At 72.7% G+C, this 57,671-nt stretch carries 48 protein-coding genes and 1 riboswitch (2 of these 49 only partly in view); of the genes, 20 read left to right on the top strand and 28 right to left on the bottom strand.

From position 1 onward, the window contains the following. The 7 genes from ACZ53K_RS25875 to bioB all read right to left on the bottom strand — a co-directional run. A protein-coding gene (locus ACZ53K_RS25875) for an ABC transporter permease (protein ID WP_468840903.1) crosses the window boundary here: on the bottom strand, positions 1–640 show its 5' end (the start). It extends 1,937 nt beyond the left edge of the window; 640 of the gene's 2,577 nt are visible here — the first part of the coding sequence; it begins with the start codon at positions 638–640; its stop codon lies beyond the left edge, outside the window. A 6-nt stretch (positions 641–646) separates the two neighbouring features. Next, positions 647–1,501 carry an ABC transporter ATP-binding protein gene (locus ACZ53K_RS25870; RefSeq protein WP_468840902.1) on the bottom strand — a complete coding sequence of 285 codons (855 nt, stop codon included), beginning with the start codon at positions 1,499–1,501 and terminating at the stop codon, positions 647–649. Positions 1,502–1,652: 151 nt separating this feature from the next. Then, a complete protein-coding gene (locus tag ACZ53K_RS25865) occupies positions 1,653–2,948 on the bottom strand; it encodes an alpha/beta hydrolase family protein (protein ID WP_468840900.1) in 1,296 nt (431 codons plus the stop codon). Positions 2,949–3,019: 71 nt separating this feature from the next. Further along, complete coding sequence (locus tag ACZ53K_RS25860; protein ID WP_468840898.1) at positions 3,020–3,703, bottom strand: class I SAM-dependent methyltransferase; 684 nt, start codon at positions 3,701–3,703, stop codon at positions 3,020–3,022. 92 nt (positions 3,704–3,795) lie between these two features. Further along, positions 3,796–4,482 carry a dethiobiotin synthase gene (bioD, locus tag ACZ53K_RS25855; protein ID WP_468840896.1) on the bottom strand — a complete coding sequence of 229 codons (687 nt, stop codon included), beginning with the start codon at positions 4,480–4,482 and terminating at the stop codon, positions 3,796–3,798. 90 nt (positions 4,483–4,572) lie between these two features. Beyond that, positions 4,573–5,883, bottom strand: a complete 1,311-nt coding sequence (locus tag ACZ53K_RS25850; RefSeq protein ID WP_468840894.1) for an adenosylmethionine--8-amino-7-oxononanoate transaminase — start codon at positions 5,881–5,883, stop codon at positions 4,573–4,575. Then, a complete protein-coding gene (gene bioB, locus ACZ53K_RS25845) occupies positions 5,876–7,105 on the bottom strand; it encodes a biotin synthase BioB (protein WP_468840892.1) in 1,230 nt (409 codons plus the stop codon). Before bioB ends, ACZ53K_RS25850 begins: the two co-directional genes overlap by 8 nt. Positions 7,106–7,323: 218 nt before the next feature. On the opposite strand from bioB, the gene ACZ53K_RS25840 reads away from it, so the two are divergent. After that, positions 7,324–8,508 carry an 8-amino-7-oxononanoate synthase gene (locus ACZ53K_RS25840; protein WP_468840976.1) on the top strand — a complete coding sequence of 395 codons (1,185 nt, stop codon included), beginning with the start codon at positions 7,324–7,326 and terminating at the stop codon, positions 8,506–8,508. A 72-nt stretch (positions 8,509–8,580) separates the two neighbouring features. On the opposite strand, the gene ACZ53K_RS25835 is transcribed toward ACZ53K_RS25840, so the two are convergent. Together ACZ53K_RS25835 and ACZ53K_RS25830 are read right to left on the bottom strand one after the other, a co-directional pair. After that, positions 8,581–8,817, bottom strand: a complete 237-nt coding sequence (locus tag ACZ53K_RS25835; RefSeq protein WP_468840890.1) for a DUF397 domain-containing protein — start codon at positions 8,815–8,817, stop codon at positions 8,581–8,583. Positions 8,818–8,828: 11 nt separating this feature from the next. After that, complete coding sequence (locus ACZ53K_RS25830; protein WP_468840888.1) at positions 8,829–9,716, bottom strand: helix-turn-helix domain-containing protein; 888 nt, start codon at positions 9,714–9,716, stop codon at positions 8,829–8,831. 310 nt (positions 9,717–10,026) lie between these two features. On the opposite strand from ACZ53K_RS25830, the gene ACZ53K_RS25825 reads away from it, so the two are divergent. Further along, the gene (locus tag ACZ53K_RS25825; RefSeq protein ID WP_468840886.1) at positions 10,027–10,455 is read left to right on the top strand and encodes an ATP-binding protein; all 429 of its coding nucleotides are present in this window, start codon (positions 10,027–10,029) and stop codon (positions 10,453–10,455) included. Positions 10,456–10,485: 30 nt separating this feature from the next. On the opposite strand, the gene ACZ53K_RS25820 is transcribed toward ACZ53K_RS25825, so the two are convergent. The 5 genes from ACZ53K_RS25820 to ACZ53K_RS25800 form a co-directional block, all read right to left on the bottom strand. Next, the gene (locus ACZ53K_RS25820; protein ID WP_468840884.1) at positions 10,486–11,097 is read right to left on the bottom strand and encodes a hypothetical protein; all 612 of its coding nucleotides are present in this window, start codon (positions 11,095–11,097) and stop codon (positions 10,486–10,488) included. 388 nt (positions 11,098–11,485) lie between these two features. Next, on the bottom strand, positions 11,486–12,115 hold the full coding sequence (locus ACZ53K_RS25815) for a DUF6328 family protein (RefSeq protein WP_468840882.1): 630 nt from the start codon (positions 12,113–12,115) through the stop codon (positions 11,486–11,488). A gap of 127 nt (positions 12,116–12,242) precedes the next feature. Next, positions 12,243–12,716 carry a C40 family peptidase gene (locus ACZ53K_RS25810; protein ID WP_468840880.1) on the bottom strand — a complete coding sequence of 158 codons (474 nt, stop codon included), beginning with the start codon at positions 12,714–12,716 and terminating at the stop codon, positions 12,243–12,245. A gap of 3 nt (positions 12,717–12,719) precedes the next feature. Continuing rightward, a riboswitch (cyclic di-AMP (ydaO/yuaA leader) is annotated at positions 12,720–12,884 on the bottom strand. Between the two features lie 549 nt (positions 12,885–13,433). Then, a complete protein-coding gene (locus ACZ53K_RS25805) occupies positions 13,434–13,739 on the bottom strand; it encodes a hypothetical protein (protein WP_468840878.1) in 306 nt (101 codons plus the stop codon). Positions 13,740–13,746: 7 nt separating this feature from the next. Next, a complete protein-coding gene (locus ACZ53K_RS25800) occupies positions 13,747–14,382 on the bottom strand; it encodes an ATP-dependent Clp protease proteolytic subunit (RefSeq protein WP_468840876.1) in 636 nt (211 codons plus the stop codon). Positions 14,383–14,642: 260 nt separating this feature from the next. Here ACZ53K_RS25800 and ACZ53K_RS25795 point away from each other — a divergent pair, with 260 nt between their 5' ends. The 3 genes from ACZ53K_RS25795 (at position 14,643) to ACZ53K_RS25785 (ending at position 16,456) form a co-directional block, all read left to right on the top strand. Beyond that, positions 14,643–15,335 (top strand): GntR family transcriptional regulator, encoded by a 693-nt coding sequence (locus tag ACZ53K_RS25795; protein ID WP_468840874.1) that lies wholly within the window; start codon positions 14,643–14,645, stop codon positions 15,333–15,335. A 305-nt stretch (positions 15,336–15,640) separates the two neighbouring features. Beyond that, the gene (locus ACZ53K_RS25790; protein WP_468840872.1) at positions 15,641–15,943 is read left to right on the top strand and encodes a hypothetical protein; all 303 of its coding nucleotides are present in this window, start codon (positions 15,641–15,643) and stop codon (positions 15,941–15,943) included. A gap of 165 nt (positions 15,944–16,108) precedes the next feature. Then, positions 16,109–16,456 carry a type II toxin-antitoxin system Phd/YefM family antitoxin gene (locus tag ACZ53K_RS25785; RefSeq protein WP_468840870.1) on the top strand — a complete coding sequence of 116 codons (348 nt, stop codon included), beginning with the start codon at positions 16,109–16,111 and terminating at the stop codon, positions 16,454–16,456. A gap of 69 nt (positions 16,457–16,525) precedes the next feature. Here the strand turns inward: ACZ53K_RS25785 and ACZ53K_RS25780 are convergent, their stop codons facing one another. Then, positions 16,526–17,506: a M28 family metallopeptidase gene (locus ACZ53K_RS25780; protein ID WP_468840868.1), complete on the bottom strand. Its 981-nt coding sequence runs from the start codon at positions 17,504–17,506 to the stop codon at positions 16,526–16,528. A gap of 381 nt (positions 17,507–17,887) precedes the next feature. Between ACZ53K_RS25780 and ACZ53K_RS25775 the strand changes: the two genes are divergently transcribed. The 7 genes from ACZ53K_RS25775 (at position 17,888) to ACZ53K_RS25745 (ending at position 23,746) form a co-directional block, all read left to right on the top strand. Further along, complete coding sequence (locus ACZ53K_RS25775; protein WP_030017664.1) at positions 17,888–18,190, top strand: urease subunit gamma; 303 nt, start codon at positions 17,888–17,890, stop codon at positions 18,188–18,190. Between the two features lie 17 nt (positions 18,191–18,207). Continuing rightward, entirely contained in the window at positions 18,208–18,519 is a 312-nt protein-coding gene (locus ACZ53K_RS25770; RefSeq protein ID WP_073762566.1) for an urease subunit beta, read from the top strand. Then, positions 18,512–20,233 (top strand): urease subunit alpha, encoded by a 1,722-nt coding sequence (locus ACZ53K_RS25765; protein WP_468840865.1) that lies wholly within the window; start codon positions 18,512–18,514, stop codon positions 20,231–20,233. Before ACZ53K_RS25770 ends, ACZ53K_RS25765 begins: the two co-directional genes overlap by 8 nt. Before the next feature lie 43 nt (positions 20,234–20,276). After that, positions 20,277–20,951, top strand: coding sequence for an urease accessory protein UreF (locus ACZ53K_RS25760; RefSeq protein WP_468840863.1), 675 nt, complete (start codon positions 20,277–20,279; stop codon positions 20,949–20,951). Between the two features lie 48 nt (positions 20,952–20,999). Beyond that, complete coding sequence (ureG, locus tag ACZ53K_RS25755; protein WP_468840861.1) at positions 21,000–21,701, top strand: urease accessory protein UreG; 702 nt, start codon at positions 21,000–21,002, stop codon at positions 21,699–21,701. Then, a complete protein-coding gene (locus ACZ53K_RS25750) occupies positions 21,698–22,525 on the top strand; it encodes an urease accessory protein UreD (RefSeq protein ID WP_468840859.1) in 828 nt (275 codons plus the stop codon). Before ureG ends, ACZ53K_RS25750 begins: the two co-directional genes overlap by 4 nt. Before the next feature lie 81 nt (positions 22,526–22,606). Beyond that, the gene (locus tag ACZ53K_RS25745; RefSeq protein ID WP_468840857.1) at positions 22,607–23,746 is read left to right on the top strand and encodes a hypothetical protein; all 1,140 of its coding nucleotides are present in this window, start codon (positions 22,607–22,609) and stop codon (positions 23,744–23,746) included. A 118-nt stretch (positions 23,747–23,864) separates the two neighbouring features. Here ACZ53K_RS25745 and ACZ53K_RS25740 read toward each other — a convergent pair whose 3' ends face one another. The 8 genes from ACZ53K_RS25740 to ACZ53K_RS25705 form a co-directional block, all read right to left on the bottom strand. Next, on the bottom strand, positions 23,865–26,837 hold the full coding sequence (locus ACZ53K_RS25740; protein WP_468840855.1) for a condensation domain-containing protein: 2,973 nt from the start codon (positions 26,835–26,837) through the stop codon (positions 23,865–23,867). Continuing rightward, positions 26,834–28,780: a non-ribosomal peptide synthetase gene (locus tag ACZ53K_RS25735; RefSeq protein WP_468840853.1), complete on the bottom strand. Its 1,947-nt coding sequence runs from the start codon at positions 28,778–28,780 to the stop codon at positions 26,834–26,836. Before ACZ53K_RS25735 ends, ACZ53K_RS25740 begins: the two co-directional genes overlap by 4 nt. A 31-nt stretch (positions 28,781–28,811) precedes the next feature. Continuing rightward, the gene (locus tag ACZ53K_RS25730) at positions 28,812–30,716 is read right to left on the bottom strand and encodes a non-ribosomal peptide synthetase (RefSeq protein ID WP_468840851.1); all 1,905 of its coding nucleotides are present in this window, start codon (positions 30,714–30,716) and stop codon (positions 28,812–28,814) included. Positions 30,717–30,805: 89 nt separating this feature from the next. Then, on the bottom strand, positions 30,806–31,966 hold the full coding sequence (locus ACZ53K_RS25725; protein WP_468840849.1) for an acyl-CoA dehydrogenase family protein: 1,161 nt from the start codon (positions 31,964–31,966) through the stop codon (positions 30,806–30,808). After that, positions 31,963–35,151 carry a non-ribosomal peptide synthetase gene (locus tag ACZ53K_RS25720; protein ID WP_468840847.1) on the bottom strand — a complete coding sequence of 1,063 codons (3,189 nt, stop codon included), beginning with the start codon at positions 35,149–35,151 and terminating at the stop codon, positions 31,963–31,965. Before ACZ53K_RS25720 ends, ACZ53K_RS25725 begins: the two co-directional genes overlap by 4 nt. Before the next feature lie 131 nt (positions 35,152–35,282). Next, positions 35,283–36,818, bottom strand: a complete 1,536-nt coding sequence (locus ACZ53K_RS25715; RefSeq protein WP_468840845.1) for a non-ribosomal peptide synthetase — start codon at positions 36,816–36,818, stop codon at positions 35,283–35,285. A 196-nt stretch (positions 36,819–37,014) separates the two neighbouring features. Further along, a complete protein-coding gene (locus ACZ53K_RS25710) occupies positions 37,015–38,352 on the bottom strand; it encodes an MFS transporter (RefSeq protein ID WP_468840843.1) in 1,338 nt (445 codons plus the stop codon). Between the two features lie 266 nt (positions 38,353–38,618). Continuing rightward, on the bottom strand, positions 38,619–39,287 hold the full coding sequence (locus ACZ53K_RS25705; protein WP_468840841.1) for a histone deacetylase: 669 nt from the start codon (positions 39,285–39,287) through the stop codon (positions 38,619–38,621). Between the two features lie 288 nt (positions 39,288–39,575). On the opposite strand from ACZ53K_RS25705, the gene ACZ53K_RS25700 reads away from it, so the two are divergent. Next, entirely contained in the window at positions 39,576–41,165 is a 1,590-nt protein-coding gene (locus ACZ53K_RS25700) for an alpha/beta hydrolase (protein ID WP_468840839.1), read from the top strand. An 81-nt stretch (positions 41,166–41,246) separates the two neighbouring features. On the opposite strand, the gene ACZ53K_RS25695 is transcribed toward ACZ53K_RS25700, so the two are convergent. Continuing rightward, positions 41,247–41,954: a lysophospholipid acyltransferase family protein gene (locus ACZ53K_RS25695; protein ID WP_468840837.1), complete on the bottom strand. Its 708-nt coding sequence runs from the start codon at positions 41,952–41,954 to the stop codon at positions 41,247–41,249. A gap of 523 nt (positions 41,955–42,477) precedes the next feature. Here ACZ53K_RS25695 and ACZ53K_RS25690 point away from each other — a divergent pair. The 6 genes from ACZ53K_RS25690 to ACZ53K_RS25665 all read left to right on the top strand — a co-directional run bounded on the left by ACZ53K_RS25690 (position 42,478) and on the right by ACZ53K_RS25665 (position 52,417). Continuing rightward, complete coding sequence (locus tag ACZ53K_RS25690; RefSeq protein ID WP_468840835.1) at positions 42,478–45,333, top strand: bifunctional glycosyltransferase/CDP-glycerol:glycerophosphate glycerophosphotransferase; 2,856 nt, start codon at positions 42,478–42,480, stop codon at positions 45,331–45,333. After that, complete coding sequence (locus ACZ53K_RS25685; RefSeq protein ID WP_468840833.1) at positions 45,330–46,526, top strand: glycosyltransferase; 1,197 nt, start codon at positions 45,330–45,332, stop codon at positions 46,524–46,526. Before ACZ53K_RS25690 ends, ACZ53K_RS25685 begins: the two co-directional genes overlap by 4 nt. Before the next feature lie 230 nt (positions 46,527–46,756). Then, complete coding sequence (locus ACZ53K_RS25680) at positions 46,757–47,185, top strand: nuclear transport factor 2 family protein (protein WP_468840831.1); 429 nt, start codon at positions 46,757–46,759, stop codon at positions 47,183–47,185. Between the two features lie 199 nt (positions 47,186–47,384). Then, positions 47,385–48,758, top strand: coding sequence for a S1 family peptidase (locus tag ACZ53K_RS25675; protein ID WP_468840829.1), 1,374 nt, complete (start codon positions 47,385–47,387; stop codon positions 48,756–48,758). Positions 48,759–48,798: 40 nt separating this feature from the next. Next, complete coding sequence (locus ACZ53K_RS25670; protein WP_468840828.1) at positions 48,799–51,711, top strand: NACHT domain-containing protein; 2,913 nt, start codon at positions 48,799–48,801, stop codon at positions 51,709–51,711. A gap of 130 nt (positions 51,712–51,841) precedes the next feature. Then, positions 51,842–52,417: a hypothetical protein gene (locus ACZ53K_RS25665; protein WP_468840827.1), complete on the top strand. Its 576-nt coding sequence runs from the start codon at positions 51,842–51,844 to the stop codon at positions 52,415–52,417. Positions 52,418–53,040: 623 nt separating this feature from the next. Here the strand turns inward: ACZ53K_RS25665 and ACZ53K_RS25660 are convergent. Next, the gene (locus tag ACZ53K_RS25660; RefSeq protein WP_468840826.1) at positions 53,041–53,898 is read right to left on the bottom strand and encodes an NAD(P)H-binding protein; all 858 of its coding nucleotides are present in this window, start codon (positions 53,896–53,898) and stop codon (positions 53,041–53,043) included. Between the two features lie 17 nt (positions 53,899–53,915). Further along, positions 53,916–54,383, bottom strand: a complete 468-nt coding sequence (locus ACZ53K_RS25655) for a nuclear transport factor 2 family protein (protein WP_468840824.1) — start codon at positions 54,381–54,383, stop codon at positions 53,916–53,918. A gap of 120 nt (positions 54,384–54,503) precedes the next feature. On the opposite strand from ACZ53K_RS25655, the gene ACZ53K_RS25650 reads away from it, so the two are divergent. Further along, positions 54,504–55,082: a TetR/AcrR family transcriptional regulator gene (locus tag ACZ53K_RS25650; RefSeq protein ID WP_468840823.1), complete on the top strand. Its 579-nt coding sequence runs from the start codon at positions 54,504–54,506 to the stop codon at positions 55,080–55,082. A 41-nt stretch (positions 55,083–55,123) separates the two neighbouring features. Here the strand turns inward: ACZ53K_RS25650 and ACZ53K_RS25645 are convergent, their stop codons facing one another. Further along, complete coding sequence (locus tag ACZ53K_RS25645) at positions 55,124–56,332, bottom strand: M20 metallopeptidase family protein (protein ID WP_468840821.1); 1,209 nt, start codon at positions 56,330–56,332, stop codon at positions 55,124–55,126. 122 nt (positions 56,333–56,454) lie between these two features. Then, positions 56,455–57,671 carry the 3' portion of a benzoate/H(+) symporter BenE family transporter gene (locus ACZ53K_RS25640; RefSeq protein WP_468840819.1) on the bottom strand. The gene runs 85 nt beyond the window's last position, so the window shows 1,217 of its 1,302 coding nt (coding positions 86–1,302); its start codon lies off the right edge, out of view; it ends in the stop codon at positions 56,455–56,457.

Raw genomic sequence — 57,671 nt, 5'->3', positions numbered from 1 at the left:
TCGCCCTGGCCGCGCTGCCCAGCAGGCCGCGCTGCGCGGCCCTGGTCTCCAGGAAGACCAGGGAGGAGCCCGGGTTGGTGGTGGTGAACGCGGCGATGCCGACGACGCGTACGGGGAAGGTGCCGGGCGCGGCGATGACGTGCAGCGTGTCACCGATCCGTACGCCCGCCCGGCCGGCGGTGTCCTGGTCGATCATCGCCTCGCCCGGTCCGCGCGGCGGCCGGCCGTCGGCCACCCGTACCGGACTGCGCTCGCTCGGATACCAGTTGGTCGCGGTGGACGGCGCGCTCCGCGTCGGTCCCACCGGGCGGTTGCGGGCATCGGTGACGGTGATCCGCTCCACCCGCACGTCGAGGTGCGCGTCCGCCACCCCCGGCACGTTGGCGACCCGGCTCCGCAGGGCGGCCGGGACGGTCGGCGTCTCGGCCGAACCGAGGCCGCCCGGCGCGTCGAAATCCTGCCGCGGCGCGACCTGCACGTCCGAGGCGGTCGAGGCGAACAGCCGGTCGAAGGTGGCGCCCGTGGTGTCCGAGAAGATCAGACTGCCCACCACGAACGCCACCGAGAGCACCACGGCGAGGGCGGAGAGCAGCAGCCGGCCCTTGTGCGCGAAGAAGCCCCGCAGGGTGGCCCGTAACACGGGAGGTCAGCCGTTCCGTGGGGAGCCCGGGCCGGGGCCGGAGCCCGAATCGGCGCCGGGGCCCGGTGCGGCCGGCGGGTCCGGCCTGGGGCCCGCCGCGAAGACCTGCATCCGCTCCAGGACGGATTCCGCGGTGGGCCGCGCCATCTCGTCCACGATCCGGCCGTCCGCCAGATAGAGCGCCAGGTCGGCGTGGGCCGCCGCGTTCGGGTCGTGGGTCACCATCGCGACCGTCTGCCCCAGTTCGTCCACCGCCTCCCGCAGGAACTGGAGCACCTCCAGGCCCGAGCGGGAGTCCAGGTTGCCGGTCGGCTCGTCGGCGAAGATCAGGGCCGGGCGGGCGGCCAGGGCCCGGGCGCACGCCACCCGCTGCTGCTGCCCGCCGGAGAGCTGGGCGGGCCGGTGCCGCAGGCGGTCGCCGAGCCGGAGCGTGCTGATCACCTCGTGCAGCCACTCCCGGTCCGGTGTGCGGCCCGCGATGTCCAGGGGCAGCGTGATGTTCTCCTCGGCCGTCAGCGTGGGCAGCAGGTTGAACGACTGGAACACGAACCCGACGTGGTCCCTGCGCAGCCGGGTCAGCTGCCGGTCGTCCAGGCCGGTGATCTCCCGGCCGCCCAGCCACACCCGGCCGGCGGACACCGTGTCCAGGCCCGCCAGGCAGGGCATCAGCGTGGATTTCCCCGAACCGGAGGGCCCCATCACCGCCGTGAACCGCCCGCGGCCGATCGACACGTCGACGCCGTCCAGCGCCACGACCCGGGTCTCGCCCATGCCGTACGTCTTGACGAGCGACACCGCCCGCGCGGCCGCCTCGCCGCCTGCCGTGGCGCCTTCCGCCCTGCCCGGGACCGGTGTGGACACGTCAGCCTCCCGACGTCGGCCTGCCCCGTTCCGCACGGGGTGGCAACTCCCGCATGGCCCACGACAGTAGGGCAGCTTCCGGCGTCCTGGTATCCCCCCTCGGGCCCGCTCCCGGCCCCCCGGCCCCGGTGCCCGGGGCCGGGACCGGTGCTCAGCGGACGGCCGACGGGGCGGGCACCGGGTGGTGGAACGTCACCTCCGGGTTGTCCTTCGTGGGGCCCTGCAGCAGGGGCTGGGGCAGGTGGCGCAGATGCCGGTCGAAGAACGCGGCCACGTAAGCACGGGTGACGGCGACCGCCCGCTGTCCGGAGAGTGGGGGCTGCGGGTGTGCGGGGCCTGTGGGGGCTGTGGTGTGCGCTGCGTTCGTGGTGTTCGTGGTGGGCAGGCCGAACTGGCCGACGAGGGCCGGGGCGTCGCTGAAGGAGAAGTGGTCGGAGCCGGCGACGGTCAGCCAGCGCTTCCACCCGTCCAGACGGCTCCAGGCCAGGTCCCAGGTCCGGTCCCGGCCGCCGGGCCGGTGCACCTCGTTGTCCGTACCGAGCATCAGGAAGGGGCGGGAGCCGAGGCCGTCGGCGGGCACGGGGTCCTGGAACGTTCCGTCCATGTTGACGCCGGCCCGGATGCGGCTGTCGCGCGCCATGGCGGAGACGGCGCTCGCGCCGCCGAGCGAATGGCCGGCCATGCCGATGTGCTTCTTGTCGATCAAGTGCGCGTGGCGCCAGGAGGCTTGCCGCCCGGTGAGCCGGTCCAGGACGAACGAGACGTCCCGGCCCCGGCCGACGGCCGCGAGCCGGATGCCGTCCTCGGTGCCGTTCACCTTCTCGCAGGCGACGCAGGTCAGTATCCGGCCGCCGGGGAAGGCCGTGCCGACGCTCTCGTAGGCGTGGTCGACCGTCGCGACGACGTAGCCACGGGAGGACAGGTCTTCCGCGAGGCTGGTGATGCTGTAGCGGGGAGCGCCGAACCCGGGCGAGAGGACCAGCAGCGGGTAGGTGCCGGCCGCGGGGCGGGCGTCCGCGCGGCTGTGTACGGCCGTGCTGCTCAAGGTCTCCGGCGCGACCACGTTTTCCCACCCCTGCGCCTTGATCAGGTGCCGGCTCTCCTCGGTGGTGGCGTACCGCGCGGGCGTGCCCGTTCCGCGGCGCGCCGGGTAGTACACGTCGACCATCAGCTCGCGGGCCTGCGCCGTGGGCACCCAGGGGTCGCGGCGGCTGTGGTCGGTCATCGGCAGCGTGGACCGGCCGACCGCGTACGGTCCGGTGGGAGCGGGCAGGCGCAGCCGCGCGGCGGCCTTCGTGTCCGTACGGTCGGACGGGGCGGTGGCGGCCGAGACGGGCTGGGGTGCGGGCGCGGCCCAGGATGTGCCCGCGGTGGCGGCGAGCGGTATGGGGAGGCTGAGCGCCAGGGCCAGGGCGACGGAACCGACCGTCCGGGGAAGTCTGTTCATGTGGATGACGGTAGGTTCACACGCGGGCCGGCGCGTCAGCCCCAGGTCTGATCATCGATCATCCTCGGTCGCTACCGCGCTTCCAGCCCTGCGCCCTCCGGGTCTTCCCCTGCCCGTCGTGCCACGCCCACCACCGTCCACGGCAGGGCGGGGCCGGGGCCCAGGACGCGACCGCGGCGGTAGGTGTCGAGGGTGAAGCCCGCGGTCCGCAGTTCGTGCAGCGGGTCGCGTGACAGGTGGCAGTTGCCCATCAGCAGGGGCCACACCGTGCGGTCCAGGGCCCGTTGCACCGTGGCGGGGCCGTGGCGCAGGGAGCGGCCGTGTTCGAAGAAGCACAGTTGGCCGCCCGGTCGCAGTACCCGCCGGAGTTCCGACAGCGAACGCCGCACGTCACGTACCGAACAGAGCACCAGCGACACCACCGCCGCGTCGAACGCCTCGCTCTTGACCGGCAGCGCTTCCGCCGTGGCCGGTACGACGTCCACCGGGATGCCGGCGCGCGCCGCCTCGGTCAGGGCCCGTTGCCGCAGGGTGCGTTCGGGCTCGATGGCCACCACCTCCGCGACGGTCCGGGGGTAGTGGGCGAAGTTCGCTCCCGTACCGGCGCCGATCTCGATCACCCGGCCCGAGAGCCCGGCCAGCATGTCGCGCCGCAGGTCCGCGAGTCCCGGACGGTGGTCCGCGAAACACGCGTACCACCGGGCGAAGACCGGATGGTGCACGACTCCCCGCTCGACCCTCGTGCGCTGTGGCATGGCTGGTCCCTTCGCCGTACGTCGCTGGCCGGTTCGAGTGTCCGCCGTGCCGCGCCGGGACACCACCGCCGGAGCGTGGTGGCGGCGGTGGATTACGCGGTGCCACCGAGGGCGGGGGCCAGCCAGCCCGGCGCCTGCGCGCGGAACTCCTCCGGCGGCAGGCTTCCCGCGCCCTCCGGTACGCGCCCCAGCAGCGGGGCGCCGGCCGCCTGGGGGAGGTCGTCGAGGTTGCAGCGGGCGGCGAGGTCAGGGGCCGTGGGCCAGCTGCCCACCACCACGCCGGGGCAGTCGATCCCGTACGAGCGCAGGGCCAGCGCGGTGAGCGCCACGGCGTTGAGCGTTCCCAGGCCCGCCTGGGCCACGACCAGTACGGGCGCTCCGGCCAGGCGGGCGGCGTCGGCGAGGGTCGCGCCCTGGTCGTCGAACCGGACGAGCAGGCCGCCCGCGCCCTCGACCAGCACGAGGTCGTGCGAGGCGGCCAGCTTGGCGGCCGCTTCGGCGATGTCCCCGGGGCGTACGGGCGGCAGACCGGCGCGGCGCGCGGCGGTCTCGGGTGCCAGCGGCTCGGGGAAACGCGCCAGTTCGGCGGTGGTGACCCGGGGGCCCGCCAGTCGCGCGACTTCCGCCGCGTCACCCGGTTCATGGGCGGTGACCCCGGTCTGGGCGGGTTTGAGTACCGCGACGGAACGGCCTTGGGCGAGCGCCGTCGCGGCGAGGGCCGCCGTGGTCACGGTCTTGCCGATCTCCGTGCACGTTCCGGTCACGAACAGCACCGACACGTTGGGTTCTCCTGTCGTCGAGCATGGTTGCCGCCCTGGGGCCCGGTGTTCGAAGCCCCAGGGCGTGACCCGGGGGTGTCCCCCGGCCCCTTATCCCTTGCGCGCCACTGCGCACATCGCCGCGCAGATCCGCGCCACGTCCTCGTCCCCGGTGATGTACGGCGGCATCGCGTATACGAGGTCACGGAACGGGCGCAGCCACACGCCCTCCCGCACGGCCGCCCGGGTGGCGGCCGTCATGTCGACCTGGCGGTCGAGCTGGAGCACGCCGATCGCGCCCAGAACCCGGACGTCCCGTACGCCTTCGACGGCGGCCGCGTCGGCGAGGCCGTCCCGCAGTCCGGTCTCGATCCGCTTGACCTCCCGTGCCCAGTCCTGGGACAGCAGCAGGTCCATCGAGGCGTTGGCGGCCGCGGCGGCCAGCGGATTGCCCATGAAGGTCGGCCCGTGCGCGAGCACCGGCACGTCGCCCCGGGAGATCCCGTCCGCGACGGCCGGCGTGCACAACGTCGCCGCCATGGTGAGATACCCGCCGGTCAGGGCCTTGCCGACGCACATCACATCCGGTGTGACGCCTGCGTGACCGGCGGCGAACAGTGATCCCGTACGGCCGAAGCCGGTGGCGATCTCGTCGAAGACCAGCAGGACGCCGTGCTCGTCGCATGCCTCGCGCAGTACCCGCAGGTAGCCGGGGGAGTGGAAGACCATGCCGCCCGCTCCCTGGACCACCGGTTCCACGACGACCGCCGCCAGTTCGTCGGCGTGCCGGGCGACCAGCTCGCGCAGCTGCGCCTCGTACGCCGGGTCGGGCGGGGCGTCGAAGCCCGGGGGCGGCGCGTCCGCGAACAGCTGCCGGGGCAGGGCGCCCTGCCACAGCTCGTGCATGCCCCCCTTCGGGTCGCACACGGACATCGGCTGCCAGGTGTCGCCGTGGTAGCCGCCGCGCCAGGTCATCAGCCGCTGTTTGTGCGGCCGGCCGACCGAGCGCCAGTACTGGAGGCACATCTTCACGGCGACCTCGACCGCCACCGATCCGGAGTCGGCGAGGAAGACGTGTTCCAGCCCGTCCGGGGTGATCTCGGCGAGCCGGGTGGCGAGCCGTACGGCGGGTTCGTGCGTGAGCCCGCCGAACATCACATGGCTCATCCGGTCCAGCTGGCCGCGGACGGCGTCGTTGAGCACCGGGTGGTTGTATCCGTGCACCGCCGACCACCAGGAGGACATTCCGTCCACCAATGCGTCCTGACCCTCGACAGGTTCGGCCAGGTGTAGTCGTACGCCGGATGCCGAGGCGACGACCAGCGGGTCGGTCCGGCCGGGCATCGGGCCGTACGGGTGCCAGACGTGCTGCCGGTCGAGCGCCAGCAGTTCGGGGACGGGGAGCTGTGCGGGCTCAGGCATTCGGCGGCAGCTCCGTGCCCGCGCCCCGGCGGCGTACGGCGACCAGGTCCGTACGCGCGTCACCGGCCGGTTCGGCCAGGCCCGTACGCGCCGCACCGGCCGACTGCACGACGTCCGTACGAACGTCACCGGCCGGTTCCGCCGCGGCGTCGCCGTCCCCGCACGGCCCGCAGCCGCCACCCCCGTGGCCACCGCAGCCGCCGCCCGCGAGCGCGTCCGCGCGGTGCTCCGGCAGCGTGGTGGTGTCCGTGCCCTCCACCTCGAAGCCCGCGTCCGCGATCATCGCCAGATCGTCCTTGCCCGCCTGGCCCTCGCTGGTCAGGTAGTCGCCGAGGAAGATGGAGTTGGCCAGGTGCAGGGCCAGCGGCTGCATCGAGCGCAGATGCACCTCGCGCCCGCCGGCCAGCCGTACTTCCACGTCCGGGCAGACGAAACGCACCATCGCCAGGATGCGCAGCGCCCGCTGGGGCGTGAGGTTCCACTCCTTGGCCAGCGGGGTGCCCTCGAAGGGGATCAGGAAATTCACCGGCACCGAGTCGGGGTCCAGCGCGCGCAGGGCGAAGACCACGTCCACCAGGTCCGCGTCGCTCTCACCCATGCCCGCGATCAGACCGGAGCAGGCGGACAGACCCGCGGCCTGCGCCTGTTGGACCGTTTCGACCCGGTCCGCGTAGGTGTGGGTGGTGGTGATGTCCCCGTACGTGGCCTCGGACGTGTTGAGGTTGTGGTTGTAGGCATCCGCGCCCGCGGCGCGCAGCCGGTCCGCCTGGCCGTCCGAGAGCAGACCGAGGCACGCGCACACCTCGACGCCCTCGTTCTGCTCCTTGATGGCGGCGATGGTCTGCGACACCCGGTCCACGTCCCGGTCCGTCGGGCCGCGGCCGCTGGCCACGATGCAGACCCGCTTGGCGCCGCCGGCCACCCCGGCCGCAGCCGCCTTGGAGGCGTCCTCCGGCTTGAGCCAGGTGTACTTGAGGATTTCGGCCTTGGAGCCGAGCCGCTGGGAACAGTACGAGCAGTCCTCGGGACACAGCCCGGACTTCAGGTTGACCAGATAGTTCAGCTTCACCCGCCGCCCGAACCACCGGCGGCGTACCTTTCCGGCCGCGGCCACCACGTCGAGCAGGTCGTCGTCGGACGTCGCCAGTACGGCGAGCGCCTCTTCGCGGGTCGGCAGTTCGCGCCGCAGTCCCTTGTCCACCAGCGTTGTCAGCAGATCCATGGCGACGATCCTGGCGTACGCCCACGGCCCGCGACCATGGAGGAACCCAACAAGGGCGCTGATGCGGGGTGTGTGCATGGCCACACCGTAGGACGGTGTAACGACCGCTAACGTCTATCGACAGCCCACAAACGCGAAGGATGCCGATGCCTCAGGACGACCCTGCTCCGCCCCTGCTCGGCGACGCGCCGGCGCCGCCGCACGCCATGCCGTCCGGGATGCTCGCGCCCGGCCGCGGAACCGGGCGGGACACCGGCAACCGGGCCGCCGCCTTCGGCTGGATCGACGCGGCCGGGGAGCAGCGCCGCCGGGCGGGTCTCGTCCGTACGCTGCGGCCGCGGCCGGTCGAGTCGCCGCTGCTGGACCTGGCGAGCAACGACTACCTCGGCCTGGCCCGGCACCCGGAGGTCACCCGCGGTGCCGCGCAGGCCGCGCACCGCTGGGGCGCGGGCGCCACCGGGTCCCGGCTGGTCTCCGGCAGCACCGAGCTGCACGCCCGCCTGGAGGCCGAACTCGCCGAATTCTGCGGTTTCGAGGCCGCCCTCGTGCTGTCCTCCGGTTACGCGGCCAACCTCGCCGCCGTCACCGCGCTCGGCGTACCCGGCGGCCTGATCGTCTCGGACGCGGGCAACCACGCCTCGCTCATCGACGGCTGCCGGCTCGCCAGGGCCAGGACCGTCGTGACGCCGCACGCCGACCCCGACGCGGTGCGCGCGGCACTGGACGGCCACGGCGGACCGGCGCTCGCCGTCACCGACGCGGTCTTCTCCGTCGACGGCGACGCCGCGCCCCTGCGCTCCCTCGCCGACGCCTGCCGCGCGCACGGAGCGGCGCTGCTCGTCGACGACGCGCACGGGCTGGGCGTACTCGGCGACGGAGGGCGCGGCACGTTGCACGCGGCCGGGCTGGCCGGGGACGCGGACGTGGTCGCCACCGTCACCCTGTCGAAGTCGCTCGGCAGCCAGGGAGGCGCGGTCCTCGGCCCCGCCCGGGTCATCGAGCACCTGGTCAACACCGCGCGGACGTTCATCTTCGACACCGGTCTCGCGCCCGCGGCGGTCGGCGGCGCCCGTACGGCGCTGCGCCTGCTGCGCCGCGAACCGGAACGCGCCGGCCGGGTCCGCGCGGTGGCGGCGGAACTGCACCAGCGGCTCAGCGCCGCCGGGCTGTCCGTCGTCCGCCCGGACGCCGCGGTGGTGTCGGTACGGGCGCCCTCGCCGGAACAGGCGGTCCAGTGGGCCGCGGACTGCCGGGACGCGGGCCTCGTGGTCGGCTGTTTCCGGCCGCCGTCCGTGCCCGACGGCATCTCCCGGCTGCGTCTCACCGCGCGCGCCGACCTGTCTGCCCGGCAGGCGCGGGAAGCGGTCCGGACGGTCGTGCGGACCGCGCCGGCCGCCTGGTAGGGGCGGCCGCCGGCGGTGTCCCGTATGCCTGGCCGCTACGGTGCGTGCTCCGCAGCCGTACGGCGGTCCGGCTCAGCCCACCTTCGCGAAGCGGCTGTCGGCGAGCCCGTCGACGAAGGACTTCCAGGCCGTCGTGGTGAACAGCAGCGCCGGGCCCGCGGTGTTCTTCGAGTCGCGCACCGCGAGCAGGCCGAGGCCGATGCGGGCCGTCTCGACGCAGTTGTTCATCGCGGTGCTGTGGCTGCTGCGCCACCAGCGCATGCCGTGACGCGTGGTGTGGAGCGGGTCGTTCTCAGCCGGAAGTGACATGGGATGCCTCCTCAGACGCCGGTGCCGGCCCATGAGGTATCGGCGATCCGGGCGATGAATTGCGCTGACTTCTCGCATGAGAGGGCGCGCCCCCGCAGCGTGTCGAACGCATCGCTGTACGCCCTGAGATCTGCTTTCTGCTCCAAGTAGAGGCTACTCGTCAAATGGTCGAGAACAACCACATCCAAGTCAGAAGTGAGCGGAAAGGAGAAGATAACGAAAGGGCCGGTGATGCCGATGTGCACACCGGACGCGAAGGGCAGTACCTGTAGTCGCACATGCGACAATTGCCCCACGTCCAGAATGTGCCGCAGCTGCGCCGCCATCACCCCCGGCGGGCCGACCTCCCGGCGCAGCACCGCCTCGTCCAGCACCGCCCGCAACTCCAGCGGCCGCTCACCCCGCAGCACTTCCTGGCGGGCGATACGCACCTCCACCAGCTCCTCGACCTGCTTCGGCGGCAGATCCGACAGCGTGGCGCGGGTCACCGCCCGCGCGTAGTCCGGCGTCTGCAACAGCCCCGGCACCACCGTCGTCTCCAGCGTGCGCGCCCGGGACGCCCCGTACTCCAGGCTGATGAAGTCCCGGTACTCCGGCGGCAGCAGGTCGCGGTACGTGTGCCACCAGCCGTGCCGCCCGCCGCCGCCGTCCCGCGTACCGCCCCCGCACAGCGCCACCAGGAGGGCACGCAACTCCGTGTCCCGGACGCCGTACGCGTCCAGCAGCAGTTCGACGTCGGCCGGCCGGGCACCACTGCGCCCGGTCTCGATGCGGCTGACCTTGGACTGGTGCCACCCGACCAGACGGGCCGCCTCACCACTGGTGAGCCCCGCCAGCGTCCGCTGGCGCCGTAACTCCGCACCCAGCTTGCGACGGCGCACCGCGGGCCCGTGCCGCATGCCGCGCCCTCCGTTTCCTTTCGCGGGGGCGCGCCATGGGTGCGCCGTCCCCTGATGGCCGGTTCCGATCCGACAGTCTGCCGCGCAAATACGGTCTCGCGTAGCAGAGTTCACCGCTTCGGGCGACAGATATATGCACTTCTTGGTGGATGACCCGTCACAGCCGCAGCATGAGTGGCAGTCTGGCGCACAGCAGCAGTCCGAAGCCGGAGCCGAAGGGACCGGAAGAGGTCCGGAGGCCGAAAGCGATGGCGGCTTCCTCCGGCGGCGGGCCTGAGTCGAGCCTCGGTGGGAAAGGGACGGCGTCGCGATGGCGGACCATCAGGAATCCTCACTCACTCTGCCCAGCGCACCGGCATCGGTCGCCGAGGCCCGTAGGTACGTCACAGGGGTGCTGGCCGAATGGGGCCTTCCGGACGGGACGGATACGGCCGACGCCGTGCGTCTGATCGTCTCGGAACTGGCCACCAACGCCGTACAGCACACTTTCGGCCGGTCACCGGCGTTCACCGTCGACGTCCGGCTGGACCGCGACGAACGGCTGCGGATCGGCGTCACCGACGACCACCCGCGCTGGCCCAAGCGGTTGCCGGCCGCCGTGCAGCAGGACAACGGGCGGGGCATGGTGATCGTCCGCTTCCTCGCCGCCGAGGCCGGCGGACAGTTGGCGGTCGAGCCCACCGCCACCGGCGGCAAGACGGTCTGGATCACCCTGCCGTGGCGGCTGTTCCTGCCGTAGCGGCACGTTTCGCCAGCGGCGGGCCCGACCTCACGGTCTGGTGAGGAAGCGGGGTTTGCGGCGGCGGCCCGTGGCACACGCGCAGCCCACACCGTCGTCCCGCACCTGCCGGTACGTGGGGCTGGTCTCCCGGCCGCAGAGGGAACAGCGGCACGGCCACGGCTCGTAGGCGCCGGGACAGGGGACCAGAGGGGACAGCCCGGCGGCGTACATGACGCGTTCGGCGACGGTGGCCGGTCCGGGGGCGCCCGCGGGGCCGTGACCGGGGCCGGAACCGTTGCCGTTGCCGATGCCGTTTCCGGGCGGCTGGTGGGGGAGGGCGAGCGGAACCGCGCCCGGCGGAGGCTGGAGCGGGGGTGGCGGCATCAGCGGGGGCTCGGGAGGCATGGCGGGAGCTGGGACGGGGGAGGCGGCAGGGGCTGGAGAGGCCGGGGAGGCCGGAGAGGTCGTGGGTGGTCCGGGGGCGGCTTGCGTGCCGGGGCCGAGGTCGCCCGGGTGCCACTGATGCAGGCAGGAGGCACACCACCACAGCAGTTCACCGGCGCCGTAGACCCCCTCGTCCTCCCACAGCACGTCCGTGCTGCCGCAGGCCGGGCAGGGGGTGGCGGGGGAGCGGCGGCGCAGAAGTCCGCGCAGGTTCACGAGTCGGTCCTGAGGTGCGAGTGCTGGGGCAGGTGCATGTGCATGGGTCTCCTCACGTGCTAAGGAGACTCCATCGGTTCACCGTCGCCAAAGCAAGGACGACCAGGTCACAAAAGATTTCGACGGCGCGGTGCGATCGGTACGGCCGGTGCGGCCAGCCGACCGGTGCGACCAGCCGATCGGTGCGGCCGGGGAGGCTAGGGCGCTTCTGACGGATCTCCGCGGCATCGCGACTCCCCCAGCTACCGCTGGGAGGTGCCCCCAGGCACGCACCCTCGCCGCACGGCGCAAAGGGACAGGTGGCTCCGCCACATGACCCTTCACACCGCACGCCGAGCGCACGCACCGAACGCCGCTCCGTCCCCCACGGAGATCCATCAGAAACGCCCTAGTCGCCGGCCGTCGGCTTGATGTGCCCGTTCAGATGTCCCAGTACGCGGGGCAGCAGCGCCCACAGCCCACCGCACGTCACCAGCGTCACCGAACCCGCGACCACCCCCGCCCCGCGTCCCAGTACGACGTCGACGACCAGCAGCACCGCACCGGCCAGCGCCAGCGCGAGCACCGCCATCCCGGCGGCCGTCAGACGCGCAGAGACCTCCACGATCAGCCCCTTCGCGCGCCGCCGGAACAGGACCCGGTGCACCGCGGCAGGCGCGGTGAGCAGCAGCGTCGCCAGTACGGCCAGGAGCAAGGTGCCCACGTAGAACGCGCGTTGCGTGGTGTCCAGGGACACGAAGCGCGGGGTGAAGGCCAGCGTCAGCAGGAACGCGAAGAGGATCTGCACACCGGTCTGCAGGACGCGCAGTTCCTGGAGCAGTTCGCCGAAGTTGCGGTCGTAGCGTTCCAGCGGCGTCTCGTTGCGGTCCGCGCACACGGTGTGCGGGGCGGGACCGGACGGCTGGTGCGGTTCGGCGTGCGGCTCGGCCGGTCCGGGTGCTCTCGGCAGTTCGGCATGCTCGGTGTGTCCGCTGTGCTCGGTCAGTTCGTTCCGGTCGTCGTCGGTGAGGGGGGCCATTGCGTGCGGGTATCCGCCGACGCGTTGATCACTCCTCGAACGCGCACGGGTGTGCGGGAGCGCGCACCCGCGTACGGGCGGGAGGACCGGCGCGACCGGCGGATCACCACACCGGCGGACCGGGCGGTCAGCGCACCCGCCCGTACGAGACGCTGCGCGACCAGATGCGTTCCAGCCGCACCACGGCACCGGGCTTGGGCGCGTGCCAGATCTTGCCGCTCCCCGCGTAGATGCCCACGTGGTAGACGCCGCGGCGGGAGTGGAAGAAGACCAGGTCGCCGAGGCGGCGCGCGGAGGCGGACAGCTGCCGGGTGCGGTTGTACTGGGCCGCCGCGGTGCGCGGCAGCCGCTTCCCGGCCCGCTTGAACGAGTACAGCGTCAGTCCTGAGCAGTCGAAACGGTGTGGCCCGCTGGCTCCGTACTTGTAGGGCGCTCCCTTCTTGGAAGCGGCGACCCGCAGTGCCGCGGCCGAGCTCGACGCGGCTTCCGCGTTCTCGGTGGCTCCTGGGACGACCAGTGTTCCGCCGACCGTGGCGAGGGCGATGGCGGAGATCACTCCGGCTCGCGCCAGCAGAGGGGAAGCGGTGGTACGCGCAGTCATGCGCAACCCTTCGTCAGCCGCCTGCGAAGAAGTGCCTGTCGGGTTCGGGCAGGCGAAGATGCCCGGTCGCGGTGGCGACTTCACCCCAAGGGACCGTCCGGCCGTGGTGGCCGGCGGCCCCGTCGTGCTCGGGTCCTCCGCTCCTGCCGATCCAGGCGCATCGACCAGACATCCGGTACGGCGGCAGGATTGGGCGTCCGCCCGGACCGCCCCACCGCTGTGGCGGGGGCTTGTCGTCGAAGCGATCGTTGCGCACCTCGCGCCCGGATTCCGAGCAGAAACAGCTGTATGTGAGGTTGGTCACGTCTGCGCTGTTCGGGTGGACGGCGGGCGTTTCGTGGGAGGCCCGCGACGGGTGAGGACCCGTGCACCAGCCCCGGAAGCAGCGGTTCCGGGAGACACGTGCGTGGGTCGCGCAACATGTGTGGCACAGCGCGCGGCTCCGCGGATACGCCGTTCGAGCGAGCCCGATCGGGCTTCGTGTCGGCATACAGGTGGGCCCTTGTGGTGCCGTGGGACCTCCTGGCCGCCTCTGTCACCCTCCGCCTGGCGTGTGCCGCGTGAGGTGGCCGTGCTTCTCGTGTGCCAAAGGTGTGAGGGAGGGCGTCCGACCCCCGTCCGGACGCCCTCCCGGCCGGTGCGGCGGTGCCGTGGCGGCCGCACTCCTGAGGCGCGGCCGCCGCTCGGCGGCGGGAGCCGTGGCACTGCCCTGCCGCGTCAACCGCGCGGCGGTGGGACGGAGATCAGCCGTGCGCGGCGCTCGCCGTCCAGTACGCGCAGGGCCTGCGCCAGTGTGTCCGCGTGCAGTTCGCTCTCGCCCCGGTCGTGCATCAGCGTCAACGCGTCCCGTAGCGCGGCGGACTTGCCGACCAGGGCCTGTGCGGCGCGCAGCCCGCCGTACGTGTCCGTGCCGCGGGCCGGGTTGATACGGCCCAGCAGGTCCAGGACCGCCAGATAGCTGTCGATGACCGCGCCCTCGGCGCGCGTCAGCGCGGGCAGCGGCGGCAGTTCGGGCGGCAGCATCCCGGGCTCACTTCGCGCCGAGTGCCGCGGCGCCCGGCTTGCGGCTGCGGGTGAGCCCGTCGATGAGCCCGTACTCCACGGCCGACCCGGCGTCGAAGATCTTGTCGCGTTCGAGGTCTTCGGCGATCCGCTCGGCGGGCTGCCCGGTGTGCCGTACGAGCAGTTCCTCCAGCAGGGCGCGGGTGCGCAGCAGTTCGTCCGCCTGGATCCGGAGGTCGTCGGCCTGCCCCTGCACGGGTTCGCCGAACGAGGGCTGGTGGATGAGGATGCGGGCGCCCGGCAGGGCGAGGCGCTTGCCGGGCGCGCCGGCCGCCAGCAGTACCGCGGCGGCGGAGGCGGCCTGGCCCAGGCAGACCGTCTCGATGTCGCAGCCGACGAACTGCATCGTGTCGTAGATCGCGGACATCGCGGTGAAGGAGCCGCCGGGGGAGTTGATGTAGAGCGAGATGTCCCGGTCGGGGGCGTCGTAGTCCAGGTGCATGAGCTGGGCGATCACGTCGTTGGCCGCGGTGTCGTCGACCGGGGTGCCGAGGAAGATGATCCGCTCGCTGAGCAGCTTGGAGTAGGGGTCCATGGTCCGGGCCCCGTGGGTGGTGCGTTCGGTGAACTCCGGAAGGACGTAACGGGCCTGGGGGCCGTTCATGGAAAGCTCCTCTTCCCTAACCGTCTGTAAAAAATGTACAGGACGTACGTAGGGCTAGATAGGAGCACGTTCCGTTGGGCGAAAGCAATGCCTTCGTGGGGTGAAGTGCCGAAGCTCGCTGAGAGCGAAAACCTCACGGGTAGTCAGGGAAGCCGCCCCGGAGTTGGGCTGACTGCCTGTGACCTGGCCTTCGAGTGGCGCGCCGGCCCGCCGTGCACAATGGCCGCTGTACGTCTGTGACCGCCCGCAGAGGACGCCCGATGCCCGACTTGTCCCACCTTGCGCCCCTGCCTCCGGGGACCGCCACCGACGACCGTCACGCGTTGCGGGAACGCCTGCACAGCGCGCTCACCGAAGCACTCGTCAACGGAACCCTGGCGCCCGGCCAGGAGTACGGAGAGCCGCACATCGCCCAGCAGCTCGGTGCTCCCGTCGCCCCGCTCCGGGAAGCGCTGCTCCTCCTGGCCTCCCAGCGACTCGTCGAGTACACCGGGCCTGAAACGGTACGGGTGACCACGGTCGACGCCGCCGCCTGCCGGGACACCGCCACCGCGCTGCACGGCCTGTACCGCACCGCCCTGATCGGCGTGCCGTGGCCGCTCCCCGAGGGTGACCTCGCTGCCCTGCGCAACTGCGCTGCCACGCACGCGCGTGCCGTCGCGCGCAAGGACGCGGTGGAAGCGGCCGGCAGCGAGCGTGCGCTGTGGAGCGTCTTCGTCCACGCCTGCCGCAACAGGCCCCTGTACGACGCCGTCACACAGCTCGCCCCTGCATGGCAGCGGGCACAACACCTCGAACTCCCTTTGCCCGACTTGACCAATGGGGCCGGCAGCGCTTGGGATGCCTTGCTGGACGCTTGCGCGACGGGCGACCGGCAGCGCGCGCTGCAGTTCGCGGACGAGTACTGGCAGCGCGCGAGTGGCATGCCCGGCTCCCGGTCCGGCACCTGCTGACCCCTGCTCCCGGCGTACGGGCACCGCGCGGCGGCACGGCGCCCGGTGCACCGTTCCGGCCGAAGTGCCCCGCGCGGTCCGGCGCCGGTTCGGCGCACGGCGTGCCGGACTTCCTCCGCCGTCCCACGCGTCATCGCCCGCGGTCCCGCCGGGCGGCACGAGGCGACAACTGACGCAGAGGCCCCTGGCCAAAGGAACTCTTGCGGAACCCGCCCGTACGGAAACCGCCGTTCCGCCCCGGACCGCCCGGGTACCCGCCGGACGGACCCGGGACCCCCGGGCCCAGCCGAGCCCAGGAGGACGCGATGGCTACCGCTTCATCCGCCGGATACCCGGAATCCGGCCGGTCCCAGGCCGCCCGAACCGAGCGGCACACGAGCGCGGAGACCAAGCCCGCGTTCAAGAGCACCGAGTTCTTCGTCTATCTCGCCGCCGTCGTGGCGGTACTGGTCGCCTCCGCCGTCGTCGGCAGTGACGCCGCCGACGTGGACCGCTTCCCCGCCGACCAGGCATGGCTCTATGTCACCCTGCTGACCGTCGGGTACATGATCAGTCGCGGGCTGGCCAAGTGCGGCAGCCGCGAGCCCACGGACCGCACCTCTCCCTGACCGCACCTCCCTCCGAAGGCGCCTCGGCGCACGCGGCCCGGCAGCCCTGCCGGGCCGTCGGTGTGCGTACGGTGCCCCGCGCAAGGTGTCCCGCGTACGGCGTCCGCGAGATCGGCCGGGCGCAGGCCTGGCCGGGATGCCGCGGCCGCGACCTAAGCTAGGAGCATGGCTTATGAGATTCCGGTGACGCAGGCCCGGGCGGAGTTGGCGGATCTGATCAACCGCGTCGTCTACGGAGGCGAGCGGGTGGTCGTCACGCGCCACGGCAAGCCGCTGGTGGGGCTGGTGTCCGCCGCCGACCTGGAGCGTCTCGACGCGTACCGGGCGGCGGAGGAGGCGGCGGAGGAACAGGTGATCTCCACGGTCTCCTCGGTACGGCCGTTCCCGGCCCCGCCCGGAGAGTGGCGCCGCTTCGGCATCGCGGCGGAACACCACGGTGCGGCGGGCGACCGTGGGGCGGCCGGCGGCGGGCACGGTGTCACGGGTGAGCACGGCGCCCCGGGCGCCGGGTAGCGCCGGCCGGGCAGCGGGGGCGGACCGCCGCTGCCCGGTGCCCGGGCGCCGGGCGGCGGCCGCCCGGCGTCAGGAGCCGAGCTGCCAGACCGCGTCGGCGATCGCGGCCGTGTTGTTGCCCAGCGCCGTGTCGTCGATGTTCTTCGCGGTGTCGCAGGAGGCGTGGTAGCAGGCGTCGAACGCCTTGCCCGCCGTACCGCCCCACTTCTTCGCCTGCTCGGCGGTCTTGATGTAGTCCGCTCCGGAGAACAGGCCGCCGACCGGTACGCCGGCGTCCTTGAACGGTGCGTGGTCGGAGCGCCCGTCACCCTCCGTCTCGATCTCGGTGGCGATGTTCTTCGCCGCGAAGTGGTCCTTGAAGACCTTCTCCAGGCGCGCGTCGTCGTCGTACACGAAGTAGCCCGGGTTGGGCGAGCCGATCATGTCGAAGTTCAGATACGCGTCGATCGCGCCGCGCTCGCCCGCCGACATCCCGTCCACGTAGTGCCGGGAGCCCGCGAGCCCGTATTCCTCGGAGCCCCACCAGGCGAACCGCAGGTGCTTGGCGGGTTCGAGGTGGGCCTTGGAGACCGCGAGTGCCACCTCCAGGATGGCCGCGGAGGCGGAGCCGTTGTCGTTGATGCCGGGGCCCTCGGTGACCGAGTCCAGGTGGGCCCCGGTCATCACGGTCCGCTCCGTGCCGCCGCCGGGCCAGTCCGCGAGGAGGTTGTAGCCCTTGGTGCCGTTACGGGTGAACTCCTGGACGGTGGTGGTGAAGCCGGCCGCGTCCAGCTTGCCCTTGAGGTAATCGACCGAGGCCCGGTACCCGGCCGTTCCGTGGGCGCGGTTGCCGCCGTTGGCGTCCGCGATGGACTGCAGCCGGGAGAGGTGGGCCTTGACGGCGGTGACCGGGATGTCCGGTGCGGTGGCTGCCGCGGGGGCGGTGGCCGCTGCCCCCGCGACGGGCCCCAGCAGGGCGGCGGCGAGGGCGGCGCAGGCACCGGCGGCCGGTGCCGCGCGGCGTATTCGGGACTTATGGGATGTCTGGGACGTGTGGGGCGTACGAATCACAGTGGGGGCTCCGATGCTGATGTGGGGGGTGGTGCCCAATGCTTGACGTGCGCATGAGAATTCCGAGTGATCCGTGCCGCGTCAAGAGCGGATGGCGGACCGCGGTGTCCGCATAGGGGACGCACCGGGCTGAAGCGGTACACCGGGCCACCCGGGTGGCATGGGCGGGGCCGGGTCGGTGACGTAGCGCGGTCGACCCGCCGAGTTAACGCCGGTGAAATTACGCGGAACTAGCCTGCGGCCGACGGGTCATTGATGGCGCGGAGCTGGAAAGCAGTTTGCTCCTCCTTTAATTACTGTGTGATACATCTGCTTTTGCGGGTGTATCGCCACCCGTGACCTGGGCGGATGCGCCCAGCTCGAAGACGGTGAGGTGAAGGTATGCAACTGACCCCGCACGAGCAGGAACGCCTGATGATCCACGTGGCGGCCGACGTGGCGGAGAAGCGGCGCTCCCGCGGGGTACGGCTCAACCACCCGGAGGCCGTCGCGCTGCTGACCGTCCATATCCTCGAAGGCGCGCGGGACGGCCGTACGGTCGCCGAGCTGATGTCGACCGGACGCAAGGTGCTCACCCGCGAAGAGGTCATGGAAGGCGTCCCGGAGATGATCCACGACGTACAGGTCGAGGCCACCTTCCCCGACGGCACCAAGCTGGTCACCGTCCACGAGCCCATCAACTGAGGGCGGCGACCGCGACCATGATTCCCGGCCAGATCCTGCACGCCGACGCGCCGGTCCGCCTGAACCCCGGGCTCCCCGTCACCCGGCTGACCGTCCTGAACGCCGCCGACCGCCCCGTCCAGGTCGGCTCCCACTACCACTTCGCCGAGGCCAACCCGGGCCTCGACTTCGACCGTGCGGCCGCGCACGGCAAGCGGCTGAACGTCCCCGCCGGCTCCGCCGTGCGCTTCGAGCCCGGCATCCCCACCGAGGTCGAACTCGTCCCCGTCGGGGGCAAGCGGATCGTCGCGGGCCTGCGCGGCGAGACCGGAGGCTCCCTCGATGGCTGACCTGACCCGCGCCGCCTACACCGACCTGTACGGCCCGACCGTGGGCGACCGCGTACGGCTGGCCGACACCGACCTCCTCGTCGAGATCACCGAGGACCGGGCGGGCGGCCCGGGCCGGGCCGGTGACGAGGCGGTCTTCGGCGGCGGCAAGGTGATCCGCGAGTCGATGGGCCAGTCCCGCGCCACCCGCGCCGAGGGCGCGCCCGATACCGTCATCACCGGTGCGATCGTCCTGGACCACTGGGGTGTGATCAAGGCCGACGTCGGTATACGGGACGGCCGGATCGTCGCGCTGGGCAAGGCCGGCAACCCCGACACCATGGACGACGTCCACCCCGACCTGGTGATCGGCCCGGAGACCGAGGTCATCGCGGGCAACGGCAAGATCCTCACGGCCGGTGCCATCGACACCCATGTGCACTTCATCTGCCCCCAGCAGGTGGACGAGGCCCTCGCCTCCGGCGTGACCACCCTGGTCGGCGGCGGGACGGGCCCGGCCGAGGGCAGCAAGGCCACCACCATCACACCGGGCGCCTGGCACGTGGCCCGGATGTTCGAGTCGATGGACGGGCTGCCCGTCAACGTCGGCCTGCTGGGCAAGGGCAACACCATGTCCGCCGCCTCGATGCACGACCAGCTGCGCGCGGGCGTCCTCGGCTTCAAGATCCACGAGGACTGGGGTGCCACCCCCGCCGTGCTCGACGCCTGTCTGCGCGTCTGCGAGGAGAGCGGAGCGCAACTGGCCATCCACACCGACACCCTGAACGAGGCGGGCTTCCTCCAGGACACCCTGGCCGCCATCGGGGGCCGCGGCATCCACGCGTACCACGTGGAAGGCGCCGGCGGCGGCCACGCGCCCGACATGATCGCCATGGTCTCCGAGCCGAACGTGCTGCCCGCCTCCACCAACCCGACGCGGCCGCACACCGTCAACACCGTCGAGGAGCACCTCGACATGCTGATGGTCTGCCACCACCTCAACCCGGCCGTGCCGGAGGACCTGGCGTTCGCCGAGTCCCGTATCCGGCCCTCCACCATCGCGGCCGAGGACATCCTGCACGACCTCGGCGCCATCTCGATCATGTCGTCGGACGCCCAGGCGATGGGCCGCATCGGCGAGGTCGTGCTGCGTACCTGGCAGACCGCGCACGTGATGAAGAAACGGCGCGGCACCCTGCCCGGCGACCTGCTCGCGGACAACGCCCGTGCCCGCCGCTACGTGGCGAAGTACACCATCAACCCGGCCGTCGCCCAGGGCATCGACCACGAGGTCGGCTCGGTCGAGGAGGGCAAGCTGGCCGACCTGGTGCTGTGGGACCCGGCGTTCTTCGGCGTCAAGCCGCACCTGGTCATCAAGGGCGGCCAGATCGCGTACGCGCAGATGGGCGACGCCAACGCCTCCATCCCCACCCCGCAGCCGGTGCTGCCCCGCCCGATGTTCGGCGCCTTCGGCCGGGCGCCGGGCAGCAACTCCGTCAACTTCGTGTCCGAACAGGCCGTCGCGGACGGGCTGCCCGAACGGCTGGGGCTGGCCAAGTCCTTCCGGCCCATCCGCAGCACCCGCGGCGTGACCAAGGCGGACATGCGCAACAACGACGCGCTGCCCCACGTACACGTCGATCCCGACACCTTCACGGTCACCATCGACGGCGACGTGGTCGAGCCCGACCCGGCCGCCGAACTGCCGATGGCCCAGCGTTACTTCCTCTTCTGAGCGGACCGGACATGGGCGAACGGCCGGGGAAGGAGGTGCGGCGATGAGCAGGGCGGCGCTTTTGGTGCTGGCGGACGGGCGGTTTCCGGCGGGTGGGCATGCGCATTCGGGTGGGGCGGAGGCGGCGGTCGAGGCGGGGCGGATCAGGGATGCGGCGGGTCTGGAGGCGTTCTGCCGGGGCCGGCTGCATACCGCGGGTCTGGTGGCGGCGGGGCTGGCGGCCGCGGCGGCGGGCGGGTGTGATCCGCTGGAGCTGGACGAGGCGGCCGATGCGCGCACGCCGGTGCCGGCGTTGCGGCACACGGCGCGGCGGCTGGGGCGGCAGATGATGCGGGCGGCCCGCGCCACCTGGCCCTCGGCCGAGCTGGACGCGCTGGCGGTGGCCCGGCCGCGCGGGGCGCATCAGCCCGTGGTGCTGGGGCTGGCGGCCCGCTCGGCCGGGCTGGATGCGCTGGATGCGGCGCATGCCGCCGCCTACGAGAGCGTCAGCGGTCCGGCCACCGCCGTGGTGCGGCTGCTGAGCCTGGACCCGTTCGAGGCGACCGCGGTGCTGGCCCGGCTGGCGGCGCCGCTGGAGCAGGTCGCCGGGCGGGCCGCCGAAGCAGCCCTCGAAGTTCCCCGGGAGGGCATCGGCGCGCTGCCCGCCGCCTCGGCGCCACTGCTGGACATCACCGCCGAGCAGCACGCGGCGTGGCCGGTACGGCTGTTCGCCTCGTAACTCCCGCCCTCGTACCACTCCCTGTACCGATCCGATCCTGGAGCCGACATGCATCTCGATCACGACCTCGACGAACGCTTCCCGCACCGCCACACCTACAGCGCCGCCACCCCCGAACGCCCCGACGGCACCCGCCGGGCGCTGCGCATCGGGCTGGGCGGGCCGGTGGGCACCGGCAAGACCGCCACCGTCGCCGCCCTGTGCCGGGCCCTGCGCGAGCAGCTGTCCCTGGCGGTGGTCACCAACGACATCTACACCCGCGAGGACGCCGAGTTCCTGCTGCGCGAGGCGGTCCTGCCGGCCGAGCGCATCACGGCCGTGGAGACCGGGGCGTGTCCGCACACCGCCATCCGCGACGACATCTCCGCCAACCTCGAAGCCGTCGAGGACCTGGAGGAGACGGCCGGCCCGCTGGATCTGATCCTGGTGGAGTCCGGCGGCGACAACCTGACCGCCACCTTCTCCAAAGGCCTGGTGGACGCGCAGATCTTCGTCATCGACGTGGCCGGCGGCGACGACATCCCCCGCAAGGGCGGCCCCGGGGTGACCACCGCCGACCTCTTGGTCATCAACAAGACCGACCTCGCCCCCTACGTCGGCGTCGACCTGGAGGGCATGGCCCGCGACGCCAAGGCCCAGCGCGGCGACCTGCCCGTCACCTTCACCTCCCTCAAAGCCGACAACGGCGTCCAACCGGTCGCCGACTGGGTCCGCGAACGCCTCACCGACTGGACCGCAGGCCCCGCATGACCCTCGCGCCTCCCGAGCGGGCCCAGCCCCGGGACTCCGGGCCGGTACGCGTGCACGGCCCGGCCCCGGCGGCGCACGGTCTGCGTGCAACGGCCCGCATCGCCGCGCGGACCGGCACGGACGGCATGACCCGCCTGCCCGTACTGGATGGCGAGGGGCCGCTCGCGCTGCGCCGCGTCCGTTCGTACGGGAAGCAGGCCGGGGTGTGTGTCGTCGGTGCCATGAGCGCCCCGCTCGGCGGCGACCGGCTGCGCATCGAAGCCACCGCCGAGGACGGCGCCGACCTGTGCGTCACGGCGGCCGCGGCGACCGTCGCGCTGCCGGGGCGGACCGCCGGACACGCCACGTACGACGTGGAGCTGACCGTCGGTGAAGGGGCCAGGCTGGAGTGGCTGCCCGAACCGCTCATCTCCGCCGAGGGCAGCGACCTGCGGATGACCACGACCGTGCATCTCGCGCCGACCGCCCGCCTCGTACTGCGCGAGGAACAGGTTCTGGGGCGCAGCGGTGAACGGACCGGACGGCTGAGCAGCCGCCTCACGGTGCACCGTGCCGGACGTACGCTCCTCGACCAGGAGACGGCGTACGGGCCCGGCGCCCCCGGCTGGGACACCGCCGCGGTCCTCGGCGGCAACCGTGCCACCGGTCAACTCCTCGTGGTGGACCCGGCGTTCGAGGACCGGCCCGCCGAGGTTCTGCTGCTGGGCACGGGCCCGGGGGAGGGGCAGGGCGTCCGCAGCCCGCTCGCCGGTCCCGCCGCGCTGACGACCGCTGTCGCACCGGACGGGCTACGGGTGCGGCGCCTTCTGGAGGCGGGCCGGTAGCGGGGCGGGCGCACTCCTGAAGCGACGGCGATCCGTGCGGTCCGGGAGTGCTCCACGTGCTGCCGCCGTATGCTGGCGCCCGTGAGATGGCGGGGCGCCAAGGCGGCCGAGAACGCGGTCGTCGCCAAGCAGATGCGGAGCTTCTTCGAAGCGCTGCCTGCGGAGGACCGCAAGGACCCGAAGCGGGTGGCCCAGGCGTACGGCCGGCATCTGTTTCACGAGCGCCGGCGCACTCTGGTGGCTGAGAAACGGTTCGCCGGATGCCGCTTCCACGTCGGTATCGGCGTCGGGCCCACCGGCTTCGAACAGCTCACCCAGCGCGCCGCGCTCGTCTCGGACACGCTGCTGCTGTCCCACAACGGGCAGGGTCCCCGGCACCGGATTCACACACTGGACCGCCGGGGGAGCCTGGGGCCCGCGGACTTCCCCTACGACGAGGGCGGCGCCGGGGGCCCGAGGCCGTCGGCCGAGTACAGCGGCGGCACCATCGACACGGAAACCCTGCACATGCACTGCCCGGACCTGGATTACCTGGGCCGGTGGCTGCTGCGGGCGGAACCGCTGCTGCGCACCGGCTCCGCCTGGTACCTCCCGTCCTACTCCGTGGCACGGGAAGTGGAGTACTACTACCCCGACGGCACCGTCTCCTCGCCGCCCGTCAGCCACGCACGGGTGCCGAACCTGCTCGACTTCCTGCAGGACGGGCGCCGCGTCGTCGCCCAGAGCGATACGCCCGCCGTGCTCTCCCGGGTGGTCCGCCCGGTGGTCGAGGACCTGGAGCTGCCGTATCTGCGGGGACTTCCGCTGGACGTCTTCAGCGCCGTCACGGTGCAGGAGTTCGGATCCTACCGCCGTCACCGCAGCTGGCTGCGGCAGCAGCTGAACGGCCTGGACGCCGCCCTGAACGCGGTGGAGTCCGAACGTGAGCTGACGAGAATCGGCGAGAGCATCCGGGAGGAGATGTACGGCATGGAGGTCCGGATGAAGGAAGTCCGCCGCACCCGTGCCGTCGCGGCGTCCGGTGCGAGCGTCGCCACGGTCGGCGCCAGCCTCCTCGCCGTGCACGGCCCGTCGCTGCTCCAGGCGGTCGCCGCCGTGCTCGCCGGAGCGGCCTCCAGCGGGCTGTGGACGGCCCTCCAAGCGGTGGCGGAGCGCAGCAAGCTGCGCGATGACCCTTGGTACTACGTATGGGTGCTCTCGCGAGCCGACCGCGGTCTGTGACGACGACGCGGCGCCGCTCCTGGGGGGAGAGAGCGGCGCCGCGTACAGCAAGACGGCGTTTGCGCGGAATCGGTGCCGTCAGGTGACGAGCCGGTCCGCGAAAGGCCGGAAAGGCCCGTCAGCTGTTCAGCATCGCGGCCAGCACCGACCGCCAGTCCTCGCCCGGACGCTCCGCCAGTTCACCGGCGAGCGCGTCCGAGGGGCGGTAACGGCGGCGGTGGTGCAGGAGGAAGTCCGGCCCGGCCGCTTCCCCGGCGCCTTGGTCCGCCGAGGTGTGCGTGCCCGGAGCCGCGTGCGTGGCGTGGAGCTCGCTGGAGCTGCCGAGCAGCCGGATCAGCTCGGTGGCGAAGTCACGCCAGTCGACATGGCCGCCGACCGCGTTGACCACACCGCCGGACGGCCGCTCCACGCAGCTGACCAGCGCACGGGCCAGCGCGGCGCCGTGCACCCAGGGCGCGCCGTACCAGCCGCGGTCCCGTGCGGGCAGTTCGATCGGCTCGCCGTTCCGCGCGGCCTGGAAGAACTGTCCGGTGGCGCCCCAGCGCAGCTGGTCGCGCAGCCTGGCGTGCGGGCCCCACACGATGGGTACCCGGACCACACCGGCTCCGCCCCGCCCGCCGGTCCCGGCGGCCTCCAGCAGCATCCGTTCGCAGTCGAGCTTGGCCCGGCCGTACGCGGTGAACGGACCGGCCGGAGCGGTCTCCTCGGTCACGTCGGTGACCGGCGGCTGCCCGTACGCGTCCACGCTGCTGACGAAGACGAAGGTGCCCCGCCGCCAGCCGTCCAGCGCGGCGCGCATCGCCGCGAGGTCCACCTCCGGGGAGGTGAAGGTGCAAGCGGCGTGGATCACCGCATCCGCGCCGGCGACCGCAGCCCGCAGGCTGTCCGGGTCGCCGAGGTCCCCTTCGGCCACCTCGATCCCGTCGGAAGCGAGGAGGTGTGCCGACTCCGGCCGTACCAGCGCCCGTACGCGACGGCCGCGTGCCGCCAGCTCCCGCAGCACGAAGGCGCCCACGCCGCCGGTGGCGCCGGTGACCAGGACGGTTCCGGTGCGGGCCGCGGAGGACCCGGGGGTGCGGGGGGCCGTGGCCGCGGGCCGGGCCGTGTCCTGGGCGGCGGCCAGCGCCGCCGCGCGCTCCCGGCCCCGCCCGTCCAGCAGGGCCGCGATGGCGCGGGGGCTGCGGTGCTCCATCACGTCGAGGCCCGTCAGCGGCAGTCCCAGCCGTTCGCGCAGCCGGTCGGCCAGTTGCACCGCCAGCAGTGAGTGCCCGCCGAGCAGGAAGAAGTCGTCGTCCGCGGCGGGCCGTCGGCCCAGCAGTTCGGCGAACGCCTCCAGTACGGCCTGTCCGCGTGCTCCGGTGGCGCCGGACGGCGTGGCTGCCGCCGGTGCGCCCGGCAGGCGGTCGCGGTCCACGGTTCCGTCGGCCGTACGCGGCAGCGCGTCCAGGATCGTCACGGCGGCCGGGACGAACTCGGGCGCCAGCTTCGCGCGCAGCGCGGCCCGCAGGCCCATCGGTTCGGCGGCTCCTGTGCCGCTCGGCACGACGTACGCGAGGGGCGGGCGGCCGTCGACCGCCAGCAGGAAGGATTCCGCCACCTCCGGCCGGTCCCGGAGGAACCGCTCCGCCGGATGGACCGTTTCCGCGGCGCCCGGGCCACCGGCCCCGGTCCGTGGCCGGGCCAGCGGATGGGCGGGGTCGGCGGCCACCGCCGCCAGCAGGTCCGCGAAGCCGCGCAGCAGCCGCCGGGCCGTCGGCTCGTCGAGCCGCGCCCGGTCGTACTGCACCAGACAGCGCGGCCGCCCGCCGTCGCCCCGGTCCTCCTCCACATAGAAGCCGAGACCGAATTTGGCCGCCCCCAGGTCGATGTCGACCGGTTCGCTCACCAGGCCCGGCAGCTCCAGGGCGAGGGGCGCCCGGAGCACGTCGGCCGTGACATCCACCAGCGGATGGCCGTCCGCGCCGCGGGCCGCGGCCCCCAGCCGCTCGACGATCAGGTCGAACGGCACGTCCCGGTGCTGCTGCGCCTCCAGCAGCGCGTCCCGCACCCGGTCCAGCAGCTCACCGAAGACACCGGTGCTCCGCGCGTCCACCCGGACGGGCAGGGTGTTCACGCACAGACCGACCAGATCCCGGACCTCCGCCCGGTCACGGTGGCTGCCGGCACAGCCGAGCACCAGGTCCGTACGGCCCGTCGCCTCCAGCAAGGCGGCGTACGCGGCGGCCAGCACGACGGTGAACAGGGTGCTCCGGTGCTCCCGGCCCACCGCACGCAGCCCGTCCAGGACGGCGGGCGGCAGCGGCTCGGCGAGCAGCGCGGCCTCCCCGCGCCGGGCCGGACTCCCGGAGTCCGCCGCCGGGGCGGGCAACGGCACCGGACGGGCGCCCGCGAGGCGGCCGAGCCAGTACTCCAGCCCGTGCTCCAGGGCGTCCGCGGCGGCGTGCTCACGACGGGCGAAGTCCGCGTACTGCGGCGCCGGGCCACAGAGCGTCCCGGGCAGCTCGCCGCCCGGCGCGTCGTCCCCGTCGAGAGCGGCCCCGTACAGCGCGCTCAGCTCACGCGCGACCACCGCCAGGGAACCGCCGTCGATGGCGATGTGATGCAGCGTCAGCAGGATGGTGTGGTCCTCGGCGGCGTGCCGTACGGCCAGCGCGCGCAGCACCGGGCCGCTCGCCAGGTCGAAGGGGCGCGCCGCGGCCTCCCGCAGCAGCTCCGCCACGTCCCCGTCCGCCGTCACCACCTCGACCGGCACCGGCGCCGCGTCCGACACCTCCTGGTACGGCTCGTCGTCGCGCTGCCCGTACCGCGTACGCAGCACCTCGTGACGGCGCACCAGCCCGGTCAGTGCCCGGCCGAGTGCCTGCGGGTCGAACGGCCCGCGCACCCGGGTCGCGAACGGCACGTGGTACGCCGCGCCACTGCCGCCGAGGCGGTCCATCAGCCACATACGGCGCTGTGCGGCGGAGAGCGGCGCGGGGCCGTCCGTACCGGCGGCTGCCGTAGGGGCCGTGCTCCCGCGCTTGGCGGCCTGCCGCTGCCGGGCGATCCGCAGCAGCGCCGCCTCCCGGGCGGTGTCCGGAGCGGTGGTCATCGCAGATCCTCCAAAACAGCCGAGGCGGCGGGCCCGTCGCCGGGCCCGCCCGGGGTCTCGTGCAGGTGCAGCAGGGCCTGTTCGACGTGTGCCGCCTGCGCGGCGACCGTCGGAGCGGCGAAGAAGTCGGCGAGCGAGATCTCCACCCCGAGGTCCTCGCGGAGGTCCTCCACGACGCACAGCGCCAGCAGCGAGTGCCCGCCGAGCGCGAGGAAGTCCGCCTCGGGGTCGTCCACGGGGTGGCCGAGGGCCTGGCCCCACAGGTCGGCGACGACTTGCTGGAGGGGGGAGAGGTAGCTGGCGGGGGCGGCGGAATCCGGAGCGGAGTCCGCAGCGACGTCCGGACCGTCGGACGGAACGGTCACGGGACCGTCCGCAGGGGTGGCCGCGGAGTCCGCCACCGGCCCCGTCGCGGAACCCGCCCCCTCCACCGGCCAATCGGCCAGCGCCCGCCGGTCCACCTTGCCGACGCCGGTCATCGGGAGCGCGTCCACGAACGCCCACGCGTTGGGGACGAGGTGGGCCGGCAGACGGCTCTCCAGATGGGCGCGCAGTGCCGGGGCACCGGGCGCCGAGGCTCCGGGTGCCGTGCCGTCCTCCCGTACGACGAAGGCCACCAGCCGCGCGTCGTCGGGCGCCGGCCGCTGGACGACCACGGCCGCGTCGGCGACCTCGGCGTGCCCGCGCAGCGCGTGCTCGATCTCGCCCGGCTCGATCCGGAATCCCCGGACCTTGATCTGGTCGTCGGTCCGGCCGTGGAAATCCAGCGTGCCGTCGGGGCGCGCCGAGACCACGTCGCCGGTGCGGTAGAGCCGGCCCGCCGCCGGGCGGTCGACGAAGCGTTCCGCCGTCCGGTCCGGCTGCCCGACGTAGCCGAGCGCCAGCCGGGGGCCGCCGAGCCACAGCTCGCCGCGGACGCCCGCCGCCACCGGCTCCCCGTGCTCGTCCATGACGTACGCGGTGGTGCCGGCGATCGGGCGGCCGATGGGCGGCGGGCCGTCGCAGTCGGCGTCCGTCATCCGGTGCGTGGTGGCGAAGGTGGTGGCCTCGGTCGGACCGTAACCGTTGACCAGCTCCAGCCAGGGGTGGGCCCGCAGCACGGAACGCGCGTGCCGTGCGGACAGCGCCTCGCCGCCCACCAGTACGCCGCGCAGCACCCCGAAGAGCGGGGAGCGGCGGGCCGCCAGGTGGTGGAAGAGCGCGGTGGTCAGCACGGTGACGGTCGCGCCGAGGCGCTCTGCGTCGCGTGCCAGGCCCGTCGGCGAGAGCCGGTCGGCGGTGGAGACCGCGACCGCCGCGCCGTTCGCCAGCGCGCCCCACACCTCGAAGGCGGACGCGTCGAAGGTGGCGGGGGAGTGGAACAGCACCCGGTCGCGCGGCGTGACGGTCACGTACTCCGGCCGGTGCGCCAGGCGTGCGATGCCCCGGTGGGTGACGGCCACGCCCTTGGGCTGCCCGGTCGAGCCGGAGGTGAACATCACGTAGGCGACGGCGTCCGGGTCGTGGGTGTCCTCGGCGGGAGCGGGCGTGTCGTCCCCGGCGAGTTCCGCCCCGCGGGCGGGCGGCGGCACCGCCCGGTCCCCGGGGATGCCCGCGGCCTCCACCAGGTCCTTGTCGCCGACCGTCAGTTCGGCACCGGCGGTTTCCAGCATGGTCGCGATGCGCGGCGGCGGATAGTCGGCGTCGAGCGGTACGTAGTGGCCGCCCGCCCACCAGACGGCGAGCTGGGTGACCACGGTGGGTACCGAGTGCGGCAGCAGTACGCCGACGGCGTCACCGGGGCGCACGCCCCGGCTCCGCAGCCCACGGGCGAAGCCGCGGGCCGCCGAGGCCAGTTCCGCGTAGCTCAGGAACGTTTCGCCGTCGGTCACGGCGAGAGCGTCGGGTGTGGTGCGGGCGAAGTGCGCGACGAGTCCGGGCAGGCCGGCCGTGGCGGTGGTCATCTCAAGAGGGGGTGCCTCAAGGGTGGTCATCTCACACCCCCGCCAGGTCGGCGGCGGCGCGCCGGGTGTCCACCAGGGCCGCCAGTGCCCGCAGGTCGGGCTGCCGCAGTACCTCGGGCGCCCGCAGGCGTACGCCGCAGTGCTCCTCGATGCCGGTGAGCAGCCGGGCGGTGGACAGGGAGTTGCCGCCGGCCGCGGCGAAGTTGTCGCCCGTGCCGAGGGCCTGGCTGCCGAGCAGGTCGCGGCAGAGGCGCAGGACCAGTTCCTCGGTGGGTGACTGTGGTGCGCCGTCGCCCTCCGGGGCGGCGGCCTCGCCGGTCTCCGCCGCTTCGGCCGCCAGGAGTGCGGCCCGGTCGACCTTTCCGTTGGCGTCCAGCGGGAAGCTGTCGAGGAACCGGACGACGGCCGGTACGGCCTGCTCGGGCAGCCAGCCACGCGCCTCGCGTATCAGCTCGTCCGTGGCCGGCGCCGGCGCACCGGGCACGGGCAGGACGAAGGCGACGAGCCGGGTGACCTCGCCGGCGGCGGTCCGTACGGCGACCGCGGCCCGCCGTACGCCCGGGTGGTGCTCGAAAGCGGCCTCCACCTCGGCGAGTTCGATGCGTACGCCGCTGACCTTGACCTGGTCGTCCAGCCGCCCGAGGAAGTCCAGCACCCCGTCCGGCCGCATCCGTACCCGGTCGCCGGTGCGGTAGACCCGGTCGGTCCCGGTGACGCCGGCCGGCGGGGCGACGAAGCGGGCCGCCGTCAGGTCCGCGTCCAGGTAGCCGAGCGACAGTACGCCGCCGCCGATGCGCAGTTCGCCGGCCTCGCCGCGCGGGACGACGCGGCCCGTGTCGTCGGTGACGCAGACGACCGCGCCGTCGACCGGGGTGCCGATCGGCGGGGGAGCGGTGTCGGAGTCGTCCGCCTCGACGTGCTGCACGGTGGTGACGATGGTGGCTTCGGCGGGGCCGTACGCGTTGTGCACCCGGGCCGTGACCTGCGGCGCGGGCCGGCGGCGCAGGCGGTCGCCGCCCACCGTCAGGTGGCGCAGGGCGGGGAGTTCGGGCCAGGGCCGTTCGAGGACGGTCTCGGCGAGCGGTGTGGGCAGGACGGCGACGGACACTCCGGCACGCCGCCACCAGCCGGTGAGGGCGTCCGGGTCCCAGCGCACCTCCTCGGGCGGCACGCACAGCGCGCCACCGGAAGTGAGGCCCGCCCACAGTTCCTTGAGGTGCGGGTCGAAGGAGGCGCCGATCAGCAGGCTGTGCCGGTCCCCGGGCCGGGCGCCGGTGTACGCGTGGTACCAGTCCAGCAGCGCGCCGAGCGACGCGCCGCCCACCGCGACGGCCTTGGGGGTGCCCGTCGAGCCCGAGGTCAGGACGGCGTAGAAGGTGCCGGGCGGCGCGGTGCACGCGGTGGCGGACAGCTCCCCGCGGAAGGCGGCCACGACGCTGCCGGCCGCGTTGGCGCCCTCGGCTGGCAGCTGCAGGGGCAGCGCGTCAACCGTACGGTACGAAGCGGGCAGCAGCGCGGGATCGCCGACGAGGCAGGACACGCCCAGCCGCTCGGTCACCGCCGCCAGCCGGTTCTCGCCGGGGCGCGGCCCCAGCGGCAGGTAGACGGCGCCCAGCCGGGCCAGCCCGACCGCCACCGCGACCAGCGCGGCCGAGCGGTCGAGGCACACGCCGACCAGGTCGCCGGGGGCCACCCGGCCGCGCAGCGACTCGGCCACGACGTGGGCCAGGGCGTCCATCTCGGCGTAGCTCCACGACAGTTCACCGTCCTCGACGGCGGGCGCGTCAGGGGTGTGGTGCACCCAGTGCTCGTACCGGGCGATGATGTCCGACCGGTCGGGGCCGTCCGCCGTGGTACCGGGGGCGGTGCCGTACGCGATGCTGAGCTGCTCGTCCTGCGGACTGCTGCCGGGGTGCTGGTGCGCTGAAGTACTCATGATTCCTCTGCTCTGGGCAAGTTAGCGCATACGTGTGGGGCGGGGCCGGGGGCGGTGGTCCGGCCCCCGGGCCCCGGAGGGCGGACGGCTCAGCCGAGACCCATGGACCGGGCGATGATCACCTTCTGGATCTCCGAGGTGCCCTCGATGATCGTCATCGACCGGACATAGCGGTACAAGAACTCCAGCGGATGTCCGCGCACCCACCCCGTGGCGCCGTGCACCTGAAGGGCCCGGTCCACCACCCGCACCGCGGTCTCCGACGAGGTCAGCTTGGCCAGCGCGGCGTTCTCCGGCGCCTCCGTGCCGCCGTCCACCAGCCGCGCGCAGGCCAGCGTCAGCAGCTTGGCGGCCTCGATCTCCGCGCGGCTGGTCACCAGGTGCTCCTGCACATGCTGGTACGCGCCGATGCGCTCCCCGAAGGCCCGCCGCTCACGGGCGTACGCGATGCCCTGCTCCAGCGCGTACTCGGCGATGCCGTCGCACATCGCGGCCACCACCAGCCGGCCCCGGGACAGGCTGTCCATACCGTTGCCGAGCGCCGAACCGACACCGTCGGCACCGCCGATCACCGCGTCGGCCGGGACCCGCGCGTCCTCCAGCAGCAGCTCGTACAGCGGCTCGCCGGACATGCCGTCGTAGCGCTGCCCGATCCGCAGCCCCGGGTTGCCCGCCTCCACCACGAAGGCGGTCGGCTCACCCTTGGCGGACGCGACGACCAGGGTGAAGTCCGCCCGGTCGGCGTTGCTCACGAAGGTCTTGCGGCCCTTGAGGACCCACTCGCCGGACGCCTCGTCGCGCACGGCGGTGGTGGTCAGCTGGAACGCGTCCGAGCCCGCGTGCGGTTCGGTCAGCGCCAGACAGCGCACCGCCTCCCCGCGCACCAGCGGCTTGAGATAGCGCTCGATCTGCTCCTCGGTGCCGTGCCGCAGCAGCGGGCTCGGACCGTCGGAGCCGGCCAGCGCGTACGGCGCGAGCGGGCAGCCGCTGCGGCCCGCGGCGTGGTGCAGCAGCACCACGGCGGTGAACGGCATGCCGGAGCCGCCCAGCTCCTCGGGATAGTCACCCGCGTAGAAGCCGAGGGCCGCCGAGCGACGGCGTACATAGTCGCGCAGCTCGGCCGGCGGCAGGTCGGCGTCCTCGGGCAGGTCCGCCGCCAGCGGCACCAGCTCCTTGCGGATGAACGCCTCGAAGGAGGCGGTCAGTTCCCGGTGGTCGGCCTCCAGGACCGACGAGGGGTGGGTGCTCACGCCGCGACCTCCCGCATCGCACGGGCCTGGTCGGCCAGCACCGGGTTCTGGAAGAACAGCCGCAGCGGCGGCCGGCCGCCGAGCCGGGGCTCCAGCCAGGCGGCGAGCTGCGCGGCCATCAGGGAGTGCCCGCCGATCTGGAAGAAGTGCGACGCCGGGGTGAAGTCGTCGTGGCCCAGCACCTCCCGCCAGCCCTCGGCGAGCAGCGCCACCTGAGGGTCGGCGGGTTCGCCGGACGCCTCGGACGCGGCGTCCGCGGCCGTCTCCTCGGGCAGTTCGGCCACCCGGCGGGCCAAGGCCGCCCGGTCCGGCTTGCCGCCCGGCAGCGTCGGCATGGCGTCCAGCCGTATCCAGCGGGCCGGTACGAGGGCGGTGGGCAGCCGGCGGGACAGCGCGGCGTGCAACTCCTGCTCGTTCGGGCCGTCGCCGTTTCCGGCGCGGGACTCAAGGAAGCCGATCAGCCGCGGCCCGGCGGGGCCGTCCGGGTCGAGCACGACGGCGGACGACCGGCCGCCCAGTTCCGCGGAGGCCGCGGCCTCCACTTCCTCCAGCTCGATGCGGTAGCCGCGCAGCTTGATCTGGTTGTCACGGCGGCCCAGGAAGCAGAGCCGGCCGGTCAGGTCCCGGTACCCGAGGTCGCCGGTGCGGTACACCCGCTCGCCGCCCAGGGCGTCCGGGGTCACGAAGCGCTCGGCGGTGGCCTGCGGGTTGCCGAGGTATCCGTCGGCCAGCCCGGCGCCCGCCACGGCCAGTTCACCGACGGCGCCCGCGGGCAGCGGCCGCAGCCCGGCGTCGAGCACCTGCATCCGGGTGCCCGGCAGCTCCGCGCCGAGCGGCACCTCGGCACCGTCCCGCAGGTCCTCGCGGGTCACCTCGTGGACGGTGCTGGTGATCGCCGCCTCGGTCACGCCGTACGCGTTGAGCACGGTGACGGACGGCGAACCGGCGGCGGCGTCCACGGCGTCGAACAGTTCGCGCAGGGCGCCGACCGGCAGCCGCTCGCCGCCCAGGACGATCGTGCGCGGCGCCCAGCGGCCGTCCCGCAGGGCCTCGCCCAACTCCTGCCGTACGGCGAGGAAGTAGCTGGTCGGCAGGTTGGCGACGGTGATGCGGCGGGCCGCCAGGACCGCGGTCAGCTCGTCCGGGGTGGGCACCTCGCGCTGCGGCAGCACCAGGCAGGCACCGGCCAGCAGCGACGGCAGCACCTCCTCCAGCGCCACGTCGAAGGACGGCTGGGCGAACAGCAGCACCCGGTCCTGTTCCGTCAGGCCGTACCGGACGGCCGTGGCGCGGGCGTGCTGGGCCAGCGCCGACCGGCTGACGACGACCGGCTTGGGCAGGCCGGTGGAGCCGGAGGTGTGGATCACGTACGCGGCGTCCTTGAAGGCGTCCGGGCCCGCGTCCTGGGCCGCGGCCACCGCCTCGGGGAACGCGGGGCCGTCCAGCAGCGCCACCGGCAGCCCTTCGGCCGGGAGGGACAGCGCGCTCTCCCGGGTGGCCAGCACCAGCGCCGGGTTCAGCCGCTCCAGCAGCGTGCGCAGGCGCCCGGTTGGGTCGTTGGGGGAGAGGGGGCAGTACACCGCGCCGGTGCGCAGGCAGGCGAGCAGCGTGACGACGGAGTCGGTGCCGCGCGGGAGGACGGCGGCCACCGGACGGCCCTCGGTCACCCCGGCCGCGCGCAGCCGGTGCGCCAGGTCGTCGATGCGGGTGCCGAGCTGACCGTACGACAGGCTCTGCGCGCCGCCCACGAGAGCCGGGCGGGCGGGGTCCTGGCGGGCGACCGGGTCGAGCACCTGGTCCGTGGGGACGGCGGCGAGGGCGTCGGTGGCCGGTGCGTCACTGCCGGCCGGTGCGGTGGCCGCTTCGGCTCCCAGTGAGGCCAGCGGCGCGTCCGGCGTCGCGAGGTACGCGCGCAGCACATCGAGGAAACGTTCCGACAGGAGCCGGACCACGTCCTCGTCGAACAGGTCCCGGTCGTAGTCCCACACCAGCGTCATCCCGGCGGCGCCCTGCCGCGGGCCGACCATGCGCCGGTCGTCCGGCATCAGCACCAGGTCCAGGTCGAAGCGCGTGGTACCGGTGTTGAACCCCTCGAACAGCGCCACCTCCAGCTCCGGCACCTCGATTTCCGGCAGCGCCGCGTCGTGCGCGCTGAACATCACGCTGAACAGCGGGTTGTCCGCACCGGTGGTGTGCCGGCCGAGTGCCCGCGTCAGCTCCTGCACCGGCACCTCCTGGTGCGGCAGCGCCCGGATGAGGGTGTCGGTGACCTCGTCCACCGTCTCCAGCGCCCCGGCCGCCCCGTCCGGCCGCAGGCGCAGCGGGATGGTGTTGACGAACATGCCGACGGTCTCCTCGAAGCCCACCGGACGGTTGCCCACCGCCGTGCCGACAACGATGTCGGTCCGTCCGCTGTGCCGTCGCAGCAGCTCCGCGAACAGGCTCAGCAGCGTGGAGAACGGCGTGTGCCCCTGCGCACGGCTGCTCTCCCGCAGCCGCTCTGCCAGGTCGGCGCCGATGGCCTGGCGCAGCTGCCCGCCCGCGTGCCGCCGCTGCGCGCCTGGCCGGGCGAGGCCGGGCAGCGGCAGGTCGAACGTGGCGTCCGCCAGCTCCGCCGTCCAGTGCGCCAGGCTGGCCTGCCGGTCGGCGCCCGCCGCGGCGCGCGCGTGCTCCTCGTACGAGCGTGTCGCGGGCAGCTTCACCGGCTCGCCGAGCACCTGCCCGCGGTACGCGGAGAACACGTCGCGCAGCAGGATCGCGAAGGAGTGCCCGTCGTGGATGAGGTGGTGCTCGACGTGCACGACACGGTGGTGCCGCTCGCCGAGCCGCGCCACGCACCAGCGCAGCAGCGGAGCCTCGGAGGTGTCGAGCGGTGTCTCGGCCTCGGTCCGCAGCAGCTCCTGGAACGCGGCTTCCGGATCGGCCTCCTGGGAGAGGTCCACCGTGCGCATGCGTGGGCTACATCGCTCGCGCACCCGCTGCCGGGGCACATCGCCCGGCTGCTCGACGAGTTCGAGGCGCAGCCCGGCGTGCCGGTCGAGCGCGGTGCCGAGCGCGTCGCGCAGGGCCGCTTCGTCGAGCCGGCCCCACAGGTCGATCGAGGCCGTGAAGTTGTAGGCACGGCTGCCCGGCAGCATCTGCTCGTGCAGCCAGACGACGTCCTGGGACGGTGAGAGTCCGAACATGGTCCATCCTTCGGTGGTGGATGAGGGGTGAGCTCGGTCCGGCACCCGCTGTCGGTCGGACGCGGGGGCCGGGTGGGTGGTGCGGAGCCGGTGCCGGCCCTCGGGTGGGGGCCGGGCCGCCGGTGTCCGGGTCAGGCGACCGGGGTCGCGGTGCTTGCGTCGTGCCGGCCGGCCGCGGTTGCGGCCGGTTCGCCGGACAGTTCGGCGGTCAGCGCGGTGAAGGCGTCGTGGACGAGGCCGTCCGGAAAGGCGTCCCGGTCCCAGGCCATCCGTACGAGCAGGTCGGTCCCGTACGAGACGGAGACCGCGAACGGCGCCTGGAGCGGCCGCCCGTCGATGTGCACCTCCCGGCCCGCGACGCCGCCCAGCCGCAGCGGCGGCCTGCGGTGCAGGTCCTCGAAGGTCAGCAGGCCGTCCAGCCGTCCCGTCCAGGGGACGGTGGCCGTCCGGGCCGCGCGGACCACCTCGTCGAACGGGGTGTCGGCGTGGTCGAGGTCGTCCCACCAGGTGGTGGTCAGGTCGTCGGGGCCGCAGGCGGCGGCCGGGTGGACGACGGTGTTGAGGAAGCAGCCCAGGACGGGTGGCGCCGCCGCGGGACGGCCGCCCCAGGGGTAGCCGAGCAGGGGCGTACGACCGGGCGCGTCCGCCTCGCAGAGGGCGCGCGCGACATTGCCGCACGCCCCGAGCAGGACGGGGAAGGCCGTGGCCCGCCCGTCGTCGGCACGGATCGGCAGCCGCGCCTGGAGCGCGCCGGTGGGACGCGGCGCTTCCGCTGCGGACGCGCGTTCCGCCGCGCGCCCTTCGGGAGCCGCACCAATGCCGCCGCTCGCCGGCGCGGGAGCGATCCTGCGCGCCCAGTACGCGAGCGCGGCCGTCCCCGAAGCGCGCTTCTCCGCGTCCAGTTGCAGACGTACGGCCTCCCGGTACCCGGCCACCTCCGCCGCCGCGAGGTCCAGCGGCACATCGTGGGGGCCGAGCCCTTGCTCGTACGCCGTACCGAGGTCCGCTGAGATCCGGCCGAGCGACTGCTCGTCGCACACGGCGTGGTCCAGCACGAGAGCGAGGATCTCCACGGGACCCGTGGAGCCGTCGGTTGGTGCGTCGGCGCCGGTGTGGGCGTTGGCGCCGGCCTGGGCATCGGCCAGGAACAGCCGCAGCGGCGGGCCTTCGGCCGGCCACGCCAGCAGCGTCCGGCGCAGCGCCGCCGCCGCGCTCTCACCTGGGCGCGGAGTCACCCTGTGCACTTGCGCCTCGGGCGCACCGAGCCGCTGGACGGGTGCGCCGCGCAGGACGTCGGGCCGCGTACGGAGCGCGGGGTGGGCGGCGGCCAGGTGACCGGCGGCGGCGCGCAGCCGCGCCAGGTCGATCGTGCCGCTCGGGAAGGCGAAGAAGAGCGGTACGACGTCGGGTCGGCCGCCGGGCGCGAGCCGCCGGGCGAGCAGGAACCGCCGCTGCGCGCCGGTGACGGGCAGCAGCGCCTCCGGGGTGCTCACGCCCGCGGCGGCCTTCTCGTAGCGGGCGAGGTACTGCTCGGTGATGTTGACGGTGACCGGCCGGGCACCGGTGGCGGTGCCGGGCCGTACGCCGTCGCCGGTGGCGAAGTGGGTACGGATGCCGGTTCCGGCCGGTTTGCCGGTGCTGATGCCGACTGTCGTGCTGGGGTCCACGATGACCTCCCTTGCGCCGCCGCGGACAGGGCGTCGCCTACGAGACGTGTAAGACGTACGAGATGGATGCGTACTGTGCGAGATGTGACTCTCAGGAGAGGCGCACGGTCTGCGGGCGTGGCCGCGCACGGTGCAGCGCGGCCGGCCGGGCCGCAGGTTCCGGCCCGCCGGTCGTCCACCCGCGCCTGCGCGCAGGTCAGCCGGCCGCTCCGGGCGCATCAACTGCCTCGGGGGCCGCCCCGGACGCAGCGCCCGGCGCCGCTTCTCCGCGCGCCGTACCGGCAGTGGGCAGGTCCCGCAGCTTCCGCAGCGGCGACACCAGCAGCGGCAGCGGTACGAGCAGGAATCCGGCCGCGCACACCCACACGGCGGCCCGCGGACCGGCCGCCCCGGCGATGGAACCGCCGGCCAGCGCGCCGAGTGGCATGGTCCCCCAGACCATGAACCGCAGGGTGGCGTTCATCCGGCCCAGCAGGGCGTCGGGGCAGAGCAGTTGCCGGAAGCTCACCTGCGCCACGTTGTAGACGACCGCGCCGAAGAAGACCGCACCCGAGCCGAGCGCGAACCATCCGGCGGCGGCTCCGGGGCCCGCCAGCGGCCACAGCAGGGCGAACGGCCCGGTGACCACGGGAGCGAGCCAGATGATGCGGGCCTGGCCCAGCCGCCGGGCGATCGGTCCGGCGCACAGCGCACCGGTCAGGCCGCCGACGGCGGAGGCGGACAGCATCAGCCCGAGCACGCCGGGCGGCAGTCCCAGCTCCCGCGTCAGGAACACGGTCTGCACGGCTACGAGCATCGCCGAGAAGAAGTTCGCCACCCCGGTCGACAGGGCGATCATGCGCAGGACGGGGTGCCGCAGCACGAAGGCCAGGCCCTCCTTGACCTGTGCCGACAGTGACACACCCGGCGTGACCTCGGGCTCCGGCTCCCGGACGCGGATACCGCGCAGGAACAGGGCGGACGCGAGGTATCCGGCCGCGTTGGCCAGCACGGCCACCGGCGGCCCGAGCAGCTGGACGATGCCGCCACCGAGCCCGGGTCCGGCCACCTGCGCGGCCGAACGGGCCGTCTCCAGCGCCCCGTTGCCCGCCACCAGCTGCGGGCCGGGCAGTACCCTCGGCAGGTAGCTCTGGTGGGCGACGTCGAAGAACACGGTGGCGACGCCGGTGACGAAGGCCACCACGTACAGCTGGGCCATCGTCAGGGCGTGGCACATCGCGGCGAGCGGCACGCTGCCCATCGCCACGGCCCGCACCAGGTCCGTACGGATCAGCAGCGGCAGCCGCCGGACCCGGTCCACCCAGGCGCCCGCCGGCAGGCCGATGAGCAGGAACGCGGCGGTCTCGGCCGCGGTGAGCAGGCCCACTTCGAAGGCCGAGGCGTGCAGCCCGACGACGGCCACCAGGGGCAGGGCCACCAGGGCCACTTGAGTGCCTGCCTGGCTGGCCGCGGCCCCGGCGAGCAGCAGCCGGAAGTCGCGATGGCGGAGGAGCCCGTCACCGGCGCGGCTGCCGGAGGCTCGTGAGGTGGTCACATGGCTGACATTTGGTGATGAAGAGGGGACGGGTCAAAACGACCGTAAGGTTTCCGGACAGCTTGATCCGCATTCCGGACGCCATCTGAAGGTTTTGTCGTAAACCGTCCGTTCTTTCTGGTCCACCCTGCCTCGGGGTGACCTGCTACATCCTCACCAAACGTTCACCGTGCGACCATATTTTCGGCCGTCGAGTGAATGTCCGGTTAGTGCGGCTGGCCGTGTTCGAGACCCGTAAGGATGGGTGACGTACGGGGCGGCATGTGTTACGAGCCGTGAACCCAGTGTGTTCGCGGGTCCCGGACCTCCGGATCCGGCGCACCGGAACCCGGAACGCGCGCCGGGCCGCCCGTCCCGGGCCGCACGGTCAGACCCAGCCGGCACCGGTCCAGATACTCCGTGATCTCCTCGTCGTCCCACCCGCCCGCCTCCCGCAGCCCCGACGACAGATGCGCCAGATAGGCGTCGGCCGGCTGCGTACGCGGCACTTCGCCCGCGCGCCACGGCGCCGTGAATGTGAGCAGCGGCACCCCGTCCAGCGTGCCGGGGCGCACCAGCGTCTCGTAGCGGCCGGGCCCGAGCCGTGCCCGGCCCCGGTCCAGCACCTCGGTCAGGTCCAGGTCCGCCGCCGGGGCCCGGGACATCTCCTGCGCCGCGATGTCGGAGAACTGGCCCTGTGTCACCAGATGGGCGCGGGCCCACACCTCGCCGGGCCCGTCCGGGTCGTAGAACGCCACACCGCCCGTCCAGGTCAGCGACTCCAGCGCGAAGTACAGGGTCCCCGGCAGCACGACCGGCACGGAACGGACCGGCGGCCGCGGGTCCCGGCACCCCGGGCAGGTACGCAGACCGCCCGGCGGCCGCCCGCCCGTCAAGTAATGGCGCAGCCGCGCGCCGTGCATGTTGGAGCCGTACGACACGTACCAGACGTGCACCGTCTCATCCCTCCACCCGCAGGGCCGGGACAAACTTTCCCGTCTCCGCACCAACCGAACACAACGCATGACCCGGGCGATTCATCAGGCACGCCGCACTCCGCCCACATGCCGAGTCGTACGCCATGGTGCGCCCGCCGCCACCGCAGATCGCTGAACGAATCCTGCGGTTTGGTAAAGAAATGGCTGTGAGCCCTGTTCAGAGGGGGGTCACAGGAGACAGGATCCCCCGTGCAGCTCTGTGATCACCGCCGCCGTGTGCGGCGCTTTATGCAGGGGGACCCCCACGTGAGACGAACAGCAGCGCTCGGCGCCGCCGGCACCCTGGTGACCGGCACGCTCATAGCCGGAGCGATAGCCGCCACGCCCGCCAGCGCGGGCCAGCAGCACCACCGCGGCTCGGCCGAGGACCGCGGCGTGCAGGTCGCCGCCGACCGCGCGGCCAAGAAGGGCATCGACTGGCAGGCCTGCCCGGCCGACTGGGGCCTGAAGGCCCCCATCCAGTGCGGTTACGTGACCGTGCCGATGGACTACGCCAAGCCGAACGGCCCCACCATCAAGATCGCTGTCGACCGGATCGGCAACACCGGCGGCAAGAAGGAGCGACAGGGCTCCCTGATCTACAACCCCGGCGGCCCCGGCGGCTCGGGCATGAAGTTCCCGAACCGCGTCACCGGCAAGAACGCGGTATGGGCGAAGACCGCCAAGGCGTACGACTTCGTGGGCTTCGACCCGCGCGGCGTCGGCCACTCCGCCCCGATCTCCTGCGTCGACCCGCAGGAGTTCGTCAAGGCGCCCAAGGCCGACCCGGTGCCGGACAGCGAGGCCGACAAGCGCGCGCAGCGCAAGCTCGCCAAGGAGTACGCTCAGGGCTGCAAGGAGCGCAGCGGCGCTCTGCTGCCGCACATGACGACGCCGAACACGGCCCGTGACCTGGACGTGATCCGCGCCGCCCTCGGCGAGAAGAAGCTCAACTACCTCGGCGTCTCCTACGGCACTTACCTCGGCGCCGTGTACGCGACGCTCTTCCCGGACCACGTCCGCCGGATGCTCGTCGACTCCGTCGTCGACCCGTCGCGCGAGAAGGTCTGGTACCAGGCCAACCTCGACCAGGACCTCGCCTTCGAGACGCGCTGGAGCGACTGGAAGAAGTGGGTCGCCCAGCACGACGCCGTGTACCACATCGGCGACACCGAGGCCAAGGTCCAGGCGAAGTGGGAGCAGCTGCGCGCCACCGCCAAGAAGAACCCGATCGGTGGCGTCGTCGGTCCGGCCGAGCTGACCAGCTTCTTCCAGAACGCCCCCTACTACGACTCCGCGTGGGCCTCGACCGCCCAGGTCTGGAGCGCGTACCTGTCGGGTGACGCCAAGCCGCTGATCCAGAACGCGGGCCCGGACATGAGCGACACCGCGGGCAACGCCGCCTCCGAGAACAGCAACGCGGTCTACACGGCCGTCGAGTGCAACGACGCCAAGTGGCCCACCAGCTGGCGCAAGTGGGACCGGGACAACACCCGTACCCACCAGAAGGCACCGTTCATGACCTGGGCCAACGCCTGGATGAACCTGCCCTGCGCCACCTGGCCGGAGAAGCAGCAGACCCCCGTCGAGGTGCGGACCGGCAAGGGCCTGCCCAGCGTCCTGATCGTGCAGAGCACCCGTGACGCGGCGACCCCGTTCGGCGGCGCCGTCGAGCTGCACAAGCGCCTCAAGGGCTCCCGCATGATCATCGAGAAGGGCGCCGGCTCGCACGGCGTCACCAGCCTGGTCAACCCCTGCATCAACAACCGGGTCGACACCTACTTCCAGACCGGGAAGACCGACTCCAAGGACGTGACGTGCGCGCCGCACGCCACCCCGGAGCCGAGCAAGGCCTGACCGGACACCGGAACACCGGGCCCCGTGCCCCCGCGGCTGTGAAGCCCGCGGGAGCACGGGACTCCGTCGTTGCCGGAACGGTCAGCGGAAACGCCGGGCCAGGCCGCGTGCCGACTGCTGCCGCGCCTTCGCCTCGTTCGCGTACATGTCGACGTACTCCTGCCCGGAGAGCCGCAGGATCTCGTACATGATCTCGTCGGTGACGGCGCGCAGCGCGGCGTGCTCACCGTCCAGCCCCGCGAACCGCCCGAACTCCAGCGGCTTGCCGAAGCGGATCGTGATGCGCATCGCCCGCGGCAGCCGCCGCCCGGTGGGCTGCGCCTCGAACGTGCCGATCATCGCGCACGGCACCACCGGCACCTGCGCCTTGATCGCCATCGCCGCCACGCCCGTACGGCCTTTGTACAGCCGGCCGTCGTGCGACCGTGTCCCTTCCGGATAAATTCCCAGCACCCGTCCTTTGCGCAGCACCGCCAGCCCGGACTTCAGCGCGGCCTGCGCCGCCTTGCCGCCGGACCGGTCCACCGGAATCTGTCCGATGCCCCGGAAGAATGCGGCGGTCAGCCGCCCGCGCACCCCCGGTCCGGTGAAGTATTCGGCTTTCGCCAGAAACGTGACCCGGCGCGGCACGATCACCGGCATCACGAAGTGGTCGGAGAACGACAGGTGATTACCGGCGATGATCGCCGCCCCTTCCGGCGGCACATGATCCAGCCCTTCCACGTGCGGCCGGAACAACAGCCTGAGCAACGGCCCGAGGATCACGTATTTGAGGATCTGATAGAACACCGGGCTTCCCCCCTCACTCTCCGGAACCGGTCCCACGCCGAGGTGGGCGTTGTTTTCGCAGGTCAGGCGAGGTGCAAGGGGAAATAGTCTACGTGCGGAAACGGGTATTCCGTAACCACCCCGCAGGAGACCGGGTGCCGGCCGGGAGCCGGGCGTGCCGACGTCCCGGCGGGCGGCCGGGTGGGAACCGGGGTGGTGCGAGCGCCTCGGGACGGCGCTGCGCACGCGCCCCGTGGCCGCGTGGTGACGGACGGTACCGATATTCGACCGTTCCGTCACCGGAATCCATGCCGTGCACGGCAGTCGGTCAACTGGCGGTATCGTCCCGGAAAACGGTTGATGCCCTCCGTCATCCGGACATGGGGGGGACGGGGCGTTCACGGGGGAGTCCGGGGCGCCGACGCGTCGCGCGGGCCGTCGCGCCCGCGCCCTGGCGCGCCCGGGCTGTACACGGGGGTCGCGGCGGCGTGTTGAGGCGTTCGGCGCGTGCATGGATGGACGTTTACTTCAGAGATGGTGTTCTGTGACTGAGATATCCGTAGTCGTGATCGTCTACAACGATGCCGAACGGCTGCCTGTTGCGGTGCGGTCGGTGCTGGACCAGTCGTTCGGCGATGTCGAGGTGGTGATCGTCGACGACTGCAGTACGGATGGTTCGTTCGCGGTGGCGCAGGAGCTGGCGGCGGGGTGCCCGGAACGGATCCGGGCGTTTCAGTTGGAGCGGAACAGCGGTGCGGGGGGTGAGCCGCGGAACCGGGGGATCCGGGAAGCGGTGGGGCGCTATGTGATGTTCCTGGACAGTGATGATGTCCTGGAGCGCCATGCGTGCCGCAACCTGGTGGAGGCGGCGGTCGAGACCCGGGCGGACCTGGTGTCGGGGCTGTGTGTGCGGGTGCACAAGGACACGCCGGGCCAGAAGCGCAACGAGTGGTATGCCTGGCTGTACGGGCAGACGCGGACGCTGGAGTCGGTCGAGGAACTGCCGGATCTGTTCGTGTGGGACACGCTGTCGACGAACAAGTGCTATCGGCGGGAATTCCTGCTGGAGCACGATCTTCGGTTCCCGGCGGGAATGTTCTATGAGGACCTGCAGTTCATCGCGGAAGCGTATCTGGCGGCCGGACGGATCACGCTGATCCCGAATCAGGTGTATTTCTGGCACGTATATGCGGACGCGGCCGTGAAGTCGGTGACCAACCGACGCCACGAGATGACCAATTACGCGCACCGGCTGGAGGTGCACCGGCGCATCGACGCGATGCTGGCGGCGCGGGGGCTGGACGAAATCCGGGCGGCGAAGGACGTCAAGTTCCTCAAGCACGACCTGGTGCTGCATCTGCGCGATCTGCCGTTCCGCGACGAGGGGTACCGGGCGGAATTCGCGAGGCTCTCGGCCGGGTACCTGGCCACCCTCGACCCCGGAGCATATGGACGGGCCCAGCCGCTGCAGGCGATCTGCGCGTACCTGCTGGGCCGCGGGGACTGGGCGAATCTGATTCCGGCGGTCGACGCGCTGCTCAATCCCGGCAAGGTGGCGGTGCCGCTGGTGGAGCGGGACGGGCGGATCTTCTGGTGCGGGGAGCACCTGGATGACGCGCTGGGCCGGCAGGTGCTGGAGGTGACCGACCTCGGCTACCACACGCAGCCGCTGGAGAAGATGTTCCTGCGCAATCAGCTCACCGCGTTCGCCGCGGCGCCGGGCGGCGGGGTGCGGCTGGCGGGGCAGATCACCAACCCGCTGGGGGTGGTGGGCCAGGACGCGCGGCTGCGGGCCGAACTGCAGTTCACCGCGCGCCGGCGCGGCCTGCAGACCTTCACCTTCCCCGTGCAGACGGTGCGGCACGGCGGGCAGGTCATCGAGTGGGAGGCGCTGGCCGACATCAGTGCGCGGCTGCGGCCGCTGGGCCTGATCGACACCGTCTGGGATGTGCGTCTGGTCCTGGAGGCGGACGGCAAGCGCACCACCACCCGGCTGTCCGTGGCCGATACGGACCTGTCGGGGCGGCCGCTGCCGGTACGGCCGTGGCTGACGCGGATGGTCGCCGACCATGTGCGCCCGCACGTCTCCGGCAAGGGTCACCTGGCTTTCGAGCTGGTGGGGGAGGACCCGCAGCGCGAGCGCGCCCGGGAGCTGATCACCCGCAGCTTCGAGGGCAAGCCCGGCGCGCTGGCCAAATCGGGATACCGGAAGGCGAGGGAGCTGCGCAAAACCCTCGCCTCGGGGGACACGAAGCTGCGGGCCTATCACGAGGTGTTCTCGCGGCTGCCGGTCAAGAAGCGCACGGTGGTGTTCGAAAGCCATCTGGGGCGGCAGTTCAGCGACAGTCCGCGAGCGCTGTACGAGGAAATGCGCCGCCAGGGGCTGGAGTTCGAGGCGTACTGGTCCTATACGGGTGATCCGGGCCCCTTCCCGAAGGACGCGACGCTGGTGCGGCGCTGGTCGCTGCCCTACCTCAAGGCGCTGGCGCAGGCGGAGTTCTGGGTGGACAACCAGAGTTTCCCGTTGAAGCTGACGAAGCGGCCGGAGACGACGTACATCCAGACCTGGCACGGCTCGGCGCTGAAGAAGATGGGCTTCGACCAGCCGGCCCAGAAGGCGCTGACGCGTCGGCAGCAAGCGGAGCAACAGGAATCGCTGAATCGTTTCGACCGGTTCCTGATCCGCTCGGAGCACGATGTGCACACCCTGGCGAAGGCGTTCCGGCTGCCGGAGCGTGCGCTGCTGCGGGTGGGCTATCCGCGTAACGACGTGCTGGTGCAGGCCCGCCGCCGCGAGGAGGCGGGCCAGGCGCGCGAACGTGGCCCGCTGGCCGCGGAGTTGGGCATCGACGCGGACAAGCAGGTGGTGTTGTACGCGCCGACGTTCCGCACCGCTGGCAAGGGATCGCATCAATTCGAGCTGCCGTTTGATGTGGAGCGTTTCGCCGAGCGGTTCGGGGACCGGTTCGTGCTGCTGGTGCGTTCGCACTATCTCAACCATGTGACGCTGCCGCCGACGGTGGCCGGCCGGGTCATCGATGTCTCGGCACATCATGACGTGGCGCCGTTCCTGGAGCTGGCGGACGCGCTGGTGACCGACTATTCGTCGGTGATGTTCGACTACGCGCTGCTGGACCGGCCGATGCTGTTCTTCACCTACGACTACGAGCAGTACGTGAATGAGCAGCGCGGGACGTATTTCGACCTGCGCGAGAACGCCCCGGGCCCGCTCGTGGAATCGGAGGAGGAATTCTTCACCGCGCTGGCCGGCCTGGAGGCCCAGCAGCACGAATACGCCCCGGCGCGTAAGCGTTTTGTTTCCCGCTTCGGCGAGTACGAGCGCGGGGATGCCGCCCGCAGCCTCGTCGAGCAGTTCTTTTCCCACTGGAGCCGTCGATGACCACCACCAGCACCACCAGCACCCTCGAACCGGGCCCGTTCCCGGTGACGCGGGATGTCTTCTTCGTCTCCAACAGCGTCAACGAGCTGGGCGGGATCACGAGCTGGTCGCATCAGATGGCGGAACTGTTCGCCGCGCGCGGCCACCGGGTGCACCTGATCGGCATCACCCCGCCCCCGGCCGGCCGCGCCCGCACCCTCGCCGACGACCTGCCGTACGCCACCACGACCCTGTACGACGAGCATCCGCCGCAGGTGCGGCCGGTGCGGTCGCTGAAGGACCGGGCGAATGTGGCCGAGCGCCGGCGGCGGGCGGCCCGCGAGGCGGGCATGCGCGTACAGGCGGCGAAGATGAGTGCGCTGTTCGCCGCGGCCCGTCCGGGCGCGGTGATCATCGTGACGCAGGTGTGGGCGATGGAGTGGGTGGCGCTGGCCCACACCGGCGGCCACACCGTCATCGGGATGAGCCATGAGTCCTTCGACACCTGCCGCAAGTCCTCCCGCTTCCAGCGTGTGAAGACCTTCTACGCCGATGTCGACCGGATGCTGACGCTGACCCGCGAGGACGCGGACGCCTGGATCCGCGAGCGGATGGACAACGTCGGCTTCATGCCCAACCCGCTGCCCTTCTACCCCGAGGTCCCCTCCGACCGCGGTGCCAAGGTGGTGGCCAGCATCGGGCGGCTGCACGAGGAGAAGGGCGTCGACCTGCTCCTGGAGGCCTGGGCCCTCCTCACCGCCCGCCACCCCGAGTGGACCCTGCGCGTCTACGGCGCCGGCGAGGAGGAGGACGCCCTGAAGAAGCAGAGCGCCCAGCTCGGCATCGCCGATTCCGTGGCCTGGATGGGCCGCACCGGCGATGTGCCCGGCGCGCTGCGCCAGGCCGCGGTGTTCGTCCTCAGCTCCCGCGGCGAGGGCTTCCCGCTGGCCCCGATGGAGGCCATGGCCACCGCGGTGCCCTGCGTCGCCTTCGACGTCGCCCCCGGCGTACGCGAAATCATCCGGCACGGCGAGGACGGGCTGCTGGCCCCGCCCGGCAACACCGGCGAACTCGCCCGCCACCTGGAGACCCTCATCGGCGACCAGGAGCTGCGCGACCGCATGGGCGACCTCGCCCGCACCAACATCCAGCGCTACGCGACCGACGAGATCGTCCACCGCTGGGAGAACCTCTTCACCTTCCTGGAGCGGTGAATCGTTTTCTCGGGTGGCGCCCACCGTCTTCGCGGTGGGCGTCGCCCGGGCCGACGCGGCACACATAGCGGCTCACTCGTACGAGAACGGGCATCACCGGTTCGGTCCGAGGGGGCCGTCACAGTTTCCTCGCTAATCAAACTTGACTAATGGTCCTCGCCAGGCGTACTTTTCTTCCGCGCGGCCTCGGGGAGTGGCCGCGCGGCCGAAAACCGTGAGGAGACGTTCGCGTGACCTTCCTGCCTGACACCGGGTACGTACCGACCGACGAGGACCGTGCGAGCCTGGACGCCTGGTTCGCGGAGTACGACGCGCAGAGCGCGAAGCGCAACGTGGAGCGCATGGCCGACATGGCGGTGTTCCCGCTCAACCTCGTGAGTGACGACTCGGCCGGCAACGGCCGCTCGGCGCAGTGGGACCGGGAGCAGTTCGTCGCGACGATGACCCACGTGATGGGTGAGGGGAACGAGGACATCACTTTCGCATCCACCCGGACGCCCGTCTTCCTCTCACCCTCGATGGCCGTGGTCTTCACGGACTCGACCATGACGCGGGAAGGCACGAGCCAGCAGCTGCGGTACGCCGACATCCTGATCCGGCGGGACGGCGGGTGGGCGTTCCAGACCATGATCCAGGGCGGCTGGGGCGACAACTTGTAGGCCCGGCCGTGGGCCGGGAGCGGGGGCAGTGTAGGGGGGCGGTGTGCCGGGCGGGCGGAATTCATCACGTTGCGAGGAGGGCTGAGTCGGCACCTCCGTGTCCTCCGTAGAACTGGGTGCCCACCGTGCACGGAGGCAACTGCGCCACCACGGCGACGTTCCCGTGTGCTCCCCTGTGGCCCAGCTGGAGGTCGGAGAAGTGAGCCACCGATACCTGAGCAAGAGTCATCGGCATGTGAACAAGCGGACCGGAGCCCTGGTCGGCGGCGCGGGCGCGGCCCTCGTGGCGGCGGCGATCGTGCTGCCGCAGGCCAACGCGAGCCCGGAGCGCCCGCGGTCGATGCGGACCTTTTCCTCCGAGTCGGCCGCGCAGGTCGCTTCCGCCCTGAAGGCGGACCTCGGCGCCGACCGGACGGCGGGCTGGTACCTCGACGCCGAAAAGGGCCGGCTCGTGATGAACGTCCTGTCGGCGGACGACGCCCGGAGGGTCGAGGCGGAAGGCGCTGTGGCGCACGTCGTACGCAACAGCATGAGCGAACTCCAAGCGGCCACACGCAGGTTGAGCGACACCGCGGCCATACCCGGTACCGCCTGGTCCATCGACCCGAAGACCAACCGGGTCTCGGTCATCGCCGACCGCACGGTCACCGGCGAGAAGCTCGCCGCCCTGACCGAAGCCGTCGGAAAGATGGGGGGAGGGGTGGCGAGCGTCAAGCGGTCGGCGGGGGAGTTCCGGCGGTATCACGGAGGGGGCGGTGCCGCGGGCGCGGCGACGGACGGTGGCGGCTCCGGAAACGACTCTGGCGGAGGGAATGCCGGCGGCGGAGACGCCGGTGGCGGAGCTGGCGGGAGCGGCGGAGGGGCGGGAGCGCCGCCCCTGGGCGGGAGCGCCATCTTCGGTGGCAGCGCACGCTGCTCGCTGGGATTCAACGTCACCGTTCAGGGCGCTCCGGCGTTTCTGACCGCCGGGCACTGCGGCAAGGCATCCGCGACCTGGTCGGCCGACCAGGCGGGAGCGCAGCCGCTGGGCACGGTGGCCGACGCCCGGTTCCCCGAGAGTGACTTCGCCCTGGTGACCTACGACGACCCGGCCGCCCGGCCGGAGAGCGCGGTGGACCTGCAGAACGGCGGCACTCAGCGGATATCCCGCGCCGCGGAGGCCGCCGTGGGGATGCGGGTGCAGCGCTCCGGCAGCACGACGGGGCTGTCGGAGGGGACCGTCACCGGCCTGAACGCCACGGTGAATTACGGCAACGGTGACATCGTCAACGGGCTGATACAGACGGACGTCTGCGCGGAGCCCGGCGACAGTGGCGGGTCGATGTTCTCCGGAGACGCGGCCGTCGGGCTGACCTCCGGCGGCAGCGGCGACTGTACGCAGGGCGGGGAGACCTTCTTCCAGCCGGTCACCAAGGCCCTGGAAGCGACGGGTGCCGAGATCGGCGCGGGCGACGGCGGCGGCGCGGCGGCCAACGGCGGCGCAGACAACGGCGGCGCGGCGGACGGCGGCGACGCGACCACCACGGGCGGCGACGCGACCACCGCCCCCGGCGACTCCAACAACCCCGTATAGGGACCTGGTCCCGCCGCGCTGCCAACGGGATGATGAGCCGGTGGATCCTCCGGCCGGCATACTCACGGCACTCGCGGGACGGGTCGCGGGGGAGGCGGCGAAGCCGCTCCTGGGGCGGGTCAGACGCGAGTTGGTCAAGCGCGGGCTGAAGAAGCCCAAGGACGCCGTGGGGGTACTGGCGACCCTCGACGGACCGCACCGGGGGCGGTTCAGCCCACCGCTGGCGTCCGTCGGGGAACTGCCGCCCGGTGTCACCCACGCGCAGATCAAGAAGCTGGCGCAGCAGCCCACGTTCACCGCGCTGGCCCGCCAGCTGATCGCCGTGTACCTGTGCTCGGACGACGGCCGGCGTGGCCAGGAGAGCCGGGAGGAGGTGAGCGTCAGCCTCCGCGAGCAGGAGCGGCGGGAGAGCCGGCGGCAGGTCGAGGAAGGGCTGCGGATCTTCTTCCGCGAGTCGCTGGGCCCGGGGGCCGCGCTGGACTTCGGCCCGTACTTCCGTGCGTTCTTCGCGGTGTTCGACGAGAGGTGCCGCAGTGTCGCCTCCGGGATCAGGGACGCCTGCGCGGAGCCGGACCAGGCCTTGGCCTGGGCGGGGCACACGCTCACCCTCGCCACCGTCAACCGCATCGAGCGCAACGTCGCCAAGCTGCAGCACATCGCCGTACTGCACCGCACGGAACGGGCGCCGCGGCACGAACGGGAGCGGTGGCAGCAGGAGTACAACGAGGCGTTCCGGTACCGCAACGAGCGGATCGAACTGCCCGACCTGGAATTCCGTACGCTGATCCACTACACGCAGATCTTCGTCAGACCCACGGTGTCCATGCTGACCATGGACCCGGGCGGGGAGCCCGAGGCCGGCTCCTCCAGGGAGGCGGTGTGGCGCCAGGGGTTCTCCGGGCTGCTCGACGCGCTGGACCGTACGGTCGTCCTGGGCGACCCGGGGGCGGGCAAGTCGACGGTGAGCCAGGTGCTGGCGTGCCAGTGGGCCGCCGAGGGTCGCGGGGTGGCGTTCCTGCTGAAGGTGCGGCAGCTGACGTTCAGCAGGAGCGGATTCCATCTCGTCGCCGAGATCGAGCGGGTGCTGCGCGACGTGTACCAGAAGCCGGCACCCGCCGGGCTGGTCGAGGAACTGCTGCTGAACGGCTCCGCGCTGGTCATCTTCGACGGACTGGACGAGCTGCCGACCACCGTACGCGGCCGCGCCGCCAGCGACGTCATAGAGGCGGCGGGCAGCGCCTACCCGCTCTCCCGGTTCATGGTCACCTCGCGGCGGCTCGGGTACTCCGCGGTCCGGCTGGACCAGGAGGTGTTCTGCGACTACGCCCTCCAGCCGTTCTCCGAAGGCCAGGTGGAGGAGTACGTCGGCAAGTGGTTCACACGCCGGGCGGGGGCGCGCGACGAGACGGTGGAGCTGCTCGTCGACAATTTCATGGAACAGAGCAGGAGCATCCCCGACCTGCGCAAGAACCCGCTGATGCTGGCCGTGATCTGCCTGCTGCACGCGGGCCACAACGAGATCCCGCGCAGCCGTCCGAAGATCTACAAGAAGTGCGTCGAACTGCTGCTGCGCACGTGGGACTCGCACCGGGGGATCGGCGAACCGGTCTGGGACCTGGAGGCGCTGGAGGTGGTGCTCGGCGAGATCGCGTACTACACCCTGCTGGCGCCGGAGTACCGGTACGGCATGGACCAGGCACAGGTGCAGAAGATCGCCGTGACGAACCTGCTCACGGAGGCCGTGCCGGACCGGCCGACCGCGGTGCAGCTGGCGAAGCGCATGATCGCACTGTGCCGGGGCCGGGCCTGGATGTTCACCGACACCGTCGGCGGCAGGCCGGGCGAGGAGCGTTACTCCTTCACGCACCAGAGTTTTCAGGAGTACTTCGCGGCGCAGTTCCTGGTGCGGCACGCCGACACACCCGAGCAGGTCGGCAAGGAGATCGCCCGCCACATCGGGCAGGGACGTCTGGAGATCTTCTCGCAGATCTGTCTGTCCCTGGCCGCCGCGAAGTTCGAGCGGGGCGCCTCGCGCGTCTACACGTACTGCCTGCGGAGCAGCGGTGACGCCCTGGCATCGTGGCGGCCGCGGCTCTCCGGGCCGGAGGAGGCCGCGGTCATCGAATTCCTCGCCAAGAGCGCGGACATCGTGATGCTCAACGGCGAGGCCCTCCAGATCATCGCGGACCGGGTCGTCGCCCGCCTGGCGAGCGGTGCGCACGCCCACCTCGCCCGGCACCTCCTGCGGGCGGACTTCCGGCACGCCGACTCGATGCAGCACCTGATCGCCGGCTCTTTCCGTACGGTACGGAGCCGGCTGCCCGAGGCGTTCGACCCGATGGTGGCCAAGCACCTGTGGGCCTGGGAACTCTGCCTCCGGGAAGGCGTCGTCGAACTGGACCCGCGCCGGGGCCTGACTCCGGAAGTCGTCCGGCTCTTCGAAGGCGGGCTGCACTACCTGCGGGGCGGCGGCGCCTCCTGCACGGCCCTGTGGATCGCCGGACAGCTCGGTGCGCCCCGGCCCGACCCCGCCGTGCGGGACCGCTGCGTACACCTTCTCGAAGGCCTGCGGGAACTGGCCGAGACCGGCAGCATCGAGCAGGGCGAGGCACCGGCGCCACCGTACGACCTGTTCAAGAGGAGTGAACAGAACGCGCGGACGATGTCGTCCGCACTTCTGCGATCCCCGCGGTATTCCCCGGAAGCCGCGGCCGGCCTCGCCTACCTGGCCATGGCCTACTGCGAGCTGATGGCTCAGAACCAGCCCGGAATCATCACCGAATCCCACCGGATACTGGGCGACTTCATGCGGGCACGGACCACCCGGAAGCCGGAACACCTCCCGCGCGGTTTCGGCAAGCTGAGACGCGGCGACCGGGAGCGCATCGCACAGTGGGCCGCGGGCCACCTCCAGTTCTTCGAGTGGGTCGACGGCAGTGTCTCGGTCTCCTGAGAAGGCCGGGGCCGGGCGGCGGGGCGTAGGAAAGTCGGCGGGGCGACGGTTCACCGTTCACCTTGGCCGCCCGGTGCCGGGTCCCTAATCTGGAACCTCGGCTCGTCCGTCCGAGCCCCGGGGGAACCGCATGGACGAACATTCCGCAGCGCCCGGGAGCGGCGCCGCGCCCGCTCCGAGCGTCCGTGATCTCGCCGGGCGGGTGGTGGCGAAGTGCGCGCCGGAGGAGGCCGCATACTTCGATCTGACCGCCGACGCCTACTTCGCGGGTACCGCACCGCGGCGGACCGCCCGGTGGCCGGCTGCGCGCCGGATGCCCTCGGGGTTCGGCGTCCCGGAGGCGACGGCGCTGGTCACCCCCATCGTGCTGGCGGTGCTCACCGGCACGGCCTCGGACCTGCTCGCCGGGTGGCTGCGGGCCACCGGCGGACGCCGGTGGCGGTGGCGCTGGTGGCGGCGCAGGCGTCCGGCGGCCTCCCGGACCCGGCTGGTGGCGCCGGACGGCGCCGACTGGGACACGCTGGAACGGCAGATCGCGGCAGCCGCTCTCCGCGAGGCGGCCACGCCCCGGCAGGCAGCGGCCATCGCGGCGGCGGTCCGCGCGGAGTTGGAGCCGCCCGCCTCCACCGAACCGCCGCCGATCGTCGCCGCGCCCATCGAACCGCCCCCGGCCGTCCCCGCACCCGCCCCCGCGCCGACGGAATGACCGGCCATGACGGGCACCACCACCGCCCCGGTTCCGCTTCCGTACGGCGGCAGGCCGCGGCCGGGCACGCCCCCGCCGCCGTCCGCCACCGTCACCCGTTTCGCCCTGCTGGCCGAGACGGCGGCGCCCGCCTCGGTCACCGTGGTCTTCGCCCCGCTCCACCACGGCCGTACGGGCCGCTGCGTGGGCTTTCCGGGCCGCTACCGCATCGTGCTGTCCCTGGGCCTCGCGGTGCACCACGCACAACACTCGCATCTGCTGCCCGGCATCCTGCGCCACGAGCTGGCGCACGTCCGCAACCGTGACATCGGCATCACGCAGCTCACCATCGCCCTGTGGTGGGCCTTCCTGGCGACCGTGGCCGTGCCCGGGCTCCTGGCGTCCGTCCTGCTGGGGCCGCTCGACATCCGTTACGCGCTGGCCGAGACCGCGGTGGCCCTGCTGCTGCTCTGGTTCGAGCGGGCGGCCGTTCTCCGGGCCCGGGAACTGCTGGCGGACGCGGCCGTTCGGTACCAACGACCTGGACATCGCGAAGGTGCTGGAGAACGCCGAGGTGTACTGCGCGTACCGGTTCCAGGAACGCGGCACCGCGGGCGGGCAGGCACTCACCCCGCCGCGCCTGACTACCGCAGCTCCTCCTCCGCGTACGTGAGGAAGCTTCGGGGCGGGCGGCCGGTCACGCGCTCGACGGTGTCAGTGGTGCGGTCCTCCGCCCCTTCGGAGACGGAACGGTCCAGATCGGCCAGCAGCGTGGCGAAGTCCTGGGGCATGCCGGTGGCCAGACGGTCGCGGAACTGCCCGTGGGTGAGGCGCAGATGGGTCACCGGCCGGCCCGTGACGCGGGTGACGACGGCGGCGACCGTGTCGTAACTCAGCGCTTCGGGACCGGTGATGACCAGATCGGTGCCGGGCGCCGTCCGGTCGGTGAGGGCGTGCGCGGCGACCGCCGCGATGTCGTCCGCGTCGACGAACCCGACACGGCCGTCGCCGGTCGCGGTCGAGATGACCCCTTCCTCGCGGATGCTCCGCGCATGCAGATGATCGCCGCCGAAGTTCTGCATGAACCACGACGGCCGCAGCACGGCCCACTCGTCGAACAGCCCGGGCAACAGGTCGTGTACGCGGCCGACGGCAGGGCCTCCCCGGGCGATGGCCGAGGAACCGAGCAGCACCACGCGCCGCACTCCGGCGGCGCGGGCCCGGTCGAGGAAGGGCAGCATGACGGCGGCCGGGTCGCGGTCCCCGACGGGCGGCACGAGGTAGAGACCGTCCGCACCGTGCAGGGCCCCGGCGTGCGTGGCCGGGTCGTACCAGTCGAAACGGACGGGTTGGGCACCGGCCGACGGTGTCGCCCGGCGGCTCGCGGCCCGGACCTCGCAGCCGAGCGCGGCGAGCCGGGGCACGAGGCGGCTTCCGGTGGTCCCGGTGGCTCCGGTGACCAGGACGGCCGGGCGAGGGCGGGCTGTTTGCGCGGCTGTCATGGGGTGTTCCGGGCTCCTCACGGTGCGGTGGGCGACGACTTGGCCGCGTTCATGGACGCGGGGACCGCGAGCGGGTTCCAGTAGTCGCGGTAGCGGGTGATGCGGCCGTTCCGGGCGGTCAGCACGACGACGTACGACAGTTCGTACGGCTCACCGGTGGCCACGACGCGGCCGGTGGCGTGCCATTCGACGACGATGGTGTCCGGATCGTCGGTCAGGTGGATCTTCAGGTGGGGGATGTCGCGGAGGTCGAGGAGCTCCGGGTAGTCCCGCAGGTAAGCGGCCACCGCCGCCCGGCCCGCAAGCTTCGGCGGGTAACCGTCCGGCGCGAACGGGAACTCGATCAGCACGTCCTCGGCGCACAGAGCCGCCCAGCCGTCCATGTCCTTGTCCAGTAGCAGGCGCACGGCGTGCCGGAACAGTTCGGCCGGGGGGAGCGGGTCGCCGGATGGGGCCCGGTGGGCGGGGGATACGGAATCGGGCATGGCCGAACCCTTCCTCTATGCTGGCGATTGGATGTGGACCGCGAGTCCGTTTTCACCATACGGACCGCTGGTCCGCTTTGTAAAGGACGAAGGGATGGCCCGTTGACCAAGGGAGAGGCCGTGAGCGCACGCAAGGAACGCGTGGACGCCGTACGCAACCGGGAGGCCGTACTCGCCGCCGCCGACGACCTCTTCGCCCGCAGCGACAGTCCCCGCGGCGTGTCCATGGACGACGTCGCGGCGGCCGCCGGGGTCGGCAAGGGCACCCTCTTCCGCCGGTTCGGCGACCGCACCGGCCTGATCCGCGCCCTCGTCGAGGCCCGGATCGAACCCCTGCGCCGGGCCGTCGAGGACGGACCGGCACCACTCGGGCCCGCCACCCCGCCCCACGAACGCGTACCGGCCCTGCTCGACGCCGTCCTCGGCTTCAAGCTGGCCAACCGGCACCTCTCCCTGGCACTGGAGGAGGCCGGCAGCGGCAGCCCGTACCAGGCGGAGCACTACCAGTGGTGGCACACCACCCTCCGGCAGACGCTGGACGGCCTCCCCGGCCTTGCCGACAGCGGCTTCACCGCGCACGCCCTGCTGGCCGCGACCCGCGCCGACCTGGTCGAACACCTGGCGGGCACGGAAGGCATGACGGACGGACGGATGCGGGCGCACCTCGCCGCGTACGCGAAGCAGGTGCTGGGCCGGTAGGCCGGCAGAACCCGGGCGCGGGCCCGTCAGCCGTACGCGGTCTACGCCGTGAGGTAGGACAACGCCACCGCGACGTGCACGGCGGCGCCGACCGCGAGGGCCGGTTCGTCGTGCACGACCCGGCTGGAGTGGTTGTCGGGCGCCTGACCGGGCGTCTGCCCCGGCGGGCAGGCGCCGAGAAACGCCATGGCACCGGGCACCCGTTGCAGGACGAACGCGAAGTCCTCGGCGGCCATGATCGGGTGGGGCAGCGGATGGACCTGCCCGGGGCCGAGCAGCTCCGTCGCCGCGCGGGTGACCAGGGCGGTGAAGCCGGGGTCGTTGGCCACCACCGGCGTGACGTCCGGCAGGTCCACGTCGGCGGTCAGGCCGTGTGCCGCCGCCACACCGTCCGCCACCCGGACGATGCCGTCGTGGACCTTCTTGCGGGTGGCGTCGGACAGCGTACGGAAGGTACCGGCGATCTCCGCCGTGTCGGGGATGATGTTGGACGCCGTACCGGCGGTGACGCGGGTGACGGTCAGGACCGCCGGTTCGAAGACACTGACCGTACGGGTCACCATCGTCTGCAACGCCTGGACGATCTCGCAGGCCACCGGCACGGGATCCAGCCCCCGATACGGCGCGGCGGCGTGCGCGCCCCGGCCGCGCACGGTGATGGCCAGCATGTCGGCGGCGGCGGACTGCGGGCCGGGCCGCAGATGGACGGTCCCGGAGGCGTGCCGGGTGGTGATGTGCAGGGCGAACGCCGCGTCCACCGGCCTGCCGTCCGGTGTCTCCAGCACACCTTCCCCGATCATGGGCTGCGCACCCGCGCAGATCTCCTCGGCGGGCTGGAACATGAACACCACCCGGCCCGCCAGCCGGTCCCGGCGGGCGGCGAGCAGCCGGACGGCGCCGAGCAGCATGGCGGTGTGGGTGTCGTGCCCGCAGGCATGCATGACGCCCGGAGTGCGGGAGGCGAAACCGAGCCCGGTCTCCTCGGTCTGCGGGAGGGCGTCCATGTCGGCACGCAGCAGGATCGTCCGCCCCGGCCGCGTACCGGTCAGGGTGGCGGTGACGGAGCTGAGCCGGTCGCCCGTGGTGACGGCCAGCGGGAGGCCGGACAGCTCGCGCAGCACCGTCTGCTGCGTACGGGGCAGGGCGGCGCCCAGCTCGGGCGCGCGGTGGATCTCACGGCGTACGGCGGTGATCCGCGGCAGCAGCCGCCGGGCGTCCTGGAGGAGCGTGCCGTCGCTGTCGTCTCCCATGGGCCCATGATGAGATCGCGGCGGCCGTCCGGCCAGGGGGCGCCTCCTGGATCCGGCCGAAGTTCCGCGGGCCAAAAGCGGCGGTGCGCAAGCCGTCCGTACGGCCCGCGCACCGCCGCGGATCAGGCGGTGTCCGCGGCCTTGCGGGAACGCAGCCGGGTCAGGACCAGATGCGCCACGACACCGAAGACCAGGCCCCAGAAGGCCGAGCCGATCCCCGCGATCGTCACCCCGGACGCGGTGGCCAGGAACGTGATCAGGGCCGCCTCACGGTCCTTTTCCTCCTTGACCGCGCCGGTCAGGCCACCGGCCAGCGCACCGAACAGCGCGACCCCGGCCACCGCGGCGACCAGCTCCTTGGGCAGCCCGGCGAACAGCACGACGAGCGTCGAGCCGAACGCGCCGATCAGGAGGTAGAAGAAGCCGCAGGAGACGCCGGCCACGTACCGGCGGCGTGGGTCCCGGTGCGCCTCGGGGCCGGTGCAGATCGCCGCGGTGATCGCGGCGAGGTTGATCGCGTGCGACCCGAACGGCGCCAGGGCCGTGGACGCCAGCCCGGTCGAGCCGATCAGCAGCCGGTCCTTGGGCTCGTAACCGGAGGCGCTGAGCACGGCCATGCCGGGCGCGTTCTGCGACGCCAGGGTGGCCAGGATCATCGGTACGGCGATGCCGATGAGCGAACCGGCCGAGAACGACGGGGTGGTGAACACCGGCTTGGCCAGCTCCACATGGTCGATGTGGATGTCCAGCCGCGAGGTTACCGCGCTGAACACCACCCCGGCGGCCAGCGCCAGCAGCACCGCGTACCGCGCGATGAAGCGCTTGCCCAGCAGATACGCCACCAGGACCGCGCCGGCGATCCACGGCGCGGTCTTCAACGACGTGAACACCCCGGTGCCGAAGGAGAACAGGATGCCCGCGAGCATCGCCGACACCACGGCCGTCGGAATCTGCCGCATCAGCCGGCCGAACACGCCGGTCAGCCCGACGAGTGTGATGACGAGCCCGGTGACCAGGAAGGCGCCGATGGCTTCGGCGTAGGAGTACGCGCCCAGGCTGGTGACCAGGAGCGCCGCACCCGGGGTCGAGAAGGCCGTGATGACCGGCATCCGGGTGCGCAGGCTGAGCGCGATGCAGGTGACACCGCTGCCGATGGAGATCGCCCACACCCAGGAGCTGGTCTGCCCCTGGTTCAGATGCCCCGCGTTGGCGGCCGCCAGCACGATGACCAGCGGCCCGGAATACGACACGACGACGGCCACGAAACCGGCCAGCACGGCCGACAGCGAGGCGTCGCGGAACAGCCCGGGCCGCGGCTGCGGTGAGCCGTCCGGGGGTG

Source organism: Streptomyces sp. NPDC033221 (assembly GCF_055577005.1).
The sequence above is the reverse complement of the archived record's forward strand: the minus strand, read 5'-3'. Positions and strand labels throughout refer to the sequence as shown.

Bases quoted from the DNA above. Each gene is read 5' to 3' on its own strand.
- ACZ53K_RS25865 (WP_468840900.1), bottom strand. From the start codon at position 2,948: ATGAACAGACTTCCCCGGACGGTCGGTTCCGTCGCCCTGGCCCTGGCG.
- ACZ53K_RS25860 (WP_468840898.1), bottom strand. From the start codon at position 3,703: ATGCCACAGCGCACGAGGGTCGAGCGGGGAGTCGTGCACCATCCGGTC.
- ACZ53K_RS25850 (WP_468840894.1), bottom strand. From the start codon at position 5,883: ATGCCTGAGCCCGCACAGCTCCCCGTCCCCGAACTGCTGGCGCTCGAC.
- bioB (WP_468840892.1), bottom strand. From the start codon at position 7,105: ATGGATCTGCTGACAACGCTGGTGGACAAGGGACTGCGGCGCGAACTG.
- ACZ53K_RS25840 (WP_468840976.1), top strand. From the start codon at position 7,324: ATGCTCGCGCCCGGCCGCGGAACCGGGCGGGACACCGGCAACCGGGCC.
- ACZ53K_RS25835 (WP_468840890.1), bottom strand. From the start codon at position 8,817: ATGTCACTTCCGGCTGAGAACGACCCGCTCCACACCACGCGTCACGGC.
- ACZ53K_RS25830 (WP_468840888.1), bottom strand. From the start codon at position 9,716: ATGCGGCACGGGCCCGCGGTGCGCCGTCGCAAGCTGGGTGCGGAGTTA.
- ACZ53K_RS25825 (WP_468840886.1), top strand. From the start codon at position 10,027: ATGGCGGACCATCAGGAATCCTCACTCACTCTGCCCAGCGCACCGGCA.
- ACZ53K_RS25815 (WP_468840882.1), bottom strand. From the start codon at position 12,115: ATGGCCCCCCTCACCGACGACGACCGGAACGAACTGACCGAGCACAGC.
- ACZ53K_RS25810 (WP_468840880.1), bottom strand. From the start codon at position 12,716: ATGACTGCGCGTACCACCGCTTCCCCTCTGCTGGCGCGAGCCGGAGTG.
- ACZ53K_RS25805 (WP_468840878.1), bottom strand. From the start codon at position 13,739: ATGCTGCCGCCCGAACTGCCGCCGCTGCCCGCGCTGACGCGCGCCGAG.
- ACZ53K_RS25800 (WP_468840876.1), bottom strand. From the start codon at position 14,382: ATGAACGGCCCCCAGGCCCGTTACGTCCTTCCGGAGTTCACCGAACGC.
- ACZ53K_RS25795 (WP_468840874.1), top strand. From the start codon at position 14,643: ATGCCCGACTTGTCCCACCTTGCGCCCCTGCCTCCGGGGACCGCCACC.
- ACZ53K_RS25790 (WP_468840872.1), top strand. From the start codon at position 15,641: ATGGCTACCGCTTCATCCGCCGGATACCCGGAATCCGGCCGGTCCCAG.
- ACZ53K_RS25785 (WP_468840870.1), top strand. From the start codon at position 16,109: ATGGCTTATGAGATTCCGGTGACGCAGGCCCGGGCGGAGTTGGCGGAT.
- ACZ53K_RS25775 (WP_030017664.1), top strand. From the start codon at position 17,888: ATGCAACTGACCCCGCACGAGCAGGAACGCCTGATGATCCACGTGGCG.
- ACZ53K_RS25770 (WP_073762566.1), top strand. From the start codon at position 18,208: ATGATTCCCGGCCAGATCCTGCACGCCGACGCGCCGGTCCGCCTGAAC.
- ACZ53K_RS25765 (WP_468840865.1), top strand. From the start codon at position 18,512: ATGGCTGACCTGACCCGCGCCGCCTACACCGACCTGTACGGCCCGACC.
- ACZ53K_RS25760 (WP_468840863.1), top strand. From the start codon at position 20,277: ATGAGCAGGGCGGCGCTTTTGGTGCTGGCGGACGGGCGGTTTCCGGCG.
- ureG (WP_468840861.1), top strand. From the start codon at position 21,000: ATGCATCTCGATCACGACCTCGACGAACGCTTCCCGCACCGCCACACC.
- ACZ53K_RS25750 (WP_468840859.1), top strand. From the start codon at position 21,698: ATGACCCTCGCGCCTCCCGAGCGGGCCCAGCCCCGGGACTCCGGGCCG.
- ACZ53K_RS25740 (WP_468840855.1), bottom strand. From the start codon at position 26,837: ATGACCACCGCTCCGGACACCGCCCGGGAGGCGGCGCTGCTGCGGATC.
- ACZ53K_RS25735 (WP_468840853.1), bottom strand. From the start codon at position 28,780: ATGACCACCGCCACGGCCGGCCTGCCCGGACTCGTCGCGCACTTCGCC.
- ACZ53K_RS25730 (WP_468840851.1), bottom strand. From the start codon at position 30,716: ATGAGTACTTCAGCGCACCAGCACCCCGGCAGCAGTCCGCAGGACGAG.
- ACZ53K_RS25720 (WP_468840847.1), bottom strand. From the start codon at position 35,151: ATGTTCGGACTCTCACCGTCCCAGGACGTCGTCTGGCTGCACGAGCAG.
- ACZ53K_RS25685 (WP_468840833.1), top strand. From the start codon at position 45,330: ATGACCACCACCAGCACCACCAGCACCCTCGAACCGGGCCCGTTCCCG.
- ACZ53K_RS25665 (WP_468840827.1), top strand. From the start codon at position 51,842: ATGGACGAACATTCCGCAGCGCCCGGGAGCGGCGCCGCGCCCGCTCCG.
- ACZ53K_RS25660 (WP_468840826.1), bottom strand. From the start codon at position 53,898: ATGACAGCCGCGCAAACAGCCCGCCCTCGCCCGGCCGTCCTGGTCACC.
- ACZ53K_RS25655 (WP_468840824.1), bottom strand. From the start codon at position 54,383: ATGCCCGATTCCGTATCCCCCGCCCACCGGGCCCCATCCGGCGACCCG.
- ACZ53K_RS25645 (WP_468840821.1), bottom strand. From the start codon at position 56,332: ATGGGAGACGACAGCGACGGCACGCTCCTCCAGGACGCCCGGCGGCTG.